This window comes from Eikenella sp. HMSC061C02, assembly GCF_001809035.1.
GTDB lineage: Bacteria > Pseudomonadota > Gammaproteobacteria > Burkholderiales > Neisseriaceae > Eikenella > Eikenella corrodens.
On sequence record NZ_KV795540.1, the window covers coordinates 1 to 54,680 of the forward strand.

Below are 54,680 nucleotides of genomic sequence, written 5' to 3' on the forward strand. Positions count from 1 at the left end.
TCCTTTAAAATAAATTTTGCTTCCTAAGCCCCTAGTTTAAATATATATGCAGAAGATATTGAGATATTTTCAAACATTCTTTGTCCAAAAACGATAGAATATAAGGATAGGGTAATTTTATCTTGGTGGGCAGAAACAGATGAAGATATTGAAGAAATTAAAAAAATATTTGATGAAGGAATAAGAAATTTTCTTTCTATTTCAAAAGCTGAAAAAGCTATTAATTATATTATATTATATGATATCTTTTTTAATACTTCTCAAACTGCCAGTGATGAAACTTATAAAAATGTTGCCGATCTAATTAAAAAAAACTGGGAATACCATTTAATAACAAACTACCCCAATAAAAAATTTATTGTTGAAATTATTGGAGAATATGAACAGTTTGGTGTTACCTTTTATCAAGCTCCATAAGTAAGCAGGTTTGGTTAGCCTCAGGAATAACCCAACAAATTAAAGTGAAATGTTGGGTTTACCAACCCAACCTACGCCCTGCCCGATCAACAGGCTACCTGAAAAAATAGTTTCAGGTAGCCTGCTCATGTGTGGGATGTAGGGAGTGTGCGGAACGCACGCACGTGGCTTGGGAATACGGCAACTTGGCATAATGGGCAACGGCGTGCGTGCCTGAGGCACGCACCCTACACCGCACAAACTTTCCTGCAAGAAAGGCTACCTGAAACATTTTTCAGGTAGCCTTTTCGCGGTTTGGCTGGCATAAACCCCGCCCTATACGCTTTCAGGTAGCCTTTCGATGGGCTATACCTAGTGCCTTGGCTGGCGGTAGTTGTCGAGATCAACGATGCGTTCGAGCAGCATGTCGCACAAATCGTCCATGCTGTCTTCGTCGAATGCGCCGTTTTCGGCCACGAGGTCTTCGAGCCAATCGAGGCTGCGGCAGAGGCGCTGGTAGTTGATTTCGGTGTAGGCGGCGGGGCTGGTGGGGAGTTCGCTTTGCAGGAGGGCGAGGCCGTCGTCGCAGAGGTTGTCCCATGCGCCGAGGCGGCAGGATTCGCAGATGTCTTCGGCGGTGCGCACCATTTCGCCGGTGTCGCCGCTGCTTTCAAACAGGAGCTGGGCTTCTTTGCCGTAGGTGGTGTCTTCAAAATATTCGTGCCAAGGCTCGAAGCTGAGGCCTTCGAAGTTTTGCGGCACGAATTCTGCGGGCAGGTTGCTCAGCAGTTCGAGCATCTCTTCGGCGCTGTAGAAGCGGCCGTGCGCGCCCACTTTTACGGGGTCGGGGATTTCGCCCCAGTAAAAGCCGCTGAATTCTTCGAGCAGGATTTGGAAGGTGTTGTCGTGCCGGTCGATGATGCCGAGGAAGTCGTGGTGCTGCTGCAGGCGGCTGAAATATTGGGGCAGCTCGGCAGCGGACACGGTAATGGGGCTGCCGCCGTCGATGTGGGCGTCGTCGGTGTAGAAGGAATAGAAAATTTGGTAGGTGCGGTTCATGGCGGGACTTGGCGAAGGGAAAAGGCTACCTGAAAAATCGGGGGTGGCTGAAACGTTTATTTCTTCCTGCCGCATAGGCTTGCCTGGCGCGGAGAAATGATAGTTTCAGCCAAGCGCGGATGCGGTTCGGCTGGTTGGCCGGAATGGGGCGGAGCGGCGGGATTAGGGCCGGCCGGTGCGGGGGCTGATGGTGAGGATTTCGTAGCCGGTGTCGGTAACGAGCACTTCGTGTTCCCATTGGGCGGAGAGTTTGCGGTCTTTGGTCACCACGGTCCAGCCGTCTTCGAGGATGCGCAGGTGGCGTTTGCCTTGGTTGATCATGGGCTCGATGGTGAAAATCATGCCTGGCTGCAACACGGGGCCGGTGCCTCTTTTGCCGTAGTGGACGACTTGCGGGTCTTCGTGGAAGCTGCGGCCGATGCCGTGGCCGCAAAATTCCTGCACCACGGAGTAGCCGGCGTTTTCGGCAATTTGTTGGCAGGCGTAGCCGATGTCGCCAAGGGTGGCTCCGGGCTTCACGGCTTCGATGCCGGCCATCATGCTTTGGTGGGTGATGTCGATCAGGCGCTGCGCCTGCGGGCTGATGGTGCCCACGGTATACATGCGGCTGGAATCGCCGTGGAAGCCGTCTTTTTTGATGGTGATGTCGATATTGAGGATATCGCCGTTTTTCAGTGGTTTATCGTCGGGTATGCCGTGGCAGATAACGTGGTTTACGGAGGTGCAGCAGGATTTTGGAAAGGGGGGATTGCCGTAGTGCAGAGGCGCGGGGTAGCCGCCTTGCACGTTTACATGATAATCGTGCACCAGCTGGTTGAGTTCGTTGGTGGTAACGCCGGGTTTGACGAAATCGCCGATGTAGTCGAGGGCTTCGGCGGCCAGGCGGCCGAGTTCGCGCATTTTTTCGATTTCTTCGGGGGTTTTGATGATGATAGCCATATTGTTTTTCCTAATAATTTCGGTAAGGGCTACCTGAAAACGAGGCTTTGGCCGGGCTTTTGCCAGGCCAAAACTTTTTCAGGTAGCCTTGGATGTTATTCCTGTTCGCCGTTGCGGCGTTTGCGGCGCAGCAGGATGCCGTGGGCGCCGTATTTTTGCGGCACGATGCCGCTGCGGGCGAGCAGCATGAGTGCGCCGAGCAGCATCATGCCGAGCGCCGCCAGCGGGGCAGTGTTGATAAACATTTGGTTGCGCAGGTAAACCGCGGCGCCGATATACATCAGCATGGGGCCGTGCACAATGCTTTGGGTGTTGATGCCGTCGAGCAGCAGCAGGGCAAGGCCGCCCAACACCAGCGCGAGAGCCAGCAGCGTGGCGGTGGTGGGCAGGATGTCGGTGCTGCTGAGAAACCAAACGGCGCCGAAAATAATCAGCACGATGGGGAGGAAAAGGGAGGATTGTTTCATAAGGGGCTCCTGCTGAAGGTGGGGCTACCTGAAATCTGGCGGCATGGCGCTTTCAGGTAGCCTTTAATCGGACACGCAAACAACTCAGCGGTTTTTCAACAGCCGCTGTTTTTCGCGCTTCCAATCGGCTTCTTTCATGCTTTGGCGTTTGTCGTGCTGTTTTTTGCCTTTGGCCAGGCCGATGTCCATTTTGATGTAGCCGCGCCGGTAGTGCAGGTTGAGCGGCACGAGGGTGTAGCCGCTGCGTTCCACCTTGCCGATCAGCTTATTGATTTCGCTCTGCTTGAGCAACAGCTTGCGCTGGCGCACCGGATCGGGCTTAACGTGGGTGGAGGCGGTGGGCAGCGCGGTGATGTGGCAGCCCACCAGGTAAAACGCGTCTTTTTTCCAGTGGATATAGCTTTCTTTCAGCTGCACGCGGCCGGCGCGCACGGCTTTCACTTCCCAGCCGTCGAGCACCAATCCGGCCTCGAGCTGGTCTTCGATAAAATAATCGTGAAAGGCTTTTTTATTGTTGGCGATACTCATGATGCTTTGCCGTTTCGTTACAGAAAGCGGATTTTAACAGCAAACCGCGCCGCTGAACATTCGCCCGGCGCTGCTAGGCCAACGGCTTGGGCTGGCAGACATAGCGAATAAAATTTAAGAATGCGACAGCATTGGCTCCTTTTTAATCCGCGATACTTTCAGGTAGCCCTCTGCCGCCGTGCTACAATCTGCCTGTTTGAAATCAAACCCCGCCAAGGAAACCGCCATGAAGCTCTATATCTACGACCACTGCCCCTTCTGCGTGCGCGCCCGCATGATTTTCGGCCTGCGCAATGTGCCGGTGGAAGAAATCGTTTTGCTGAACGACGACGAAGCCACGCCCATCGGACTAATCGGCGCCAAACAAGTGCCCATCCTGCAAAAGCCCGACGGCAGCCACATGGGCGAGAGCCTCGATATCGTGCGCTATGTAGACGAACTCGCCGGCCAAGCCCGGTTGGATGAAACCATCCGCCCCGCCGTGCAGGCTTGGTTTGACCAAGTAAACAAATTCTACAACCATCTGGTGATGCCGCGCGAAGTGCGACTCGAGCCTCCGCTGCCCGAATTCGCCACCGCCGAAGCCATTGCCTACTTCGTACAGAAAAAAGAGCAAAACATCGGCAGCTTCGAGCAAAACCTAGCCGAAACCAACACCTATCTCGAGCGCATCCATCTCGCCCTGCCCGAGCTGGCCGCGCTGTTGGGCAAACAACCTTATCTCAACGGCAGCGCCCCCGGCATGGAAGACATCATCATTTTCCCCGTGTTGCGCAACCTCACCCTGGTGAAAGGCATCGCCTTCCCCGCCAAGCTGCAGGCCTATATCGAACGCCTGTCGGCCGAGAGCAAAGTGCCGCTCTATTCCGAGCGCGCCCTATAGCCATGAACATCCTGTCCGGCCACGCCCAAGAAGCCGCCGCCCGCGCCAGGCTGCAACGCAGCCGCCGCCAGGCCGGCGGTCTGCTGCTGGCTGCCGTATTGCTGTTTATCGTTTCCGCGCTGTTCGTGCAGCGCCACCCCGCGCTGGGCTACCTGAAAGCCTTCGCCGAAGCCGCCACCGTCGGCGCGTTGGCCGACTGGTTTGCCGTAACCGCCCTCTTCCGCCATCCACTCGGCCTCAAAATCCCCCACACCGCCATCCTGCCGCGCAACCAAAACCGCATTGCCGACGAGCTCGGCCGCTTCATCGAAACCAACTTCCTGCCCGAGCGCCCCATCGCCATCCGCATCTACCGCCTGCGCATCGCCGAAAAACTGCGCCGCTGGCTGGCGCGCAGCAGCACCCGCCAAGAATGGCTGCCCGCCCTCGCCCGCCAAATCCCCGCCGCCCTGCAAACCATCCCACCGCAAGAAGCTGCCCGTCTCGGCGCCGCCTTTTTAGCCACACACGGCAGCGGCAAACAACTCGGCACCGCCCTCTCCCAAGCCCTGCTCCTGCTCGAACAGCAAGGGCTGCCTGAAAGCCTGCAAACCGCCCTGCTCGGTCAAATCCGCCATTGGATCAAACAGCCCGACACCCGCGTTTTACTCGAAGAAAACCTCCGCGCCTGGGCTGAAAAAATCGAAACCAGCCAACCCGACACCTGGGACAAACTTAAAGCCCAGCTGCGCGGCCGCCTCGTTGGCCAAATCGACAGCTGGGTGGCGCAAAAAGCCCTCGACTGGGCCGACAACTACCTCGAAGCCGCCCTCACCAGCCCGCAGCACGAACTGCGCACCGTCTTCCGCCGTCAATACCGCGCCCTCGCCCAAGAGCTCGCCACATCAGAAGCCTGGCAGCGCAAACTCGCCCTGGCCAAACGCCGCCTGGCCGACTCCCCCGGGCTGAAACAGCAAATTGCCCAACTGTGGCAAAGCCTTACCACCCGACTCGCCGCCGATGCCCAACACCCCGATTCTGCTACTGCCCGCCGGCTGAACAGCCTGCTTACCTACCTGCTGCAGCAACACGCCGCCACCCCGCAGCAGCTGCGCCGCCTCAACGTGCGCCTCGCCCTGCTCGCCCGCAGCCTGGTGCGCCGCCACCGCCACGCCGCCGCCGAATTTATCGCCGACAAAGTGAAAAGCTGGGACAGCCGCCAAATGAGCGACAAACTCGAGCTTTCCATCGGTCGTGATTTACAGTTTATCCGCATCAACGGCACCTTAGTCGGCGGCCTGGTCGGCCTGCTGATTTACACCCTCAGCCAATGGCTGCCCGCACTGTAGGCAGGTTTCAACTGCAAAAGGCTACCTGAAAGCGAAGTTTCGGCTCAGCTGAAGCTGGATTTTTGCGAAGCTTAAGCGCAGTTAAATGCGTGGCCAAATTTTCAGGTAGCCTTTCTGAAACAGGCTACCTGAAAGTGTAAAATACCCTCCGCCATCATCGATCCAAACCCTCGTTTTAATTTGGCTTGCAGGTAGCCTGCCCACCGCAAATGCCACCCCAACACCGCTATGAACCTAGCCCAAGCCCTCACTGCCGACCATATTCCCATCCTCCGCCCCGCTGCCTATAGCGCCGGAGAGCCGGCCGGCCTCAATACTGTTTTCAAAGACGGCATCGCCTATCTGGCCGACTATCCGCCAGCCCGTTTCCACTTCGTCCGCCTCCCCGATGAAACCATCGACATCCAAACCCCGCGCGGCGAAGCCCGCTGCTTCGGCAAATACGGCTATGGCGACAGCTATTTCGTGGTGGCCGCAGATGATGCGGTGTGGCTGTATTCGCCACGCGCCGAAAACGCTTGGGAGCAGGAATGGGTATTGGTTAACAGCAGCCTAGCCTTGTTTGTACAAACTTATTGCCGGCTGATGTCTGCCGTATTCCTGCTCAAAGCCGATTTCGCCCAAGGCTACAACTTTGACCAAGGCACAGCCCTGGCCACACAACTGCAAAACTGGCTCACCCAAGCCGACCCCGATGCCGCTACCGACCACGCCTTTTGGAGCCACCCACTCTACGAAATCGAAGACGGCTTCTTCCATCTGGCAAACAACCCTGTCAGCCGCCAAATCGGCATGCCCGAACACCGTTATCAGGAAAACAAACAGGCTACCTGAAAAACACACAGAGCCAATTTCTGCGCCGCCCAAACCAATCATCCCTTCAATAAACATGCAGCGCCATAGAAAGGAACCGTCATGATCCTCACCCGCCAGCAAGCCCTCGATATTTTCCGCCGCCGCGTTTCCACCCGCTACTACGACCCCGCACGCAAAATCAGCGCCGAAGATTTCGCCGCCATCCTCGATTTCGGCCGCCTCTCGCCCAGCTCCGTCGGCTCCGAACCGTGGAAGTTTCTGGTGATACAAAACCAAGAGCTGCGCGAAAAAATCAAGCCCGTGGCCTGGGGCATGCAGGCCACCATTGCCGAAGCCAGCCACCTAGTGATTCTGCTGGCGAAAAAACACGCCCGCTACGACAGCCCCTTTTTCAGCGAGCTGATGAACCGGCGCGGCTTCACCCCCGAACAGCGCGCCGCCGCCCTTGAGCGCTACCGCAGCTTCCAAATCCACGATATCGCCATTGCCGACGACGAACGCGCCCTATTTGACTGGGCAAGCAAGCAAAGCTACATCGCCCTGGCCAATATGCTCACCGGCGCCGCCATGCTCGGCATCGACTCCTGCCCCATAGAAGGCATGGACTACGCCGCTGTGGAGCACATCCTCGCCCAAGCCGGGCTGCTCGACCCCGCCGAATACGGCGTATCCGTGGCCGCCACCTTCGGCTACCGCGCCCGCGATATTCAGCCCAAACCACGCCGCGATGCCGCCGAAACCGTGGTTTGGGCGGAATAAAGCGGACGGCCGAGCCGATAGTTTCAGCTTCGCCGAAACCCGCACCGCCCGCTTTCAGGTAGCCCCCATATGCCAACAGGCTACCTGAAACCGCCTGCCCGAGAAAAACCATGTCCAAAACCCTCCAAAGCCAATTCAACGCCGTATCCGAACAATACGACGGCCAGCGCCGCGCTCTCATCCCTTGTTTCGACCTCTTCTACCAAACCGCTGCCGATCTCGCCGCAGCCGTGCCCAACGTGCGCCGCGTGCTCGACCTCGGCGCGGGCACCGGCCTGATGAGCGCCTTCGTGCACACACGCTGCCCCCAGGCCGAATTCATCCTGGCCGACATCTCCATGCAGATGCTCGCCAAAGCGCAAGAATGCTTCTGCGGCCTGCCAAATTTCCACTTTATCGAACAAGACCTCACCCGGCTCGCACCCGGTGGCGGGCTACCTGAAAACGGCTTCGACCTCATCGTCTCCTCCCTCGCCATCCACCACCTCGACAACCCGCAAAAGCAAACCCTGTTCCGCCAAATCGCCCGCCTGCTCGCCCCGAACGGCCGCTTCATCAACGCCGACCAAGTGCTGGGCGAAACCGCAGCCGCCGAAGCCGCCTATACCGAACACTGGCGGCGGCACGTAACCGCCCATCCCGATTTGTCCGCCGAAGCCAAAGCCGCCGCCTTCGAGCGCATCAAACTCGACCGCATGGCCACCCTGTCCGGCCAATTCCAATGGCTCACCGCCGCCGGCCTACCGCCCACACTCTATTTCCAGCACTACAATTTCGTAGTGTTCGCCGCCGACAAACCCTAAGATTAAAAATGCCGCCTCCTCTGTGCGGCAACCTCACTTTCAGGTAGCCTCTAATAAAAGTAGCTTAAAAAACCAAACACACAGGATATTTATGCACACACATTCTTTACGCCCGCACCTGCAGCTCCTCGGCATGGCCTTGCTGTGGGGCGCAAACTGGTCATGGGGCAGAGCCGTGGTTCAATCCATGCCCCCGCTCACGGCTGCCACGCTGCGTTTCATACTGGCCGCCATCCTGCTGGTGGGCTGGCTGTTGCTGAAAGAAGGCACGCGCCCGCTGCTCCGGCTCACCCTGCGCCAATGGGCGGGTTTGGCCGCGGCTGCGGCGTTCGGCGTATGCAGCTATGCCGTGTTTTTCATGCAGGCACTGCAATACGTTCCCGCCGGCAAGGCCGCCACCGTGGTGGCACTCAACCCCATTCCGACGCTGCTGCTGGCCGCCGTGCTGTTTAAAGAACGGCTCAATGGCGGCATAATAATCGGTATGGCCTTGGCCGTGTTCGGCGCACTCACCGCCATCGCGCGCGGCAACCCCCTATCCATATTGGCCGGCGGCCTCGGCACGGGCGAATACCTGCTGCTCACCACCGTGCTGTGTTGGACAGGCTACGCCCTCATCGGCCGCGTTTTGCTGCAAGGCATCAGCCCCCTCCTAACCACCGCCGCCACCGTAGCCATCGGCGCACTGATGCTGCTGTTTCTAACCACGCTTTACGAAGGCAGCGCATTCACCCACAGCCTGCAGCACACGCCCGCTCGGGTGTGGCTGTTGCTCGCCGCCATGTCTTTCGGCGCCACCATGCTGGCCTATCTTTGGTATTTCGACGGCATCCGCCAGCTCGGTGTCGGCACGGCCTCGGCCTACATGGCACTCGTGCCCGTATTCGGCATCGCCATCGCCACCTTTTGGCTGCACGAGCCGCCGCACGTCTCATTATTGATTGGCGGCGCAGCCGTGGTGACCGGGATGAGCCTGATGAACTTCGCCAAACGCACGAAACGGTAATAAAACATTTCAGGTAGCCCCATCCAAGGCTACCTGAAAAAAGGAAACACCATGTCCGCCCCCATCCACCTCTACCGCCCGCTACACACCCTCAAACCCTTCGGCAGCAATATCTGGATTGCCGACGGCGGCATCGTGCGTATGGCCTTTCCGCTCGGCCTGAGCATCCCTTTCAGCACCCGCATGACGGTTATCCGCCTCGCCGATGGCGGCCTCTGGTGCCACTCCCCCATCGAGCCAAACCCGGAACTGTTATCCCGAATCAACGCATTGGGAGAAGTGCGCCACCTCGTCTCGCCCAACCGCATCCACTACGCCCACATCCCCGCTTGGCAAAAACACTATCCCCAAGCCACAGCCTGGGCCAGCCTCGGTGTGCGCGAACGCGCAGCCGCCCAGCGCATTGCCGTAGCCTTCGATGCCGATTTGGGCTCCAGCGCCCCAGCCCAATGGGCAGACGACATTGCCCAGCTCCCCTTCCTCGGCAGCCCGGTTATGACTGAAACCGTATTCTTCCACCGCGCCAGCCGCACCCTAATCCTCGCCGACCTCATCGAAAACTTCGAGCCCGCCAAATTCTCCAACCGCTTCTGGGCGCAGGTAATGAAATGGGTTGGCATCGCCGAGCCCGACGGCAAAACCCCGCCCGACTGGCGCGCCACCTTCCGCAACCGCGCTGCCGCCCGCGAGAGCCTGGCGCAAATACTCGCCTGGCAGCCCGACAAAATCATCCTCGCCCACGGCCGCTGCTACGAAACCAACGGCACCGCCGAACTGCGCCGCGCCTTCCGCTGGCTCCAGCCGAATCAATCCAAATAGTCGCTACCAGGAGTGAAGTAAGGCACCATATCCATCTGATTTACAACAAGGATAAAGACTACCTGAAACTTTCAGGTAGCCTTTTACATAAGCAGCAAAAACCGGCCAGCCGGCCGGTTTTTCTTTCCTATCAGCGGATAGTGTTGCCGATGCGCGAAGTATCGCCCACGTTCATCCACACGAAAAACGCTTTGCCCACAATCAGCTTGTCGTCCACAAAGCCCCAGTAGCGCGAATCGGCGCTGCTGTCGCGGTTGTCGCCCATGGCGAAATATTTGCCCTCCGGCACAGTACATTTAAAGCCGCTGCCGTCTGCTTCGTATTCGCAATTTTCGCGCAAGCCGCTTTGATAGCCGTTTGCAGCAAAATTATTGGCGGATTCGGCCAAGAAGGGGATGGAAACCGTGGGCGCGTTTTCATTTTTCAGCACCTCGAAATGGCGGCCTTCCCAATCGGCGGAAAAGCGGGTGGCTTCCAGAATCCGCTCCGGTTTGTAATCATCGGGATATTGGTAGCCGCCCACCAAATTATCCTGCTCGGTTTTGCTGTTTACCGTCAGCACCTTATCGCGGTATTCCACCACATCGCCCGGCAGACCGACAATGCGCTTGATGTAGTTGGTGTCCGGCTCCACCGGATAATTGAACACCACCACATCGCCGCGCTGCACCTGCCCCACCGGAATCAGCACATTGTTCAACACCGGCACGCGGATACCGTAGCTGAACTTGTTCACCAGCACAAAGTCGCCCTTCACCAGCCCAGGCCGCATCGAGCTGGAGGGAATCTGAAACGGCTCGGCCACAAAAGTGCGCAGCACAAACACCACCAAAATCAGCGGGAAGAAGCTGCCCATATAATCGCGGAAATGGTTGTCGTCTTGCTCCGCTGCTTCAGCGTGATCAGTCAATTGCCTGCGCTGCTTGCGTGCCGCACGCGCCCACAGCCACACCGCGCCGGTAAACAGCACTAGCAGCAGCAGCACCGCCGTGAGGCTCATCAGCTTGGCCAAGAGGCCGAACGAGCCCACCATCATCAGGAGGTAGCCCCATTGCAGGCCGCCGCTCCATTCGCCGTTTTCCTGCCGCGTTTTCCCGCTCACGGCAAACAGCACGATGCCGGCCACCAAAGCGGCGATGGCGGCATAAAGGATTGTATTGGATTGTTCCACTTTGATATTTTCCCGTTTGAAATAAGTTCGATAAGCTTCAGGCTACTTATCGCCCACCTGCAAAATCGCCAAAAACGCGCTCTGCGGAATTTCCACGTTGCCCACCTGCTTCATGCGTTTCTTACCGGCCTTTTGTTTTTCCAGCAGTTTTTTCTTACGCGTGATGTCGCCGCCGTAGCATTTCGCCAATACGTTTTTGCGCAGCGCTTTCACGTTTTCGCGCGCGATAATCTGGCTGCCGATGGCGGCCTGCACGGCGATGTCGAACATTTGGCGCGGAATCAGTTCGCGCATTTTCGCTGCCAGCTCGCGGCCCCGCTGCACGGCGTTTTGGCGGTGTACAATCAGGCTGAGCGCGTCCACTTTGTCGCCGTTCACCATAATATCTAGTTTCACCAAATTGGCGGCACGGAACTCTTTGAAATGGTAGTCCAGCGAGGCATAGCCGCGCGAGGTGGATTTGAGCTTGTCGAAAAAGTCCATCACCACTTCGTTCATCGGCAAATCATAGGTAAGCATCACCTGACGGCCGAGATACTGCATATTGATTTGCACGCCGCGCTTCTGGTTGCATAGCGTCATCACATTGCCCACGTATTCCTGCGGCACCAGGATGGTGGCAGTGATAATCGGCTCCAAAATGGATTCCACCGTGGCCAAATCCGGCAATTTAGAAGGATTTTCCACTTCAATATGCTCGCCAGTCTTCAAAATCACTTCATACACCACAGTGGGCGCGGTGGTAATCAAGTCCATATCGAACTCGCGCTCCAGGCGTTCCTGCACAATTTCCAAGTGCAAGAGGCCGAGGAAGCCGCAGCGAAAACCGAAACCGAGCGCTTGAGAGACTTCCGGCTCGAATTTCAGCGAAGCATCATTGAGTTGCAGTTTTTCCAGCGCGTCGCGCAGGGCTTCGTAGTCGTGGCTTTCCACGGGATACAGACCGGCAAACACCTGGCTTTGCACTTCTTTGAAGCCGGGCAGCGGCTCAGCAGCGGGATTTTGCACCAGCGTTACCGTATCGCCCACTTTGGCTTGGCCGAGCTCTTTCACGCCGGTAATCAAAAAGCCTACTTCGCCCGCTTTAAGCTCTTGTCTGTTCACCGATTTCGGTGTAAACACGCCGAGCTGCTCCACTTGGCTTTCGGCCTTGGTGGACATAAAGCGCACTTTGTCTTTCAGTTTCAGCCGGCCGTTTTTCACGCGAATCAGCATCACCACACCGACATAGTTGTCGAACCACGAATCGATAATCACGGCTTGCAGCGGCGCGTTCTCATCGCCTTCGGGCGCGGGGATTTTGGCCACGATTTCTTCCAGCACGTCTTCCACGCCCAGTCCGGATTTGGCCGAGCAGGTTACCGCGCCCACCGCGTCGATGCCGACGATGTCTTCGATTTCCTGCGCCACGCGGTCGGGGTCGGCGGCGGGCAAGTCGATTTTGTTCAGCACCGGCACCACCTCCACGCCCAAATCAATCGCGGTGTAGCAGTTGGCCACGGTTTGCGCTTCCACACCCTGCGACGCGTCCACCACCAACAGCGCGCCTTCGCAGGCGGAAAGCGAGCGGGAGACTTCGTAGGAAAAATCGACGTGTCCGGGCGTATCAATCAGATTCAAAAGATAAGTTTCGCCATTGCGGGCTTTATAGTTCAGCGCGGCGGTTTGCGCCTTAATCGTGATGCCGCGCTCTTTTTCGATGTCCATGCTGTCCAAAACCTGCGAACTCATTTCGCGGTTTTCCAAGCCGCCGCAGTGTTGGATGAAGCGGTCGGCGAGCGTGGATTTACCGTGGTCAATATGGGCGATGATGGAGAAATTGCGGATATTGTTCATATTTTGGCAAAAAAGTAAGCGGTCGTGATGGTAGGCAAAAGCATCAGTTTGGCCGATAAGGGCTACCTGAAAAGCGGAGCTTCAGCAAAGTTAAAACAGGGGTGGCAACGCAGCAAGCCGTGCCGAAACCAAACTGCGTATTCTAGCCGAAAACGCTTGAAGCTGCCCGACAATTTGTTCACTCTCCCTCTTGACCCAACACAAGCAAAAAGCGCAAGCCCCAGCCCAATGGCGCAGAATCGGGTATCATGCCCGTTTTTCGTATCAGGCTACCTGAAACTGCCAATTGAATTTTTCAGGTAGCCTCCAAGCCACTCCCGCCATGCACGTCCTATTCCGCCTCATTCGTCCGCGCACCCTGCCGCTGGCCCTTGCCGCTGTTTGCTGCGGCAACGCCATTGCTTGGCACAGCAGCCCCGCAAGCTGGCGCAGCAGCGTGTTCCTGCTCAGCCTGCTCACCGCGCTGGCCCTGCAAATCGTTTCCAATATTGCCAACGATTACGGCGACGGCATACGCGGTACCGACCGCCACCGCGCCCCCAATGCGCCCGAACGCCTCACCGCCGGCGGCCAAATCCCTCTCCAACACATCCGCCGTCTCCTCGCCGCCAGCATATTGGCCGCCCTGCTCCTCGGCAGCACGCTCATCGCCCTCAGCTTGCGCCACCCGCAGCAATGGCTCGCCTTCCTGCTCTTAGGCAGCCTCGCTCTCGCCGCTGCCCTCACCTACACCCTAGGCCGCCATGCCTACGGCTACCACGGGCTGGGCGAAATCAGCGTATTCCTATTTTTCGGCCTGCTCGGCGTGCAAGGCAGCGCCTACCTGCAACAAGGCAGCTGCCCGCCAGAAGGCTGGCTGCCCGCCGCTGGTTGCGGCCTGCTCGCCGCAGCCGTGCTGCACATCAACAATATGCGCGACATCGAAAGCGACCGCCAATCCGGCAAAACCACCCCTGCCACCCGGCTGGGCTTTGAACGCAGCAAAACCCTGCACCGACTCCTCCTCACCACCGCCCTCATCTGCTACGCTGCCCTCGCCCCGCAAATTCCTAGCGGCCTCTTCTGGTTAACCGCACTACCGTTAGCCGCCACTCACCTGCACCGCCTGCAAACCGCCACCAACCCCGCCGCCGTCGGGCGCGAACTGCCACACATCGTGCGCCTTGCTTTGGCTATCAACCTACTTTTCGGCAGCGGCCTGCTGATCGATTCCCTAATCGCCATATAGCCAAATCACTCAACCCTTCAGGTAGCCTTTACAGGCAAATCAAGTATCAGCACATCAGTAAAACATTGGCGTATTATCTATGACAGCTCCTGTACAAATAATACTTCGCCTTACACGCTACCTGAAACCCAAAAGGCTACCTGAAAAAACGGCTGTTGCCGGCGGTGGGTTTTCCATCCGCCGGCAACAGCCGTTATGGGCTTTGGCCTGCCTTAGTTCATCTGGTCGATTTTCAGCTGTATGAACTCGCGCCCTTGGTCGTCTTGGGGCAGTTTGTCCATCGCCTGTTTGTAGGCGGCGGCGGCTTCGCTGCGTTTGCCTTGGGCGGCGTAAACATCGCCTTTGGTTTCCAACAAGATACCAGCGTAGGCTTCATCGGTATTCATGCCGAGGGTGGCGATGGCGTCATCGTATTTCTGCTGTTGCAGCTGCACGGTGGCCAGGCGCTGGATGACCATGGCACGGATGAGCGGTTCTTGGTGATATTTGAGTACCCAATTCAGGTGGCCGATGGCTTCGTCGTATTTACCTTGGTCGAAGGCGGCACCGGCCTGCATCAGGGTGGCTTGGGCGGCGGAGATGCTGGTCGGATATTGGCTTTGCAGTTGGGTGAGCAGCTTGGCGGCTTCGGCAGGCTTGTTGGCCTGCTGGTTTTCCGCCCATTGGTCGAACACGGCCACGGCTTCGTTGTTCACGCTGCGCTGGTGGCTGCTGTACATCACCCAGCCGAAGTAGCCGATGGCAGCCACCACGAGCAGGGCAAACAGCCAACGCCCCCAGCTGCGCCAGAAATATTTGAAGTTTTCAATTTCTTCTTGGTCTTTTAAATCGTAAACAGCCATTTAACCTATCCATTCGTTTAATTGTTTAAGCAAATCGGCAGCAGGCACGCTCACTTGGCCGCGCCCTTGCTGCATGTCTTTGAGGCTGGCTTTGCCTTCGGCCAGCTCGCCTTCGCCCACGATCAGCGCCACTTTGGCGCCGGATGCATCGGCTTTTTTCATTTGGGCGGCCAGTTTCTGGCTGCCGGAATGTTGCAGCACGCTGAAGCCGGCGGCGCGGGCGGCGGCGGCATATTGCATGCTGGGCAGCAGGGTATCGCCGCCTTGGTGTATCACGTAAATATCGGGTGCGGCATCGGCTTGCAGATTGCCGTATTCGTGCACCAGCAGCAACAGCCGCTCCACGCCCATGGCAAAGCCGATGGAGGGGGCGGATTTGCCGCCGAGTTCTTCAATCAGGCCGTCGTAGCGGCCGCCGCCGCACACGGTGGCCTGGGCGCCGAGTTTGTCGGTGGTCCATTCGAACACGGTTTGGTTGTAGTAGTCCAACCCGCGCACGAGGCGGTGGTTTTCCACATAGGCGATGCCCAAGCCGTCGAGCAGGGCTTTGAAACCGGCGTAGTGGGCGCGGGAGGCTTCGCCGAGGTAATCGGCCAGGCGCGGGGCGCCGTTGCAAATTTCCTGCAAATCGGGGTTTTTGCTGTCCAGCACGCGCAACGGATTGGTGTGCATACGGCGGAGGCTGTCTTCATCCAGCGCGGCTTCGTGCTGTTTCAGGTAGCCTACCAAGGCGGCGCGGTGGGCGGCGCGTTCTTCGCGGTTGCCCAGGCTGTTGATTTCCAAAGTCAGATATTGGCTGATGCCGAGCTCGCGCCACAAATCGGCGCACATGGCGATGATTTCAGCGTCGATATCGGGGCCTTCAAAGCCCAGCGCTTCCACGCCCACTTGATGAAATTGGCGGTAGCGCCCTTTCTGCGGGCGTTCGCGGCGGAACATGGGGCCCATATACCACAGCTTCTGGCCGCCGTTGTACAGCAGATTGTGCTCCACCACGGCGCGCAGGCAGGAGGCGGTGCCTTCGGGGCGCAGGCTGAGGCTGAGGGTGTCGTTGGAGTCGGCAAAGGTATACATTTCTTTGCCCACCACATCGGTGTCTTCGCCGATGGAGCGCACGAAAAGGCCGGTTTGCTCCACGATCGGGGTACGGATTTGGCGGTAGCCGAAGCGGTGCGCCCATTGGCCGATGCGGTTTTCAAAGGCCTGCCAGAAGGCGGCGGTGAGCTTGAAATCTTTCTGCTCCACCGGCAAGAGGTCGTTCATGCCTTTTACGGCTTGGATTTTTTGTCCCATGATTCGGTTTGGGGAGAGGGGTAAACGGAAATGCGGATTATAGCGGATATGTGGGGGTTCGGGCTAAAGCTGTGTGCAAGGCTACCTGAAAAAATGCTGCACTCGGTTTTCAGGTAGCCTCTTCCAATACCGCCCACTCCGCCTCGGGGAAATGCCGCTGCAGGTAATCGCGCAAATAGCGTTCGGTTTCCGCGCCGATAACGGGGTCGGCAGCGGGATAGCGGTTGTACACCAGCCGGTGCACCGGCAGGCCGGCATGGCGGGCGGCGGCCAGGCTGAGCAGGGTGTGGTTGATGCTGCCCAGGCGGCCGGACGTAACCAACACCAGCGGGTAGCCGCGTTCGGCGGCAAAGTCGAGCAGGGTTTGCTCGCGGTTTAGCGGCACCATCAGCCCGCCCGCCCCTTCGAGCAGCACGGTGTCGTAGCTTTGCAGCAGGGTTTGGGTGGCGGCATCGATGGTTTTCAAATCAATGGGGCGCTGTTCCTGCTCGGCAGCCAAGTGCGGCGAACAGGGATAAGCAAACACATAGGGGCAGGTGCTGCCGTTGCGGTCGTGTTCGGTGAGCCCGATGCCTTGCAGGCGGCGGTGGGTTTGGATGTCTTCAGCGATGCCTTGGCAGCCGGTTTGCACGATTTTTTGGGTAATCACACGGCAGCCGGCGGCGGCCAGCTCTTTGGCATACAGGCCGGTGGCGATGCTTTTGCCGATGCCGGTGTCGATGCCGCTCACAAAATAAACTTGTTTCTGCATACTGCTCTCCTCTCTGCAAACAGGCTACCTGAAAATTTCAGGTAGCCTTCGGCGCGTGTAGCATTATTCGGACTGCGGCCATGCTTCGCCGTATTCCTCCGCCACTGCCGCCAAGGTCTGTTCGGCCAAGAAATCCAATTCCTGCTGGCTGATCACAAACGGCGGCATCAGATACACCAACCGCCCGAACGGCCGCACCCACACGCCCTTTTCCACCAGCCGCGGCTGCAAGGACGCCGTGTTGACCGGCTGCGCCATCTCCAGCACGCCAATCGCGCCAAGCGCCCGCACTTCGCGCACGCAACGCCATTGCGCTGCCACAGCCAGCTTACGCCGCAGTGTTTGCTCGATATTGGCCACCCGCTGCCGCCACGGGCTTTCCCGCAGCATCGCCACGCTTTCGGCCGCCACCGCGCAGGCCAGCGGATTGGCCATAAAGGTGGGGCCGTGCATAAATGCACCCGATTGGCCCCGGCTAATGGCCGTAGAAATTTCCTTGGTGCACACCGCTGCCGACAAGGTGAGATAACCACCGGTGAGCCCCTTGCCCAGCAAGATAATGTCTGGCACCACGCCGGCGTGCTCCAAGGCAAACATCTCACCGCTGCGGCCAAATCCGGTGGCGATTTCGTCAAAAATCAGCAGCACGCCGTATCGGCTGCACAATGCCCGTGCCTGCCGCAGGTATTCGGGGTGGTAGAAATACATCCCGCCCGCCCCCTGCACCACCGGCTCTAAAATCAGCGCCGCCAATTCATCGTGTTTTTCTGCCAACAAGTTTTCCAACGGGCGGATGCTTTCAGGCTGCCATTCGCCGTGGAACGGGCTGGCCGGTTGCGGCAGGAAATACTGCACCGGCAGGCTGCTTAAAAACAGGCCGTGCATGCCTTCTTCCGGGTCGCATACCGACATGGCATGCCAAGTGTCGCCGTGATAACCGGCGCGGATGGTGGCGAAACGGCAGCGTTTACCCCGCCCCACGGCCTGCTGGTATTGCAGCGCCATCTTCATCGCCACTTCCACCGCCACCGAGCCGCTGTCGGCATAAAACACTTGGTTGAGGGCCGTCGGCAGCAATTCCAGCAGCAACTGCGTGAGCCGCACCGCCGGCTCATGGGTGAGCCCGCCGAACATCACATGGCTCATCTTCGCCAGCTGTGCGGCAGCCGCGGCGTTGAGACGCGAGTGGTTGTAGCCGTGCAGCGCCGCCCACCAAGAAGAAGTGCCGTCCACCAGCCGTTTGCCGTCGGCCAGCTCGATGCTGCAACCTTCCGCCCGTGCCACGACGTACACCGGCTGGGTGTTGGGCATGGCGGCGTAGGGGTGCCAAATGTGGCGGCGGTCGATTTGCGTGAGGGTTTCCCAATTCATGATGAGGCTACCTGAAAAATATCGGGCTGGCTTGCCCGCTTATGAAATCGAATCAAATCCTTCAAACACGGCCTGACGCGGCGCGGCGCGCAGGGCGGCGGTGGCATCGGATTCACGGGTGAGCTTGAGCCAAACTTCATCCAGCGAGCGGCCGATTAAGAAGGGCTCTTCCCTGAAATCGAAAGCATAAATATCGAATTCGTCTTGGCTCGGCCTGCTTTCAATATCCCAAAACAGATAAGTGCCGGATTCGCTTTTGGCAAAACATTCCATCCTGGCCATCAGGCAAACGTGCTGTGCGGAGAAAAAGCCTTCGTATTCGTCTAAATCATCGATATAGGTAGATTTCACCGCTGCCCTGGCCTGCTGCCAGGAATCGCAATAGTGCGGACTGGCGGGGATGTAAACGAGGTAGTTGCCCAGCGAGCGGCCCCAGCCGTATTGCGTGGCAAAGCGCTGGTAGGATGTGGGGAAGCCCCGGCCGTTGGCAAAGCGGAAGTTGGCCAACTCATCGGGGTCGCCGAATATTTTGGCCGGTTTTAACACCAGCAGCTTGGCTTCCATGCCCTATCTCCGTTTTCGTCATGATTGAGGCTACCTGAAAGTATTCAGCTTCTACATCCTCACGGCATTGAAGCGGATATTTTCAGGTAGCCCTGTGTTGCCCGACGGCCTAGCCCAGCACCTTCCGTGCCGTAGCAAACATCCGATACCAGCCGGCCAGTTCGCTGTCGCGCCACTCTTCCGGCAGCCAGCTCATTTGCGCGCTGCGGTACACGCGCTCGGGGTGCGGCATCATGATGGTTACGCGGCCGTCGGCAGTGGTGACGGCGGCGATGGCATCGGGCGAGCCGTTGGGGTTGAGCGGGTAGGTTTGGGTGGGCTTGCCCTGACCGTCGATATATTGCATGGCGGTTTTCAGGCTACCTGAAACTTGGTTTTCAGCTCGCCCCAAGTGGGTGAAATCGGCGCGGCCTTCGCCATGGCTAACCACCACGGGCAGGCTGCTGCCCACCATATCGGCCAAAATCAGCGAGGGCGATTGCGGCACGCGTACCATACTCAGGCGGGCTTCAAACTGTTCGGATTCGTTGCGGCGGAACTTCGGCCAGCCGTCTGCACCGGGGATGATTTCAGCCAGGTTGGCCATCATCTGGCAGCCGTTGCACACGCCGAGTGCGAGGGTGTCTGGCTTAGCGAAGAATTCGGCGAACTGGTCGCGCAGTTTACTGTGGAACAGGATAGATTTCGCCCAGCCTTCGCCCGCGCCCAGCACGTCGCCGTAGCTGAACCCGCCGCAGGCGGCCAGCATTTGGAAGGTATCCAGCTTCACGCGGCCGCCCATCAGGTCGGACATATGCACATCGTAGGCATCGAAACCGGCGCGGGTGAAGGCGGCGGCCATTTCCACTTGGCCGTTCACGCCCTGCTCGCGCAGGATGGCGATTTTGGGTTTTGCCCCGCTGTTGATAAACGGTGCGGCAATATCCTGTTTCACATCAAAGCTTAAATCGGCAAACAGGCGGCTGCGTTCTTTATCGGCCAGCAAGGCAAACTCGCTGTCGGCACAGGCGGGGTTGTCGCGCAGGCGTTGGATTTGATGGCTGGTGGACTGCCAGGCGCGTTGCAAATCTACCAAGGGTTGGTCAAACAAGGTTTCCCCGTCATTCACAAGCGTGAAATTGCTGCCGCAATGCGCCTGTCCGATGCAGTAAGCCGCGTTGCCCAAACCTTGTTTATCGAATGCCGCCATCACATCGGCAAAATCCTGCTTCCGCACCTGCAATACCGCGCCCAGCTCTTCGTTGAATAAGGCCGTCAGATTAGCAAGCGGCAACACTTCTTCCACAATCGCGTTCGGCAGTTTGCGTTCCCATTCTTTAAACAGAACCTGCGCGTATTCATCGATATTCGCTTCCAAGCCGCTCCGCCCGGCAAACGCCATTTCCGCCAGCGTGGCAAACAGGCCGCCGTCGCTGCGGTCGTGGTAGGCAAGCAGTTTGTCTTCCTGCACCAACTGCTGAATCACATCGTAAAACTTTTTCAGGTAGCCTGCTTCGATGTCGGGCGCTTCTCCGCCCAATTCGCCGTATACCTGCGTTAAGGCCGAGCCGCCCATGCGGGCTTTGCCCTGCCCCAAATCCACCAGCAGCAGCATACTGTCGGCCACCGGCTTGATGTCGGGCGTAACCGTTTTGCACACATCCTGCACAGGGGCGAAGGCGGTGGCAATCAGGCTCAACGGCGACACCACGGATTTTTTCTCCGCGCCGTCCTGCCACACGGTTTTCATGGAAAGGCTGTCTTTGCCCACGGGGATGCTCACGCCAATTTCCCGGCACATCTGCGACACGGCTTCCACCGTGCGGTAGAGTTTCTCGTCTTCGCCCGCATTGCCGCAGGCGGCCATCCAGTTGGCGGAGAATTTGATGTTGCCGATATTGCCGATATTAACTGCCGCGATATTGGTAATGGCTTCGCCGATACACATCCTGCCCGAAGCGGGTGCGTCAAACAGCGCAACGGCGGGCTTTTCGCCCATGGCCATCGCTTCGCCGCGATGCGTATCGAAGCCCATGATGGTCACGGCACAGTCGGCCACGGGGGTTTGCCAGCGGCCGACCATCTGGTCGCGGTGGGTCAAGCCGCCCACGCTGCGGTCGCCGATGTTGATGAGGAAGTTTTTCGCGGCTACGGCGGGCAGTTGCAACACGCGGTAGGCGGCTTCCTTCAAATCGATATGGCTACCTGAAAACGGTTTTTCAGGCTGCTGTTGTGTTTTATCGGTGCGTGTGGTTTTGGGCGGCTTGCCGAGCAATACGTTCAGCGGCAAATCTACAGGCTTATTGGCAAACAAATCGTCGCGCACCTGCAAATGCCCATCGTCGGTAGCCGTGCCAACCACGGCAAACGGACAGCGCTCGCGTTCGCAAATGGCGCGGAAAGTGTCCAGATCTTTTTCCAGAATCGACAATACATAACGCTCCTGCGCTTCATTACACCAGATTTGCAGCGGCGTCAGGCCGTGCTCTTCCAGCGGCACATCGCGCAGCTTAAACACCGCACCGCGCCCGGCATCGTTGACCAATTCGGGGAAGGCGTTGGACAAGCCGCCCGCGCCCACGTCGTGAATGGCGATAATCGGGTTGGCCGCGCCGAGCTGCCAGCAGCGATCGATCACTTCTTGCGCGCGCCGTTCGATTTCGGGGTTGCCACGCTGCACGGAGTTGAAATCAAGCGAAGCATCGTTTGCGCCCGTGTCCATAGATGAAGCCGCGCCGCCGCCCAAGCCGATGAGCATGCCCGGCCCGCCGAGCTGCACCAACAGCGCACCTTCGGGAATTTCGTGTTTATGCGTTTGCTCGGCCTGAATATTGCCCAAACCGCCGGCAATCATAATCGGCTTGTGATAGCCGCGCATTTGGCCGTCGAACTCGGCTTCAAAGGTGCGGAAATAGCCCAACAGATTCGGGCGACCGAATTCATTATTGAACGCCGCGCCGCCGATGGGGGCTTCAATCATGATGTCGAGCGGGGAGACGATGTGGGCGGGCTTGCCGTAGCCACCTTCCCAAGGCTGTTTCAAATCGGGGATATTGAGGTTGGAAACCGTATAGCCGGTGAGGCCGGCTTTGGGGCGCGCGCCGCGTCCCGTTGCGCCTTCGTCGCGGATTTCGCCGCCCGCGCCGGTGGCCGCACCGGCAAACGGCGCAATCGCCGTGGGGTGGTTGTGCGTTTCCACCTTCATCAGGATATGCGTGTCTTCTTCATGGAAACGGTAGCCCTGATTGGCCGCCGCATCGGGATAAAACCGGGCAATTTTCGCGCCTTCGATTACCGAGGCGTTGTCTTTATACGCCACTACCGTGCCGGCCGGCGCGGCTTCGTGCGTGTCGCGAATCATGCGGAACAGTGATTTGGGCTGCTTTTCGCCGTTCAAGATGAAGTCGGCATTGAAGATTTTGTGGCGGCAGTGTTCGCTGTTGGCCTGCGCGAACATCATCAGTTCCACATCAGACGGATTGCGTTTTAAAGCCTGATAATTATCCAGCAGATAATCGATTTCGTCGGGCGAGAGTGCCAAGCCCAAGTCGGTATTGGCTTTTTCCAGCGCGGCACGGCCGCCGGAGAGCACATCTACCGTATCGAAGGTTTGCGCTTCGGGGTGGGCGAACAATTTGGCGGCTACCTGAAAATCGGGCAACACCGATTCGGTCATGCGGTCGTGCAGCAAAGCTGCCCATTGCTGTTTCTGCGCTTCGGAAAGGCTACCTGAAAGCCACACTGCCATGCCGCGTTCGATGCGCCGGATTTGTGTGAAGCCGCAGTTTTTCGCAATTTCCGTGGCTTTGGAAGCCCAAGGCGAAATCGTGCCGATGCGCGGCGTGATGAGAAACAGATGCAGGCTACCTGAAGACTGCGGCAACTCCGATGCCACTTGCCCCGCCAGCAAGGCTTCCAACTTTTCCGCATCTGCCGCATTCAAGTGTTCGGCGCAATCGGCAAAATACCAATATTCGCTGCGGATTTCGGCTTCAGGTAGCCTCAAAGCAGCAGCTTTTTGCAGCAGTTTTTCAACACGGAAACCAGACAGGGCGCGCTCGCCGCGCAGGAAGAGGATAGGCATGGACAGACTCGCATGAAAGAGGATTGGGGAGGCGTGATTATACGCCAAGTCTGCCCTAATCTGTCGGCGGAGTGAGCCGATTGAAAGCACTGCTGCCTTGTGGTAGCTTAACTGCCTAAAACCTTATATACCAACCTACCCGAGGAACCCATGAAGAAAATCGAAGCCATCATCAAACCGTTCAAACTCGACGACGTGCGCGACGCGCTCACCGATATCGGCGTAAACGGCATGACCGTAACCGAAGTGAAAGGCTTCGGCCGCCAAAAAGGCCACACTGAAATCTATCGCGGCGCGGAATACGCAGTGGATTTCCTGCCCAAAATCCGGCTGGAAATCGTGCTGGAAGACAGCATGGTCGAGCAGGCAGTGGAAGCCATCGTGCAGGCGGCCAACTCCGGCAAAATCGGCGACGGCAAAATCTTCATCCTGCCGGTAGAAGGCGTGGTGCGCATCCGCACCGGCGAGCGGGACGAAGCCGCGCTGTAAGCTGTTTCCTTCTGGCCAGCTGCCGCGTAAACTGCAATTAATCAGTATGCTGGCCGTGCCAGCCAAGGCTACTTGAAAATATCGGCTGGCACGAAACTGCTATTTTTCAGGTAGCCTCAACCGGCCAACAAATAGTTTTTCTCCCATCATGTTCCGCCTGCGCAAACATTATTTCGACGGCATCGATTCTGCCGGCAACGCATTGATTGCCTATGCGGCCGAGCTGCATTACCACGGCATCAAGCTGCCCTATTCCGCCCTGATTTTCAGCCCGGCCCACGGCTGCACCATCGAACGCAGCTGCCTGAGCGCATCGCAACTATCCCCCAACAGCATCCGACAACCCAAGCTTGGCCTCGAAGGCCGCTGGCAGGCTTTGTCCGACGGTGTCCGGCTTACCTTGCCGGCCGGCGGCAAACATCGGCTCGTTTGGCATGCCCACACGCCCAATGCCCGTTTTCAGGTAGCCTTAAACGGGCAGGAATACGGCGGCTTGGGTTATGCCGAAACGCTGGAAATGGATTTTTGGCCGCAACAGCTGCCGTTATGCGAGCTGTATTGGGGGCGTTTCGTATCGGAGCAGCACTATGTGGTGTGGATCGAATGGCGCGGCGAAGTGCCGCTAAAACGTTTGTACTACAACGGCGTGCTAACTGAAGATTTCGTGCTGGAAGCCGGTGGACTGAAAGCGCCGGCATTCGGCCTGCATCTGGCGTTTGCTGCACCGGAAACGATAAAAGACGAGCCGCTGCTGGCTATTGCAGCACGCAACCCATTGTTGCGGCTACTATTCAGCCGCAGATTTTTATCCAGCCGCGAACAAAAATGGAAAAGCCACGCCACCTTGAGGCTACCTGAAAATATTGCCGTGGAAGGCTGGGCCTTATACGAGAGGGTGTTATGGCAAAAATAAGCGTTACCCTGCAAAAAATTGTTTATGCCTTGGTGTTCTGCCTGCTGTTGCCGCTGCTGCTGCAATATTGGGCACGGCACACTTCGGAGGTGGTGCGGCTGCCGGTACCGCCCTACCCGCTGGCCGGCGCACTGCTGGCGGCGGCCGGACTCTCATTAATCCTGTGGGCGATGCACAACCTGTGGTACCGCGGCGGCGGCCTGCCGATGAATGCGTTTCCGCCACAGCATTTTGTGGCTTCCGGCGCCTACCGCCTGTGCCGCCACCCGATTTATACCGGCGCCGTCATGCTTTGCACGGGCACGGCACTGTATGCGCAGTCGCCCGGCGGGCTGTGGCTGGTATCGCCGCTGTTTGCATTGCTCATTGTGGCTTATGTGGCTGGCTTCGAGCGCGAGGTGATGGCCAAGCAGTTTGGCGCCCGGCCGATGCTTCACTACAGCCTGTTCAGCCTGCCGCCGGATAACGGGCATGAGGTGGCTTTCTCCAGGCGGCTATTGCTCGGGCTGAAGGTTTGGTTGGTATGGCTGCTGCTGTATGAAGCGTTTGTGTGGCTGGGGGTGCCGTCCGATGCGTGGTATAGCAACGGCGCTTGGGATGCGGCTGTGCCGCTGTGGGGCTTCAGCGTGGTGTTTTATGTGCTACTTTATCCGTGGGCCGGGTTGCTGCCGCTGTGGTTGCGGCAAAACCGCCAGCTGCGCGGCTTTGCCCTAGACGCATTCTGGGGCATGGCACTGATTTTCTATTGTTATCTGATTATTCCGGCTGCCGTGCGCTATAGCAGGCTACCTGAAAATACGTTATGGCTACAGTGGATTGCCCTGGGGCGTGAGTATGATAGCGCCGCAGCGGCGCTGCCTTCGTTTCATGTATTTTGGGCACTGTTGGCCGCACGATATTCTTGCCTATGCCGCCCGCAGTGGCGTATGGTATGGGCTTTGTTGGCGGTGCTGGTAATTGTCAGCTGCCTGACCACGCACAACCATACCTTGGCTGATGTGTTAGCCGGGATGGCCGCCTATTGGGCAATCCGACACCGGCAGCCGATCTACCACGCTCTGTTGCGCGCCGCCGAATATATTGCCAACTCGTGGCACGAATGGCACTTTGGCCGCCTGCGGCTGATTAACCACGGCTTCTATGCCGCATTGGGCGGTGTGAGCGGTTTTCTGGTGTTGGCTTATCTGCTGCCGCAGTATTTATGGGCAGTGTGGCTGCTGGGGGTGGCCGGGTTTATCGGCGCGGGCCTATGGGCGCAATGGGTGGAAGGCTCATCGGCGCTGCTGCGCCCGTTTGGCTACTACGGCAGCGTGTTCGGCATCGTGCTGGCCGGCTGCCTGATTGCCGCCGGTTCGGATTTGGGCGGTTGGACGCTGCTGGGCGCGGCTGCACTGGCTGCCTGCCCCATCCAGCTTTTCGGCCGCTGCCGCTGCCTGATTCAGGGCTGCTGCCACGGTATCCCCACCGATATGCCTGGCATCCGCTTTTTCCATGATAAATCGCGTGTGTGCAAACTGGCCGGCTGGCAGGGGAAAAATCTGCACCCCACCCAATTTTATTCCATCGCCGCCAATTTTCTGAGCTTTTTCCTGCTGTGGCGCTTATACCGGCTGCAAATGCCTGCTTCGTTTATCGCCGGTATGTATTTGATTCTCAGCGGTGCGTTCCGCTTTGTGGAAGAATCGCTGCGCGGCGAACCGCAAACGCCGTATTTTCTCGGCATGCGCGTATACCAATGGCTGGCTCTGGCATCGGTGCTGGCGGGCATCTTGTTTACCTGTCTGCCTTCGGCTCCGCTGTTTTCAGGTAGCCTTCCTGCCGGCTGGCTACTGCATGCCATTGCCTATTTCGTATTGATCTGGTGCGTGTACGGTTTGGATTACCCAAACAGTACATTGCGTTTTTCCCGGCTAACCCAAGAATAACCCTCTGCAAAGGAATATCCCATGATGCCCGAACCTTCCGGCCAACATCCCTACAAAGACGCGCCGCTCTTCGACGACGTTGCCTTCCTCACCGGCGCGCTGCAAACCGTGCTGGCCGCGCAAACCGACTGCCCCGTGCAGGAAGCCGTGGCCGCGCTGCTGGGCGGCGAAGCGCCGCAAGACGTGGTAACACGCAGCCTGCCGCAGCTCAACGACCAACAGCTGGAAGACCTCATCCGCGCCTGCAGCCTGTTTGCACAAATCCTCAATATTGCCGAAGACGCACACCACCAACGCCGCCGTCTGGCGCACAGCCAAACCCGCGACAACGCCAAATCCACCTTCGGCCACACCCTTGATTTGCTGCAACAGCAAGGCGTAAGCGCCGAAGCCTTACAGCAGCAGCTAAACCACACCGAAGTGGCCGCTGTGCTCACCGCGCATCCCACCGAAGTGCAGCGCCAAACCACCCTCACCCTGCACCGCCAAATCCGCAACCTGCTCGACCAACGCGCCAACCAGGCCGGGCAAAACGAAGAACGCTTGCAGCAGCAGGTGCAAACCATGCTGTGGACGCTGTGGCAAACCAATGAAAACCGTCATTTCAAAATTACGGTAGCCGATGAAATCAGCAACGGCATCATGTATTTTCCGCTCAGCTTCTTCAGCGCCGTGCCCGGCGTATACCGCAAGCTGGAAGCCGCCCTTCAGGTAGCCTTTCCGCACACCCGCCTGCCCAATGTGCTGCACATCGGCGGCTGGATCGGCGGCGACCGCGACGGCAACCCTTTCGTTTCCGCCGACACCCTGCGCACAGCTTTCGCCCAGCAGGCCAGCGCCGTGTTCCGCTTCTACCGCAGCCAGCTCTACAAACTGTATGAAGAGCTGCCGATGTCAATCCGGCGCGTGAACGTGAGCCCCGAAGTGTTGGCTTTATCAGCTAAATCTCCCGACACCGAACGCGCCCACGAAGAAGAGCCCTACCGCCGCGCCCTGGCCTATATTCTCGCCCGCACCGTGGCCACCGCCCACCGTTTCGGCAGCGGCTTGGGCAGCCAGTTTGGCCTACTCGAACCGTATGACACGGTGGAAGAATTTTTAGCCGACCTGCACATCGTGCACACTTCCTTGTGCGCCAACGGCAGCCGCCTGCTGGCCGACGGCCGCTTGGCCGACCTGATCCGTGCCGCTTCCGTGTTCCGCTTTTATCTGATGCCGCTAGATTTGCGCCAACACGCCCAAAAACATATCGACGTGGTAGCCGAGCTCTTTGCAGCTGCCGGCTTGGAAGACTTCGCCGCGCTGAACGAAGCCGAGCGCGAACGTGTGCTGCTGCGCGAACTGTCTTCCCCGCGCCCGCTCCACAGCCCGTTCGCCCGATACAGCGAAGATACCGAACACGAGCTGGCCATCTTCCGTGCCGCTGCCGAAATTAAAGCCGGCTTCGGCGAGGAAGCCATCCGCCAAAGCATCATCTCCAATGCCGAAAACGTAAGCGAAATGCTTGCCTTGGCCTTGATTATGAAAGAAACCGGCCTGTTGCGCCTAAACACCGAAGGGCTACCTGAAAGCCGGCTCAATATAGTGCCGCTGTTTGAAACTATCGAAGCGCTGCAAGACTGCATCGGCGTGATGGATCATCTTTTCTCCCTGCCGTGGTACCGCCACCTGCTCGCCGGCCGCAGCAATATTCAGGAAATCATGCTCGGCTATTCCGACAGCAATAAAGACGGCGGTTATGTAACCAGCCAATGGGTGCTGTATCAGGCCGAGCAAGCTTTGGTGAAACTGTTTGCCAAACACCAAGTGCGCCTGCGCCTGTTCCACGGGCGCGGTGGCAGCGTGGGGCGTGGCGGCGGTCCATCCTACGAAGCCGTGCTGGCACAACCCGCCGGCAGCGTGGCCGGGCAAATCCGCATCACCGAGCAGGGGGAAGTCATCACCGCCAAATACGCCGATGCCGACAATGCCGAGCGCAACCTCGAAACCTTGGTGGCCGCCGCGCTGGAAGCCAGCCTGCTGCCGCACCGCACCGAAGAGCCCGATGCCGCGCTGATGCAGTCGCTCTCCGATGCCGCCTTCACCTACTACCGCGAACTCATCACCCATCCCGATTTCGTGGGCTATTTCCTGCAAACCAGCCCGATTAACGAAATCGCCAGCCTCAACATCGGCAGCCGCCCCGCCAGCCGCAAAACCCTGGCGCGAATACAGGATTTGCGCGCTATTCCCTGGGTGTTCTCCTGGACGCAAAACCGCCTGATGCTGCCTGCTTGGTATGGCTTCGGCAGTGCTGTTGAACAGCTCTTGCGCGACAACCCGGCCAACCTAGAACGCCTGCGCCATATAGTGCGGCACAGCGCCTTCTTCCAAGCCATGCTCTCCAATATGGAGCAGGTAATGGCCAAAGCGGATTTGGACATCGCCCGTGCCTACGTCGGCCTGGCCGACCAGCTGCAAGCCGCCCAAGCCATGTTTGAACTCATTGCAGGCGAGTTCGAACGCAGCCGTCGCGCCCTGTTACAATTAATCGAGCAAGACCACCTGCTCACCGACAACCGCAGCCTCGCCCGCTCCCTGGCTCTGCGCATTCCCTACCTGAACGCGCTCAACTGGCTTCAGGTAGCCCTGCTCGCCCGCTTGCGCCAGCACCCGGGCAACCCGCAGCTCATCCACCTGATCCACCTCACCATCAACGGCGTGGCACAAGGCTTGCGCAATACGGGTTAACCCCCCTTTCCTGCAAACGGCAGGCAAGAAAAAGGCTACCCGAAAATTTCAGGTAGCCTTTTCATCATGGCCCCGCCGACAGGAATCGAACCTGTATTTTACGCTTAGGAGGCATACGTTCTATCCATTGAACTACGGCGAGAAATACTCAAACTTTCCAATCAAACTTTTCCGGCAATAAGCGACAAAATCCCCGCGGCAATCAGCGGCCCCACCGGAATGCCGCCCAAAAACGCCACGCCGATAATCGTGCCCAGCAGCAGGCCGGTTACCAGCACCGGCTGCTCGCTCATCAGCGGTACGCCGCGCCCGGCCAGCCAGGCCACCAACACGCCCACCAACACCGCCGCCAGCATTTTCCAGCTCATCAAACCGGCCAAACCGGGAAACTGGATTCTGCCCGACACCAGCGGGCTGAGCACGCCGATGGTGAGCAGAATGATGCCGGCTTGAATGCCGTATTGTTCGGCCAGCGGGATATAGCGCGCCAGCACGGTTTGCTGCATCAGGAGCAATACGGTGGCCGAGATGGTGATGGATTGGTTGTTGCTGAGCACGCCCAGCAAAATCAGCAATACCAAAAACAGCGGGATAACATTCAGATGCAATTATATATTCCCGAAAAAGGCCGCTATGATACACGCGCCAGCGATTCTTCGGCAAGCTGCCGCATCGCCTGCGATACTTCATTATCCGGCAGTGCGGCCAGGCAGGATAAAGCTTCGTCCACCGCCTTGCGCGCCTCGCTCACGCAATAGGCCAGCGCATTGGATTGCACCACATGGGCATGAATCTGCTCGAAATAGCTGCGGTCGGCGTGCTCCAAGGCGTGGCGCACGGCGTCAGCCACCGGTGGCTCGGCATTCTGCATCAGATAAATCAGCGGCAGGGTTGGTTTGCCTTCGGCCAAATCGTCGCCCACGTTTTTGCCGATTTCTTCGATATTGCCGGAATAATCCAGCACATCATCAATAATCTGGAAAGCGGTGCCGATGTAGCGGCCGTAGTCTTTCAGCGCGTTTTCCTGCTCGGGCGTGGCGCCGGCCAAAATCGCGCCCACCTGTGCGGCGGCTTCAAACAATTTGGCGGTTTTGTATTGGATCACCTGCACATATTCGGCTTCGGTGATGTTGGTGTTGCCGATATTCATCAGCTGCAACACTTCGCCCTCGGCGATGATGTTGGTGGCATCGGCCATCACGTCTAAAATCTTGAGGCTACCTGAAGACACCATCAGCTGGAAGGCGCGGGTGTAGAGAAAATCGCCCACCAACACGGCAGCAGCGTTGCCGAACATATTGTTTGCCGTTTTCCGGCCGCGCCGCAACTCGCTTTCGTCCACCACATCGTCGTGCAGCAGGGTGGAAGTGTGGATGAATTCCACCATCGCCGCCAGTGCGTAGAGCGGGTCTTCATCGTAACCCAGCACCTTGCCGGAAAGAATGGTGAGCACCGGCCGCAGCCGCTTGCCGCCGGCGCTGATGATGTAGCGCCCGATTTGCGAAATCAGCGCCACTTCCGATTGCACCGCGCGCTCAATCACCGCATTAACGCGGCTCAAATCGCGAGGCAGATGTTGCTGGAAATAAGGCAGGTGTTCAAGCATGGTGATGTGCGGCTTTGTATGGTTATCAGCATAAGGCCAAAGCGCTGACTCCTTCCTAGCTACGTGAAGAAATAACCGCTTTAGCTATACGGCCGGGCAAACGCACCGGCCAAACAGGGGCGGAATTATAGCAGCCTTATGGGCAAACTGCCTATTTCCGCCCTACCACGCAGGCTACCTGAAAACACAGCTTCAACGAAGTGGCCCGATATTTCGCCGCAGCCGAAGCCGCGTTTCTGCCCGACCGTCATCCCGTGCGGCTATTTTCAGCCCGCCTCAAACCGCCTAAAGGCTACCTGAAAACCCAAACCACAGCTTTCAGGTAGCCTTCTATATGTTAAAATCCGCCGATTTTAATCTAACGGCATTTAAGGAACACACATGAGCATGAAATGCGGCATCGTCGGCCTGCCCAACGTCGGCAAATCCACCCTCTTTAACGCGCTGACCCAATCGGGCATCGAAGCGGCGAACTATCCCTTCTGCACCATCGAACCCAACGTCGGCATCGTCGAAGTGCCCGACCCGCGTATGGCAGAGCTGGCGAAAATCATCAATCCGCAAAAAATGCAGCCCGCCATTGTGGAATTTGTGGACATCGCAGGCTTGGTCGCCGGTGCAAGCAAAGGCGAAGGCTTGGGCAACCAGTTCCTCGCCAACATCCGCGAAACCGACGCCATCGTGAACGTCGTACGCTGCTTCGACAACGACAACATCGTGCACGTTTCCGGCAAAGTCGATCCGATTGCCGATATCGAAACCATCGGCACCGAACTGGCATTGGCCGACCTCGCCAGCGTTGAGAAAGCCATCGTCCGCGAAGAAAAACGCGCCCGCTCCGGCGACAAAGACGCGCAAAAATTGGTGGAACTGTGCAAAAAAATCCTGCCGCACCTCAACGAAGGCAAACCCGTACGCTCCTTCGGCTTAGACGCAGACGAGCTCGCCATGCTCAAACCGCTGTTCCTGCTGACCGCCAAGCCCGCCATGTATGTCGGCAACGTGGCCGAAGACGGTTTTGACAACAACCCGCACCTCGACCGCCTGAAAGCATTGGCTGAAAAAGAAAACGCCCCCGTGGTTGCCGTTTGCGCCGCGATGGAGAGCGAAATCGCCGAGTTGGAAGACGACGAAAAAACCGAATTCCTCGCCGAAATGGGCTTGGAAGAACCCGGCCTGAACCGCCTGATCCGCGCGGGCTACGACTTGCTCGGCCTGCAAACCTACTTCACCGCCGGCGTGAAAGAAGTCCACGCGTGGACGATTCACAAAGGCGACACCGCCCCGCAGGCTGCCGGCGTGATTCACACCGACTTCGAACGCGGCTTCATCCGCGCCCAAGTGATTTCCTACAACGATTTTGTCTCGCTCGGTGGCGAAGCCAAAGCCAAAGAAGCTGGCAAAATGCGCGTGGAAGGCAAGGAATATGTAGTGCAGGACGGCGATGTGATGCACTTCCTGTTTAATGTGTAAAGCGCATAAAGGCTACCTGAAAAATATGTTTCAGGTAGCCTCATCACCTGCTTGAATTTAGCCTAGCTATATGATTATGCGAAAACTGTTTTTCCCCATTCTGCTTTTAGCGGCCGTCGGCAGCTTCGCACAAACATTGCCGCAAGTAAAAACATTCTCCTCATACCGCAGGTTTATCAAAACTGCACCCCAACCGCAAACGCCACAACAAATTGTGCAGCGCTACTATCGGCAATATTCGCAGCAACACCATTGCTACCGTGTCGATATCGATGCGTTAAACGTAACCGAAACCAGCTTCGGCGGCGAATACTGTATGCGCCAAATCAAAAGCGAAATCCGCCAAACCGCGCAAGGCAAGCTGATGTATCTGCTCTACACCGGCGACAACTTTGATTTTAATCGGGGCGAAAGCATCGGAGGCCGGGTTCAATCGGGTTTGGCGGGCATATTCGTGTTGAAACAGGTATCCGGAGGCTGGCAACCGCTGGCAGTGCGCGCCTACAATCAAATTGGCACATACGGCTATGCCCCTGAGGCTAAATATTGGTCGTTCCTCCGCTTCGGCAAAGACCGTTGGGGCTTCATGACGCCTATGTCGTATCTAAGTGACGGTTACAGCAGCTCGGAATATATACTTTTCACCCACAACGGCGCAGGGAAGATTGGTCGAAGCACTATCACAAGCAATACAACCAACGGATATGGTTTAAATAATTGCCAAACCAATCCTGATTCGGGTAAGCCGCTTACCGCCGCCGAACGCCGCGAATGCCGCGCGAAGTGGTATCGATTAACCACTTCTTCTTTCCGCATCCTAACCCACGCCCGCCCCAATGCAGGCTTCTACCCCCTGCGGCTGAGCGTGTCGGGCTTTAACGGCTTCAAACACTACCGCAACCAAGCTTTTATCATCCACTATGATGCCGCTGCAGGAGAATACACCATGCCAACCGATTATCCGCTGGCCAATAAATAAAACTTTTCAACCCAGAGGCTACCTGAAAACTTTCAGCTAGCATTCCCACCATCCATTTTTAGAGAGCAAATATGAAAATCAGCAGCTTCGGCGAAGTATTGTGGGACGACTTCCCCGGCGGCAAAGCCCTCGGCGGCGCGCCGCTCAATGTTTTGGTACGCCTGGCCTCGTTCGGCGCGGACTGCAGCATCATCAGCCGGCGCGGCCGCGATGCCGACGGCGAAGAGCTGCTGCGCCAGATTGCCGCGCGCAACGTGGCCGCCGATTTGGTGCAAACCGATGAAGAACACGCCACCAGCCTGGTGAAAGTGCTGCTCAAGCTCGACGGCAGCGCCAGCTACGACATCGTCTATCCCTGCGCCTGGGATAAAATCAGCGCAACCGAAGCAGCGCTTGCGCGCGTGGCCGAATCCGACGTGCTCGTGTATGGCAGCCTCTCCGGGCGCGATCCCGTATCCCGTGCTGCATTGGAGCAAATCCTGCCCGCCGCCCGCTTCCGCGTGCTCGATGTCAATCTGCGCAAGCCGCATTACGAGCCCGAACGCGTGCTCAGCCTCATGCGCCATGCCGACCTCATCAAGCTCAACGACGAGGAACTCTACGAGCTCTCCGCCGCCTTCGGCTCGCCCTACCACAGCCTCGAACAAAACCTGCGCTACCTCGCCGGCCACACCGACACCGCCCACATCTGCATCACCCTCGGTCAGCATGGCGCGGTGTATTTCCGCCACGGCAAAATCCTCGCCCACCACGGCTTCCGCGTGAGCATGGCCGATTCCGTGGGCGCGGGCGACAGCTTCCTTGCCGGTTTCCTGTTCCAAATGCTCTCCGGCGCCAGCCCCGAAGACACACTGGCCTTCGCCTGCGCCATCGGTGCGCTCAACGTTACCCGCCACGGCGCCGTGCCCGATATTTCCCTGGCTGAAATCCAGGCACTGATGCACCCGGAATAAAGCAGCACAGGCAACAGCCTGGGTTTGTGCCTTACCTGCACCAGCTTTGACAAATCAGGCTGAAGCCCTCCTTCCATACCCGGCAGCAATATAGCCGTATGAAATGCAGCGCTTCAGCCCGGTCTTTTTTTCAGGTAGCCTCACATGAATACGCCCCGCCCCAAAACCATATTCGTCGATGTTGACGACACCCTCGTCCGCAGCGTTGGCCAAACTCGTATCCCCATGGCCGCCGTAATCGCCCACATCCGCCGCCTGCACGACGCCGGCCATCTGCTCTACTTGTGGAGCAGCGGCGGTGCCGACTACGCCCGCGCCAGCGCCGAAGAGCTGGGAATCGCCCACTGTTTCCAAGCCTTCCTGCCCAAACCGCAAGCCTATATCGACGACCAAGCCGTTGCTGATTGGCGTTTCTGCCGCCATATCCTGCCAGCCAACAGCAGCGAAATCGAATAATCTGTTGCCTTCCCCGCCATTCAGCCACAATTAACAAAATTTATCCGCAACTTACAAGACGTCGGCGGCTAAAACCTTTATCATGCCGCCATTTTTAACCATTCCAAGGAAACACACATGGCATTACGCGACGAATTCAAAGCTTTCATCATGCGCGGCAACGTAATCGACCTCGCCGTCGGTATGGTAGTCGGCACCGCCTTCTCCGGCATCGTCAAATCATTGGTAGACGACGTGATCATGCCGCCTATCGGCCTGATTCTGGGCGGCGTGGACTTCTCCAACCTGTTCATCACCCTGAAAGCAGGTGCCGATGCGCCTGCCAACGGTTACGCCACCCTGGCCGCCGCCCAAGCTGCCGGCGCGGTTACCCTGAATATCGGCCTGTTTATCAACACCGTGATCAGCTTCCTGATTATCGCCACCGCTATTTTTGCCGTGATCAAAGGCATCAGCAAACTGCAAAAAGCCGCTCCGGAAGAGGCTCCTGCCGAGCCCTCCGAAGAAATCCTGCTGTTGCGCGAAATTCGTGATTCGCTGAAGAAATAATCTCCGCACAACGCAAAAGGCTACCTGAAAATAGTTTCAGGTAGCCTTTTCTCTTACTGTAATCGCCAATCTGTTCAAATCCTTCCTAGCAAACAAAAAGCCGGCTAAACATCTTGGCTTCGCAGCAACTTGCTGCGTTGCGTTCTCAGCCGGCCTTTATGCCACCCAACCCCATCACAGCAGCACAATATCAAACTGCTCCTGCGTATAACTGCTTTCCACCATCAGGGAAACGGGCTTGCCGATAAAATCAATCAACAGCGCGAGCGATTGCGATTCTTCGTCTAAAAACAAATCGATAACAGCCGGCGCGGCGAGGATGCGGAATTCGCGGGCATCGAAGCGGCGGGATTCGCGCACGATTTCGCGTTGGATTTCGTAGCACACGGTTTGCGCGGTTTTCAGGTAGCCCCTGCCCTGGCAGGTGGGGCAGGATTCGCACAGGATGTGGTTGAGGTTTTCGCGCGAACGTTTGCGGGTGAGCTCCACCAGCCCCAGGCTGGTAAAGCCGTTGAGGGTAACGCGGGTGCGGTCGAAGCGCAGGGCTTTGGCCATTTCGCCCAATACGGCCTGGCGGTGCTCTTCGCTGACCATATCGATGAAATCCACAATAATCATGCCGCCGAGGTTGCGCAGGCGCAGCTCGCGGGCAATGGCGTGGCAGGCATCGAGGTTGGTTTTGAAGATGGTTTCGTCGAAATTGCGCGCGCCCACGAAGCCGCCGGTGTTTACGTCGATGGTGGTCATGGCTTCGGTGCTCTCGATAATCAGGTAGCCGCCGAAGTTTAAATCCACACGAGGCTTGAGCGACTGGTTGATTTCCTGCTCCACATGATAGAGCTCAAACAAGGGTTTTTCACCCTGATAGTGTTGGATGCGTTCCACCGCCCCCTGCACGTATTGCTGGGCAAATTCCCGCATCAGTCGGTAATTATTGGCGGAATCGACGAAGATTTTCTGGGTGTTGCTGTTGAACATATCGCGCAGAACGCGCAGGCTCAGGGGCAAATCCTGATACAGCATGGTTTCGGCCGGGCTGGTTTTGGAGCGGGCGAGAATGTCTTGCCACAGCTTGGACAGGTAGTCGATGTCGGCCTGCAATTCTTCATCGCGGGCGTTTTCGGCGCTGGTGCGGATGATGTAGCCGCCGGCATTTTCGGGCAGCAGGGCTTTGAGGCGGGTGCGCAATTCGTTGCGCTCTTCTTCGTCTTCAATACGCTGGGAAATACCGATGTGGTTGTCTTGCGGCAGATACACGAGAAAGCGGCCGGCCAGGGAGATTTGGGTGGAAAGGCGCGCGCCTTTGCTGTTAATCGGGTCTTTAATCACCTGCACCAAGATGGTTTGCCCTTCAAACAGCATATGCTCGATGCGCTGGGTTTCCTCCGGCTTCTGCCGCTGTTCGAGCACGTCCACGATGTGCAAAAAGGCGGCGCGCTCCAAGCCGATGTCGATAAAGGCGCTCTGCATGCCGGGCAGCACGCGTTTGACCACGCCCAAATAAATATTGCCCACCAGCCCGTGGCCGCTGTTGCGGTCAATGTGCAGTTCGCACACTTTGTTTTCTTCCAACAGCGCCACGCGTGTTTCCTGCGGCGTTACGTTCACCAAAATGGTTTCCGGCGGGCGGCCTGAATTATCGGCCAGCCGGATTGGGTTGATTGCCTGTAGCATGTTCAGCTTTCTGATTTCAATTAGATTTTGCAGAACAGGCTGATGGCCTGCCTGTTCTGCAAAATCTACTGTCTGCCGGCTGGCCGGAGGCAGAATCATACGATGAAAACAACCTTGCCGACAACCTGAACAGCAGCCGGAAAATCGGTTTCAGGTAGCCTTTATCCTAGGAAAATAAGCTGTGTTTTCAAAGCGCAAACCTAAAAATAAGGCTACCTGAAAATCCGGCCTGGGCGGCTGGGTTTTCAGGTAGCCTTTGGTTTTCATTCAACTCATTGCCACACCAAAAGCGCGTGGTTGCGTTTGCCGCGGCGGAGGATGGTGTATTTGCCGAAGCGTTTGTGCGCGTCGGCCAGCAGATAGGCATCGTCGGGGCGTTCGGCAGCGTGGTTCGGATTGTTCAATTCGGCGGCTTGGCCGTTGAGCAATACCGCTTTGCTGTTCACAAAACCGCGCGCTTCTTTGTTGGACGAAGCCAAACCGGTTTTCACCAAGGCTTCCACCACATTGAGGCTACCTGAAACTTCAAACGCGGGCAGGCCGTCGAGGGCGAGCTGTTCGAAGTCGCTTTCTGTCAGGCTGCTTTGGTCTTCGGCAAACAGGCTTTCAGTAATGCGCTGCGCGGCTTGCAGGGCAGTTTCGCCGTGAATCAGGCGGGTCATTTCTTCGGCGAGGATACGTTGCGCTTCGGGCTTGGTACCGCTGGCTTTGTCTTTAGCTTCGATGGCGGCGATTTCTTCGATGGACAGGAAGGTGAAGTATTTCAGGAATTTATATACATCAGCGTCGGCCACCTTCAGCCAGAACTGGTAGAACTGATACGGCGAGGTTTTCTTCGCGTTCAGCCATACCGCGCCGCCTTCGGTTTTGCCGAATTTGGTGCCGTCGGATTTGGTGACCAGCGGCAGGGTCAGGCCGAATACTTGTTTTTGGTTCAAACGGCGGGTCAGGTCGATGCCGTTGGTGATGTTGCCCCATTGGTCGGAACCGCCGATCTGCAGCGTTGCACCGTGGCGTTTGTTCAGCTCGGCAAAGTCATAGCTTTGCAGCAGCGTGTAGGCGAACTCGGTGAAGGAAATGCCCACGTCATCGCGGTCGATACGCTGTTTGACGGATTCCTTGTTCAGCATGGCGTTGACGGAGAAATGCTTGCCGATGTCGCGCAGGAAATCGAGGCAGTTCATGCTGCCGAACCAGTCGGCGTTGTTCGCCATAATGGCGGCGTTTTCGCCTTCAAAGCTCAAAAACGGTTTCAGTTGGTTGCGGATGCTTTCTACCCAGCCGGCAACGGTTTCGGCGGAATTCAAGCTGCGCTCCACCGCTTTGAAGCTGGGGTCGCCGATCATGCCGGTCGCACCGCCCACCAAAGCAATCGGCGTATGCCCGGCCTGTTGGAAACGGCGCAAGGCCAATACGGGCAGCAAGTGACCGATATGCAGGCTGTCGGCAGTCGGGTCGAAACCGCAGTAGAGGGCGATTTTCTGTTCGTTCAACAACGTGCTCAAAGCTTCGATGTCGGTGGTTTGCGCGATCAGGCCGCGCGCTTGCAGATCTTGGATAAGAGAGGCGTTCATAACGAATTTCTTTGCAATAACTGGATGGAACGGGAAATATTCAGCCTGGCCGAAACCTAAGTTTCAGGTAGCCTTTAAGATTGAGAGCGGCACAGCGTTTGCGCCGCACCAAAACAAAAAGACTTGGCAGCACCAAGTCTTTTTGAAAAGCTGGTCGGAATGAGAGGATTCGAACCTCCGACCCCTTCGTCCCGAACGAAGTGCGCTACCAGACTGCGCTACATTCCGAAAGAAGGTGCATTATAAGCCCGGGAACGGCGTTTAGCAAGCATCATCTCAACACTTTTCACCCAAGCCCGACCGCTTACCGGCACGCGCCGCCTGCACCTGCGCGGCAAAATACAGCGCTGCCGCCGCACCGGCCATATCTGCTGCCGCATCACGCCAATCGGCCTGCCGCGATACCGTGAGCGCCCCTTGCGCCCACTCGCTGCCCGCAGCCAATACCAGCGCCGCCAGCAGCAAAGCTTTCCACGGCACAGGCCGCCGCCGCAGCAAAAACACTTTAGCCAGCAGCCAAAACTGGCCGAAAAACAAAGCCGCGTGCACCACTTTATCGAAATGGGCAAACGGCAGCGGCGCGTTGCCGCCCTGATGCAGCAGCAAGGCATACATCATGCCCGCAAACCACAAAATGCTCAGCCACAGCCAGCGGTTCACGCCTGGTGCTCCTCAAGCCAATCGGCACACATCATCGCCAGTCGCACAAACCGCCCGCCGCGCTCGTCCAGCACCGCCTGCCACTGCGCCACTTCCTCAGCCGAAGGTGCTTCGTCCAAACTGCATTCGTTGAGCCAAAAATCCAGCGTTTCTGCCGCCGCACCCACGGTTTCGGTGCGGAAAAATTCCAAGAGTTCAGACATTTCACTCTCCAGCTGTTTGATGGTTGATGCGGCGGATTGTACTTGCCTTTCATTCTGTATGCCATCGGGTTTCAGGTAGCCTTTATCGCGCAACAGGCTACCTGAAAGTTTATATAGTGAATTAACAAAAACCAGTACAGCGTTGGCTCGCCTTGCCGTACTATCTGTACTGTCTGCGGCTCGCCTCCTTGTCCTGGTTTTTGTTAATTCACTATAGCCGTCTCCATGAAGAATATGGCGTTGTCTTATTTTGATTTTGGAACACCTATGCCTTCTCTGCCCTGTTCCATATTTTTCAGGTAGCCTCCACTCCCGCCCAAGCCCTCCCATAATCTTCTATAATACCCGCTTCTTTCCAGCCGCCACCGCCATGCTCACCGATTTAGAAAAAGGCGCCATCCGCCGCCACTACCAAGCCATCAGCGAAAACCTGCCCCATTTCCGCCCGCGCAAAGCGCAGCGCGAAATGCTGGCCGCCGTGGCCAATACCCTGTCGCGCACGCTGGAAAAAGCCGACGGCGAAGAGCCGCCCAAGCGTGAGGGCGAGAGCATTGCCGTGATCGAAGGGCCCACTGGCGTGGGCAAAAGCCTAGCCTATCTTTTAGCCGGCGGCATCATGGCGCAAACGCGCGGCAAGCGGCTGGTGGTATCCAGCGCCACCGTGGCGCTGCAAGAGCAGCTGGTGGGGCGCGATTTACCGTTTTTGGTGGAAAAAAGCGGGCTCGATCTCACCTTTGCCCTGGCCAAAGGGCGCGGCCGCTACCTCTGCCCCTACAAGCTCTACCAGCTCACCCAAAGCCAGGCGCAGCAAAGCCTGGCCGGCTTCGACACTCCGCAAATCCTGTGGGACAGCAAACCCAAGCCCGAAGAAATCCAAACCCTGCGCGAGCTGGCCGACGCCTTCGCCGAACGCCGCTTCAACGGCGACCGCGACACCTGGCCGGAGAAAATCGACGACACCCTCTGGCTCAAGGTAAACAACGACAACTACGGCTGCCTCAAAGCCGCCTGCCCCAACCGCCCCGAATGCCCCTTCTACCTTGCCCGCGACACGCTCGAAACCGTGGATGTGGTGGTGAGCAACCACGATTTGCTCATGGTGGACATCGGCATGGGCGGCGGCGTAATCCTGCCCGCACCCGAACACAGCTTCTACTGCATCGACGAAGCACACCACCTGCCCAAAAAAGCCCTCAACCAGTTTGCCGCCGAGCATTCGCTGAACCAAGCCGTATGGGCGCTGGAAAAACTGCCGCAAATCACCGACAAAATCGCCGCCGTGGCCGACAAAGCCGATTTGGCCAACCTGGCCGACGAAGCCGCCGCCGCCCTGCTCGACAGCCTCTACGAATGGCAGTTCCACCTCGGCGACACCCCCGAGCTCGCCTACAACGACAGCGGCCGTGATCCGCAATGGCTGTGGCAAGACGGCCAAATCCCCGAAGAACTCGCCCTGCTCGTATCCAACACCGCCGCCGCCGCGCAAAGCCTCTACAAACACGCCAACGGTCTCAACGACGCCCTCGCCGCCGCCCGCCGCGAAAAAGACAGCGACAGCGCCCAAATCGACCGCCTCAGCAGCGAATTCGGCATCTTCCGCGCCCGCATCGAGCAAATCAGCGCCGTGTGGGACTTACTCGCCACCGAGCCCGCGGGCGACGCCCCGCCGCTGGCCAAATGGATCGAATGCAGCCACAACAGCGACAAAACCGACTACTCCTTCCACGCCTCCCCCGTGAGCGCCGCCGCCATGCTCGCCGCCGGCCTGTGGCGCCGCGCCGCCGGTGCCATCCTCACCTCCGCCACCCTGCAATCGCTCGGCAGCTTCGACCATTTATTGAAACAAACCGGCCTGCAATGGCTGCCTGAAACCACCACCCTCGCGCTGGAAAGCCCCTTCAACTTCCCCGCCCAAGGCGAGCTCTACATCCCGCCCGTGGCCGCCAGTCCCAAGCAGGCCGACGCCCATACAGCCGAAATCGCCGAATGGCTGCCCAAGCTCATCAGCCCTGAAGAAGCCGTCGGCACCCTCGTTTTGTTCTCCTCGCGCAAACAGATGCAAGACGTGGCCTTAAGGCTACCTGAAAGCCACCTGCCCCTATTGCTCATCCAAGGCGACCTGCCCAAAGCCATCCTGCTCGAACGCCACCGCCAAGCCATCGCCGAAGGCCGCGCCAGCATCCTGTTCGGGCTCGACAGCTTCGCCGAAGGCCTCGACCTGCCCGGCAGCGACTGCGCCCACGTCATCATCGCCAAACTGCCCTTCACCATGCCCGACCACCCCATCGAAAAAACCCGCAGCCGCTGGATAGAACAGCGCGGCGGCAACCCCTTCATGGAAATCACCGTGCCCGAAGCCGGCATCAAACTCACCCAAGCCGTAGGCCGCCTCATCCGCACCGAACACGACTACGGCCGCGTCACCATCCTCGACAACCGCATCCTCACCGCCCGCTACGGCAAACAACTCCTCGCCTGCCTGCCCCCGTTCAAACGTATTGGCTGAACACGGAGCAAAGGACTAGCTGAAATGTTTAGTCTTGCAGCAACCTACAAGCTCATTTCAACTTTATTGAAGCCGTACTTTCAGGTAGCCTTACCGAACAACCGGCTGGCTGAAACCCGGCTCGCAAGTAAAAAGCAGTAAAACCCGCCGTCTGTTCGCGCCTGCCGCTTCATTGCCCCGCCGCTTTCAGGTAGCCTTAGGCCATTCCGAATTATCCAAACCGACATCAAGCATGAAAAAAATAGTATATCAACACAGTCTCTCCCTCCTCGCTGCCGGCCTGCTCGCCGCCTGCTCCAGCCAAACCGAAACCCCGGTCGAGCCCATCAATGCCGATAGCAGTGCCGCCGTCCAGCTGCCCGGCGGCCGCCGCAGCGATTCCGAAGATAAAGTGCTGGCCGATTACCAGATCTTCCAGTCCGCCCAAGCCGCGCTCAAACAGGGCGATGCCAGCCAGGCCGCCCAATTCCTCGCCCAAGCCCAGCCCAGCGCCATGGCCAACAGCCTGCGCAACCAGTGGCTCAAACAGCTCGGCCGCAACGGCCAATGGCAAGAGTTTGTTCGGCAATACGGCTACCTGAAACCCGCCGACCGCGATAAAGAAACCCGCTGCTATGCCGCGCTGGCCGGGCAGGAAAATCAAAATGCCACCCAAGAAGTGCTGGCCGAACTCGGCCGCCAACCCGAAGGCTGCAACCGCCTGCTCGACCAGCTCGCCGCCCAAGGCAGACTGCCCGCCGATGCCGCTTGGCGGCGCGTGCGCGGCCTGCTGGCCAACAACCAAATCAGCGACGCCCGCCGCCTGGCCGCTGCCTTAGGCTCTCCCCTGCCCGAGCCCCTCACCAGCGCCACGCCCGACAGCCAAGGCGGCCGTGAAGCCCTACTACACAGCGTAATCGGCCAAAATGCCCGCAAACAGGCCGATGCCGCCCAACGCCTGCAAAGTCTCTCCGCCAACCTCAGCCCGGCCCAAACCGGCTTCGCCTGGGCCGTGCTCGGCCACCACTACGCGCTGAACCAGCGCTTCCCTGCCGCGCTCGACGCCTTCAACCGTGCCGACCGCAGCCAGCTGGGCAAAGAACACTGGGAATGGTATGCCCGCAGCGCTCTGCGCCTCAGCCGCTGGAGCGAGCTGCAAAACATCATCGAAGCTATGCCCGACACCCTGCGTGCTGACCCCACCTGGCAATATTGGCTTGCCCGCAGCCTGGCCGCCAGCGGCGATTCCGCCCGAGCCCAGCAGTACTATCGCCAAGCCGCTGCCTCCGGCCGCAATTTCTATGCCCTGCTTGCCACCGAAGCCCTCGGCGGTAAAGTGGACACCCGCAACACCGCCGCCGAGCCCGGCAGCAGCCAAACCGGACAAGTGGCCGCCGACGGTGCGGTTTCCCGCGCGCTCAACTTATTCCGCGCCTCCCAGCGCAGCGGCGATTGGGATATGCGCAAACAAGCCCAGGCCGAGTGGCGCTATGCCGTGGACGGCTTTAACGAACCCGCCCTACTCGCCGCCTCCAAGCTTGCCCATGATGCCGGCTTCTACGAGATGGGCATTTATGCCGCCGATAAAACCAACAGCCAAATCAACTACAACCTGCGCTATATCTCTCCCTTCCGCGACAGCGTGAGCCGCTACGCCGCCCAAGCCAATATCGACCCCGCCTGGGCCTACGGCATCATCCGCCAAGAAAGCCGCTTCATGATCGGCGTGCGATCCCGCGTGGGCGCCACCGGCCTGATGCAGGTGATGCCCGCCACCGCCCGCGAAATCGCCGGCAAAATCGGCATGGATCCTGCCGAATTGCACACCATCGAAGGTAATATCCGCATGGGCATTTGGTATCTGGGTGATGCCCGCAATCGGTTGGGTAATGAAGTGCTCGCCACCGCCGGCTACAACGCCGGCCCCGGCCGCGCCCGCAACTGGCAGGCCTCCACAGCTCTCGAAGGCGCGGTGTATGCCGAAACCATCCCGTTTGATGAAACCCGCGACTATGTTAAACGCGTGATGACCAACGCCACCTATTACGCCAGCCTGTTCAACGAGCCGCACACTTCCCTCACCCGCCGCATGGGCACCATTCCGGCACGGTGATGAAGGCTAGCTCCACTTTGTTGCAACCTATTTGGTAGGTAAAAGGCTACCTGAAAAGTTTCAGGTAGCCTTTTTGCCGATATAAATTCAGCGCTTGCTCTTTTTTGCGCAAACTTTCCACCTAAGCACATCCGGTTTTCCTGCCCGTACTGTTCGTGCAATACCCATGCCGCCACATTATTTCTTCTTAGTGCAAGCACTAGGCTGGCTTAATCAACTATTTTTTAGGTAGCCTTGGCTGCGTGAAAAGTTGTCCGTCATCCACTACCTGCCCATTCAAGAAAGGCTACCTGAAAGTGCCGCTCGTTTCCCTTCACGACTACCTCCGCCCCTGGAAGCTGTTTTCGCTTGCCTGCGGCATTGCCATCCTCATTGTCGGCTCCTACCTCCAGCCCGCACCCGACTGGGATATTCCCATCAGTTTCCTGATGGCCTTCAGCACCTACTTGTTCGCCCCCATCACTTCACGCACGTTGGCGCGTCGGCAGTGGAAATACTTGCCGCTGGCCTTGTTTGGCATGTGGTTTTCTGTTGACGGCATCTACTGGCTGTATTGGTCGTGGCGCGATCCGGTAGCACTCGAAATGATGCGCAGCGGCAATGCCCCCGCATCCGCCTGCCTGTATGCCCTATGTGCCATGATTTGGCTGTACGACGGCACCCTGCGCGAAATATTACGCTTGAAGAAGTAAAGCATATAGGCTACCTGAAACCAGCCAGCAAAAAGCCCCGCGAAAAGCGGGGCTTGGATTGGTGCCGGTAAAGGGAGTCGAACCCCCGACCTTCGCATTACGAATGCGCTGCTCTACCAACTGAGCTATACCGGCCAGATTCGGCAATTAGGCGCGTTTGCGGAATTCGCCGGTGCGGGAGTCGATTTCCACTTTGTCGCCGTTTTCAATGTAGGCCATCACTTGGATTTCGGTACCGCCCACGAGGCGTGCGGGTTTCATCACTTTGCCGGAAGTATCGCCTTTAACGGCGGGCTCAGTGTATTCCACTTCGCGCACGATGATGGTGGGCAATTCCACGGAAATCGGGTTGCCTTCGTAGAAGGTTACTTCGCACACATCTTCCATGCCGTCTACGATGAATTTCAGGTTGTCGCCGATGTTTTCGCCTTCAACTTCGTATTGGTTGAACTCTTCGTCCATGAATACATACATCGGGTCGGCAAAATAGCTGTAGGTGCATTGTTTGCGGTCGAGCTGGATAACGTCAAACTTATCATCGGCTTTCACGATGGTTTCGCTGTTTGCGCCGGTGAGCAGGTTTTTCAGCTTCATGCTTACTTTGGCAGAGGAGCGGCCGCCTTTGATGTATTCGGTTTTCTGTACCACCATCGGCTCGCTGCCCACCATGAATACGTTGCCGGCGCGCAATTCTTGTGCGGTTTTCATAATTTATATCTCTTTCAGTCTAATCAGGGAAAAACGGAAAACGCGGCATTTTAGCGCAAACGGTTTTGGCTGTCCAAAGTAAAGGCTACCTGAAATTTTCAGGTAGCCTTTCGCACTACTTATTCGTAATAACGCCCTAAGTCCAACAAATCGCCCAACAGCGACCAATCATCTGCCACAACCACTTCTTCCCCCAAACTATCTTCCAACCCCTGCGCACCGCATTCCAAAAGGGTGAGCGGGTCGAAGTTGTACCAGCTATAGCCGGTTTCGGAGGTGATGCCGTAGTGGCACAATTCATTTTGCAGCTCTTGGCCACGCATGCGGTGCAACTCGGCTACCTGAAAAATAATCACGGCGCAGGCGTATTGCCACGGATCGCTTGTTTTCAGCTGCCCATCGGGCATCTGGCGGATGAGCAGCCATTGTTCGTTAAACGGGGCAGGCGGAGCAGTAAAGGCTTCTTGCAGTAGGCTGAGGCAGAGGGTGGGAGTGCAAACGGCATCCTGTTGGCTTTGCAACAGGGCATAGAGCGCCAGGAGATAGTCTTCGAGATTACGGTTGGCGAATGATTGGCGGAGGTTTTCGATGTGGATGGAAAATTCACTATAGTTCATAGTATGAGCTTGAGTTGTAGCGCTAAAACAAAGCGGCAACAGACATCCGCCCATCGCCGCCCTACCCGATGGAAAACCAACAACTCAACCGCGCTGCTGTTCCGGCGGCAGTTGTTCGCTGGTGCGGCCGAAACGGCGTTCGCGCACCCGGAAGGAAGAAATGGCACGGTCGAACTCGGCAGCGTCGAAATCCGGCCACAGCGCGTCGGTGAAATAAAACTCGGCATAGGCCATTTGCCAAAGCATGAAGTTGCTGATGCGGGTTTCGCCGCCGGTGCGGATAAACAGGTCGGGCTCGGGGGCTTCGGCCAAGGAAAGGCGCTGGGAGAGGTCGTCTTCGGTGATTTCGCTTTTGCCTTCGGCAATCAGCCGGTTGGCAGCTTGCAGGATATCCCAGCGGCCGCCGTAGTCGGCAGCCACGGTGAGCGTGAGGCCGGTGTTGTCGGCGGTGAGCCGTTCGGCGGCTTCGATGCCTTCCACAATCGCGGCGGGGAAGCGGCTGCGGTTGCCGATTACTTTGAGCCGCAGGTTGTTTTGGTGCATTTTGGCCACCTTCCCGTCTAGCGCCTGCAAAAACAGTTTCATTAAAAAGGAAACTTCGTCTTCGGGGCGGCGCCAGTTTTCGGTGGAAAAGGCGAATACGGTGAGGTATTCCACGCCGAGCTCGGCGCAGCGGGCGGCTAGGTTTTCCAGGGCGGTGAGGCCGCGTTTGTGCCCCATCACGCGCGGCAGTAGGCGTTTTTTCGCCCAACGACCGTTGCCGTCCATAATCACGCAAACATGGCGCGGGATGTTGGTGCGTTCGGGGATGCTTTGGGTGCTGCTGCTCATATGCTTTCCTCGGGCTAGGCAGGTTTCAGGTAGCCTGAGGCGGCACGGGCAAATATATCAGCCCGTGCCGCCGTATCGCTCGGATGGTTTACACCACCATCAAATCTTCTTCTTTATGCTCCAGCAGTTTATCCACTTCGGCGATGTATTTGTCGGTGAGCTTCTGGATCTGCTCTTCGCCGCGGCGGGCATCGTCTTCCGACACTTCTTTGTCTTTCAGCAATTTTTTGATGTGATCGTTGGCATCGCGGCGCACGTTGCGGATAGACACGCGGCCGTCTTCGGCTTCGCCGCGCACTACTTTAATCAGGTCTTTGCGGCGCTCTTCAGTGAGCATCGGCATCGGCACGCGGATAAGGTCGCCCATAGAAGCGGGGTTCAGGCCGAGGTTGGAATCGCGGATGGCTTTTTCCACGGCGGCGGCCATATTGCCCTCATAGGGCTTCACGCTAATGGTGCGCGCGTCGAGCAGGGTTACGTTGGCCACCTGGCTCACCGGCACCATGCTGCCGTAGTATTCCACTTCCACCTGGTCGAGCAGACCGGTGTGGGCGCGGCCGGTGCGCACTTTGGCTAAGTTTTCGCGCAGCACTTCCACCGAACGCTGCATCTTGGTTTCGGCTGAGGTTTGGATTTCTTTGATCATAGGGTTTCCTTAATTGAGATGTTTTCAGGTAGCCTTCCGGCTGCCACGGCAATAGTGCATAACGAGCGGGATACTACCTTGCTTTGCCCGCTGCGGCAAGGTTTTCCGGCCGCCGGGCACGCCGCCACCATAAACCGCGCATCCGCCGTCTCTCCAGACTGATAAACCACATCATGATGATGCCGATTTCCCATATCCTATCTTCAGCCCGCTAAATTTTCAGGTAGCCTTGAATCTGCGCAAACTACTTTCCTATCAAGCCAGCATTTGCTAAATTCCACAGCAGTAAATTATGCCATATTCCCAGCCTCACTATATAAAAGGCTACCTGAAACCACGAGGATAACCCCATGCACCGCCTCATCCTGCTCTCCGCCCTCCTCCTCACCGCCTGCCCTCTGCCCTATTGCCCCGTGCGCCCCATCCCGCCCAATGCACCCAAACTCCACACCAAAGCCCCGAGCAGCACTGCTTTTGCCCGCGAAAAACAATCCGAATCCAAGCTCCCCGATGGCGACACCATGCGTATCGGCAGCGAATGCATCACCGTCCACAACCGTACCCTCACCCTTCACCCCTGCCGTAACATGCCCAACCAATATTTCGAACGTATAGTCCGCAACGGCACCATCCGCCAAAATGGCCAATGCCTTACCCAAACCGGCAGCAACATCACCCTCGAATCCTGCACCGGCAAGCGCAATCAAGAATGGTATAGCGACGGCAAGCGCCTGTGCAGCCGCAGCGCCAATGCCCAATGCTGGAGCGTCAGCCAGCACAGCGTGCGCCTGCAAACCCGCAACGACTCGCCCGAACAGGAAGTGCTGCGCTAGAGTAGCAGCGAATGCCCACGCTCTCCTTTTATAGCCAATCTTTCAAACATATAAAACATAATAAAGGCTACCTGAAACCTTTCAGGTAGCCTTCTTCTGGGTATTAAAATAAAAAATCAATCGAAAAGCAATTTTTAATTGGAAAAATAAAATAACCAACACTACAATGGCTGCCAATCAAACAGTAATTCTTTTTCCCAACTCTGTTTAATAAGGAGCCATCATGAGCATCAACATCGGTATCAACGAAACCCAACGCCAAACCATCGCCCAAGGCTTATCTAAAGTGCTGGCCGACACCTACACCCTCTATCTGAAAACCCACAACTACCACTGGAACGTGGAAGGCCCAATGTTCCACAGCCTGCACACCATGTTTGAAGAGCAATACAACGAGCTGGCGCTGGCCGTGGACGAAATTGCCGAACGCATCCGCGCGCTGGGCTTCAAAGCACCGGGTTCCTACAACGAATTCGCCAAACTCACTTCTATCCCCGACGGCCAAAGCAGCAACGATGCTCCTACTATGATTCGCGAGCTAGTGGAAGGCCAGGAAACCGTGATCCGCACCTGCCGCGAGCTGTTCCCCGCTGTGGACGAAGCCAACGACGAACCCACCGCCGACCTGCTCACCACCCGTATGCAAACCCATGAAAAAACTGCCTGGATGCTGCGCGTGTTGCTGCAAAAATAAGCAGGTTTGTTCAATACACCAACGCCCGTTATGGCAACGGGCGTTTTTTTTTGCGGCGCGAAAAGCTGGCCGGAGCAAGATTGCCAGAGGAGGTTGAACTTCTGCGGAAACCAACTTCGGGTTGGGCAGATTTTGTGTTGGTGTTTTTCAGGTAGCCTCTCCCCCTGCAACAGGCTACCTGAAAGCCAAAACATCAGGCCGCCTCCCATTGAGAAGCGGCCTGCAATCTTGCCAATTCAATCAAATATGCACCAAAGTGCCTTCGTCTTCGCCCAGCACCACCCGTTTGAGCGCGCCTTCTTTGGCAATGCCGAATACCACGATGTTCAGTTTGCGCTCGCGGCACAGCGCCAAGGCGGTGGCATCCATCACTTTCAGGTTTTTCACGATGGCTTCGTCAAACGTGATGTCTTGATAGCGCGTGGCCGAAGCGTCTTTTTTCGGGTCGGCGGTGTACACGCCGTCCACATTGGTGGCCTTGAGCATGATGTCGCAGTTCATTTCCGCACCGCGCAGCGCGGCGGCGGTGTCGGTGGTGAAGAATGGGTTGCCCGTGCCGGCGGCAAAAATCACCACTTTGCCTTCTTCCAAATATTGAATGGCTTTGGGGCGGGCATAGGTCTCGGCAATCTGCTGCATGGAAAGTGCGGATTGCACGCGCGCGGGCTGGCCGAGGCTTTCAAACGCATCTTTCAAGGCCAGGGCGTTCATCACCGTGGCGAGCATGCCCATGTAGTCGGCAGTGGCGCGGTCCATATCACTGGCCTGCGCGGCCACACCGCGAAACAGGTTGCCGCCGCCAACCACCACGCCCACTTCCACGCCCATTTTGGCGATTTCCACAATCTGCCCGACAATGCCCATAATCGTGGTGCGGTTGATGCCGAAGGCATCGTTACCCATCAATGCCTCACCTGAAAGTTTCAATAAAACACGCTTATAGCGGATAGTCATGGCAGCCTCTCTTCATGGTTGGAAAATTCAAACGGCAGGCATTATACGCTCTTTCGGCTGCGTCGGTTGGCTGATTTTGGCAGTTTATTAATATCAAGGCTACCTGAAAATCTTCCTACCTTTTCAGGTAGCCTGTGCTGCCACGCCGTCGAAATAGCGCAACACGGTATCCGGCAGCCAATTCAAATCAGCCGTGCCGGGAAAGCCGGCGTGGCCGCCGTATTCGGGCTGCAACAGAGTAACACTTGGCGATACGTCGCTCGCCTGCGGCAGCGATTCGGCGGGAATGAAGGGGTCGTTGAGTGCGTTCAAAATCAGGGTAGGCACGGCGATTCGGTGCAGCAGGGGTTTGGCGCTGGAGCGGCGGTAGTAGTCGGCGGCATCGGCAAAGCCGTGCACGGGGGCGGTGAAGCTGTTGTCGAAATCGGTGAGGTTGGCGGCAGCTTGCACGGCAGCGGCGTCAATCTGCGGAAAACGGGCGGCGCAAGCAGCGGCTTTAGGCAACAGCGAACGCAGGAAATAAGGTGCATACAGCATTTTGCTCAAGCCCTGCTCCAGCCGATGAGAGGCGGCGGTTAAATCCAACGGCGCGCTCACCACGGCAGCAGCCTGCGGAATGGCACGGCTGCCTTGTTCGGCCAGATATTTGGCCAATGCGTTACCGCCCAAGGAAATACCGACGGCGCAGATACGCGGGTAGCGCGAGTGCATTAATTGCAGCATATGTGCAACTTCGGCGCTGTCACCGGAGTGGTAAAACACGGGTGCGCGGTTTTCCACTTCGCCGCAGCTACGGAAATGCGCCACCACGCCGTGCCAGCCGTGCCGTTGCGCGGCAAACATCAGGGCGCGGGCATAATGACTGGCACTGCTGCCTTCCAGCCCGTGAAACAGCATCAATAGCGGGGCATCGGGGCGTTTACCATCTACAAAATCGTAGGCCACCTCAGTGGCGCCCAGGCTGTCGGGCAAAAGCTCGCGCCGGTAGGCCGGGCTACCAATGCGCACCAGCTTCGGCCAAATGCTCTGCAAATGCCCGCCGCGCAGCCAAAACGGCGGCCGGTAGGCAGGCAATTGGGGGAAATTGTTTCGGTTCATGTGTGGCAATCCATTGAAAATATTTAATTGGCAGTACGCGCTTGGCTATCGTCTGCTTCACATTAGACAGCAAATTAGACAACTAATAGGCTAATTTATAAAGAAATTTATTTAAAGCCATCAGATTACTCGCCCACAAAATGCGACACTTACCGACACTGCCGTAGGTAAAAAGCGGCATAATCGTTGTCAAACCTTACTCCGATATAGTAGAGTGTTTCCACAGCTACCGGCAACGGTAGCCATTTTTCACAGGAGAACCTAACTATGCAACGCAAACTAACTATTCTGATGCTGGCTTTGCTGCCGATTGCGTCCGCATGGGCCGACGGTGTAAAAATCGGCAACGACTCTTCCGGCCTGCCGCCTGAATTGGTGCAAAACTTGGCGCAAACGTCCAAATCCATGGGCGTGAAAGAGCCGATGAATATCAGCACCCGCAACGAAGGCGGTGCACGCTATGCCGTGGTATCCGGCACTTCCGGCACCACTTGCCGCATCAAACTGTCCAACGGCAACCCGCCCACCATCTTGGGCTTGTCCTGCCGTTAATCAGAACCAACAAATATTGGAAAACAGCCCGAATATCGGGCTGTTTTTGCTTCCTGATGCTTGAGGGGCTACCTGAAAACCCTACGGTTGGTTTTTCAGGTAGAACTGCCTACTGTTTCAAACGTTCGATTTTCGCGCCCACTTTACCCAGCTTCTCTTCGATATGCTCGTAGCCGCGATCCAAGTGGTAGATGCGCTCCACAATGGTATCGCCGTCGGCTACCAGGCCGGCAATCACCAGGCTGGCCGAAGCGCGCAAGTCAGTGGCCATCACGGTGGCGCCGGAAAGTTGCTCCACACCTTTTACCAGCGCGGTATTGCCCTCGGCGCTGATATGCGCGCCCATACGGTTGAGCTCGGGCACATGCATGAAGCGGTTTTCAAAAATGGTTTCCACCATCCGGCTGCTGCCCTCGGCCACCGCGTTCATCGCCATAAACTGCGCCTGCATATCGGTGGGAAAACCCGGATGCGGCACGGTGCGCACGTCTACAGCTTTCGGACGCTGCGTCATTTTAATGTCAATCCAATTTTCGCCGGTTTGGATTTCCGCGCCGGCTTCCACCAGCTTGTCCAACACCGCTTCCATGGTTTTGGGCGCAGCATTTTGCAGGCGCACCTGCCCGCCGGTCATGGCCACGGCGCAGAGGAAAGTGCCGGCTTCGATGCGGTCGGGCACCACGCTGTGGGTACAGCCGTGCAGCTTCTCCACACCTTCAATCGTCATAGAGGGCGTGCCGATACCGCTGATTTTCGCGCCCATTTTCACCAGGCATTCGGCCAAGTCCACCACTTCCGGCTCCACTGCGCAGTTTTCCAGTACAGTGGTGCCTTCGGCCAGTGTGGCTGCCATCAGCAGGTTTTCCGTGCCGCCCACGGTAACCATATCCATCACCACGCGCGCGCCTTTGAGCTTGCCGCGCGCCTTCACATAACCGTGCTCGATCACGATTTCCGCGCCCATGGTTTCCAGCCCTTTCAAGTGCTGGTCCACCGGTCGCGAGCCGATGGCGCAGCCGCCGGGCAGGCTTACTTCCGACTCGCCGAAACGCGCCAGCGTGGGGCCGAGCACCAAAATGGAAGCACGCATGGTTTTCACCAATTCATACGGTGCGCAAGTGTTGTTTACCGTGCCGCCATTGATTTTGAACTCGCTTACGCCATCGCTTTCCACTTCCGCGCCCATGCCTTGCAGGAGTTTGTGCGTGGTTTTCACGTCGGCCAGCATCGGCACGTTGGTCAGATGCAGGATATCTTCGGTTAAAAGCCCGGCGCACATCAGCGGCAGGGCGGCATTTTTCGCGCCGGAAATCACGATTTCGCCGTGCAACGGGCCGTTGCCGGTAATTTTCAATTTGTCCATGTTTCTGTTGAATTTCTTTAATCTTTAGGTTGAAGCGGCAGCCCTTGGCAACAAAGGTTACCTGAAAACGCGAGATTATAAACGTTTTGCATCAGCCTTAGGCAGCCTTTGCCCAACTTTTCCCGCAATGCTTTTCAGGTAGCCTCCCGCCCGATCTAAGGCTACCTGAAAATATTCAGCCCACACCAACGCCCCGTTTTTCTGTGCTATAACAAGCTCACTTCACTTCCGCTGCGGCCTTAGCCCAACTGGTATCAACAAGGATGCCAATCTGCTATACAATCAACCCATCCCCATCCCGCATAAAGACCGCGCCATGCCCGACCAATCCCTCGCCCCCCACCGTCAGGCCATCGACACCATCGATGCCGAAATCCTCAATCTGCTCAACCAACGCGCCGCCCACGCCCGCGCCATCGGCGAGCTCAAAGGCACCGGCATTGTCTACCGCCCCGAGCGCGAAGCCCAAGTGTTGCAGCGTATTCAAAGCCTGAACCAAACCGCCGCCGGCCTCCTGCCCGACGAAGCCGTCGCCCGCCTGTTCCGCGAAATCATGAGCGAATGTCTCGCCGTAGAACGCCCGCTCACCATCGCCTACCTCGGCCCAGAAGCCACCTTCACCCAACAAGCCGCCGTGAAGCACTTCGGCCACGCCGCCCGCACCCAGCCCTGCCCCTCCATCGACGAATGCTTCCGCCTGGTGGAAGCCCGCCAGGCCGACTACGTCGTCGCCCCGGTGGAAAACTCCACCGAAGGCCCGGTCGGCCGCACCCTAGACCTTATGGTTTCCACCCCCCTGCGTGCCTGCGGCGAAGTACTCCTGCGCATCCAGCATCATTTATTGCAGCAGCCCGGCGCTAACGGGCAGCCGGAAAAGGTGTATGCCCACGCCCAAGCGCTGGCCCAATGCCACGAATGGCTCAATCGCCACCTGCCCCACGCCACCCGCATTTCCGTGGCCAGCAACGCCGAAGCCGCCAGCCTCGCCGCTGCCGAGCCGCAAGCCGCCGCCATTGCCGGTCAGGCCGCCGCCGAGCATTACCATCTGGCCAAATTCGCTGCCAACATCGAAGACGAGCCCAACAACACCACCCGTTTTCTCATCTTCGGCCACAACCGCACCCAGCCTTCCGGCCGCGACAAAACCTCCCTCATCGTCTCCGCCCCCAACCGCCCCGGCACCGTACACCGCCTGCTCCAGCCCTTCTCCGAGCACGGCATCTCCATGACCAAGCTCGAAAGCCGACCCAGCCGCGCCGGCCTGTGGGACTACATCTTCTTCATCGACATCGAAGGCCACGTCGACAGCCCCCAGATCCAGCCCGCCCTCGAAGCCCTCGCCGAACGCGCCGCCTTCGTCAAAATCATCGGCGCCTATCCGCAGGCCGTGCTGTAAATTTTCAGGTAGCCTCTATGCAGCAAGAGGCTACCTGAAACAAACTTTTGCAAAGCAAACACAAGTTTCTACCGAGCTAAAAAACATCCAACTTTGCGCTAAAATCTTTCTTTCCTAACCACTCTAATGGAGTCACACCATGCGTATCCTACCCCTTGTCGCCACAGCCATCCTGTTCGCTGCCGGCACCGCACATGCCGATATCAAAATGTTCCGCAGCCCCAGCGGCAACATCAACTGCATGTACGACCATTCCCCCGGCGTAGTGGAATGCCAGATTCCCCAGCCCGATCGTCCAGTCCGCCCCAAACCGCGCGATTGCGAGCTCGATTGGGGCAGCAACTTCTCCATCGCCCGCACCGGCCACACCCAAATGGGCTGCGTGGGAGACAGTCTCGCCAGCCCCGACAGCCGCGTGCTGCCCTACGGTCAGACCCTGCGTGGCAATGGCTGGCAATGTACCAGCCGCACCAGCGGCATGACTTGCACCAACAGCCAAAACCACGGCTTTGAAATCAGCAGCCGTCGCCAACGCCTTTTCTAAATTCTCTAATGTACACAAAAGGCTACCTGAAACTTTCAGGTAGCCTTT

At 57.8% G+C, this 54,680-nt stretch carries 51 protein-coding genes and 3 tRNA genes; 25 read left to right on the forward strand and 29 right to left on the reverse strand.

Going from position 1 to position 54,680, the window contains the following annotated elements; translation table 11 throughout:
• Positions 1 to 768: 768 nt before the first annotated feature.
• The 4 genes from HMPREF2541_RS03460 to smpB all read right to left on the reverse strand — a co-directional run bounded on the left by HMPREF2541_RS03460 (position 769) and on the right by smpB (position 3,392).
• Positions 769 to 1,530: a hypothetical protein gene (locus tag HMPREF2541_RS03460; protein ID WP_141744192.1), complete on the reverse strand. Its 762-nt coding sequence runs from the start codon at positions 1,528 to 1,530 to the stop codon at positions 769 to 771.
• A gap of 87 nt (positions 1,531 to 1,617) precedes the next feature.
• Positions 1,618 to 2,394, reverse strand: coding sequence for a type I methionyl aminopeptidase (gene map, locus HMPREF2541_RS03465; protein WP_003823082.1), 777 nt, complete (start codon positions 2,392 to 2,394; stop codon positions 1,618 to 1,620).
• A gap of 95 nt (positions 2,395 to 2,489) precedes the next feature.
• The gene (locus HMPREF2541_RS03470) at positions 2,490 to 2,861 is read right to left on the reverse strand and encodes a hypothetical protein (protein ID WP_003823083.1); all 372 of its coding nucleotides are present in this window, start codon (positions 2,859 to 2,861) and stop codon (positions 2,490 to 2,492) included.
• Between the two features lie 84 nt (positions 2,862 to 2,945).
• Positions 2,946 to 3,392, reverse strand: a complete 447-nt coding sequence (gene smpB, locus HMPREF2541_RS03475; protein ID WP_255361181.1) for an SsrA-binding protein SmpB — start codon at positions 3,390 to 3,392, stop codon at positions 2,946 to 2,948.
• A gap of 223 nt (positions 3,393 to 3,615) precedes the next feature.
• Between smpB and HMPREF2541_RS03480 the strand changes: the two genes are divergently transcribed.
• The 7 genes from HMPREF2541_RS03480 (at position 3,616) to HMPREF2541_RS03510 (ending at position 9,803) form a co-directional block, all read left to right on the forward strand.
• Positions 3,616 to 4,272: a GrxB family glutaredoxin gene (locus tag HMPREF2541_RS03480; RefSeq protein WP_070541740.1), complete on the forward strand. Its 657-nt coding sequence runs from the start codon at positions 3,616 to 3,618 to the stop codon at positions 4,270 to 4,272.
• A gap of 2 nt (positions 4,273 to 4,274) precedes the next feature.
• On the forward strand, positions 4,275 to 5,600 hold the full coding sequence (locus HMPREF2541_RS03485; protein WP_003823086.1) for a DUF445 domain-containing protein: 1,326 nt from the start codon (positions 4,275 to 4,277) through the stop codon (positions 5,598 to 5,600).
• A 228-nt stretch (positions 5,601 to 5,828) separates the two neighbouring features.
• Entirely contained in the window at positions 5,829 to 6,434 is a 606-nt protein-coding gene (locus tag HMPREF2541_RS03490; RefSeq protein WP_070541743.1) for an SUKH-4 family immunity protein, read from the forward strand.
• Positions 6,435 to 6,515: 81 nt separating this feature from the next.
• Positions 6,516 to 7,175, forward strand: coding sequence for an NAD(P)H-dependent oxidoreductase (locus HMPREF2541_RS03495; RefSeq protein WP_049258825.1), 660 nt, complete (start codon positions 6,516 to 6,518; stop codon positions 7,173 to 7,175).
• Between the two features lie 110 nt (positions 7,176 to 7,285).
• A complete protein-coding gene (locus HMPREF2541_RS03500) occupies positions 7,286 to 7,978 on the forward strand; it encodes a class I SAM-dependent methyltransferase (protein ID WP_070541746.1) in 693 nt (230 codons plus the stop codon).
• Positions 7,979 to 8,069: 91 nt separating this feature from the next.
• Positions 8,070 to 8,984, forward strand: coding sequence for a DMT family transporter (locus HMPREF2541_RS03505; protein ID WP_070541749.1), 915 nt, complete (start codon positions 8,070 to 8,072; stop codon positions 8,982 to 8,984).
• Between the two features lie 51 nt (positions 8,985 to 9,035).
• A complete protein-coding gene (locus HMPREF2541_RS03510) occupies positions 9,036 to 9,803 on the forward strand; it encodes a DUF4336 domain-containing protein (RefSeq protein WP_064086980.1) in 768 nt (255 codons plus the stop codon).
• Positions 9,804 to 9,933: 130 nt separating this feature from the next.
• On the opposite strand, the gene lepB is transcribed toward HMPREF2541_RS03510, so the two are convergent.
• Together lepB and lepA are read right to left on the reverse strand one after the other, a co-directional pair.
• On the reverse strand, positions 9,934 to 10,974 hold the full coding sequence (gene lepB, locus HMPREF2541_RS03515; RefSeq protein WP_064086981.1) for a signal peptidase I: 1,041 nt from the start codon (positions 10,972 to 10,974) through the stop codon (positions 9,934 to 9,936).
• 42 nt (positions 10,975 to 11,016) lie between these two features.
• A complete protein-coding gene (gene lepA / locus HMPREF2541_RS03520) occupies positions 11,017 to 12,810 on the reverse strand; it encodes a translation elongation factor 4 (RefSeq protein ID WP_003823096.1) in 1,794 nt (597 codons plus the stop codon).
• Between the two features lie 322 nt (positions 12,811 to 13,132).
• Between lepA and menA the strand changes: the two genes are divergently transcribed.
• Positions 13,133 to 14,038, forward strand: coding sequence for a 1,4-dihydroxy-2-naphthoate octaprenyltransferase (gene menA / locus HMPREF2541_RS03525; protein WP_064086982.1), 906 nt, complete (start codon positions 13,133 to 13,135; stop codon positions 14,036 to 14,038).
• 212 nt (positions 14,039 to 14,250) lie between these two features.
• On the opposite strand, the gene HMPREF2541_RS03530 is transcribed toward menA, so the two are convergent.
• The 6 genes from HMPREF2541_RS03530 to purL all read right to left on the reverse strand — a co-directional run bounded on the left by HMPREF2541_RS03530 (position 14,251) and on the right by purL (position 22,922).
• Positions 14,251 to 14,880: a YfgM family protein gene (locus tag HMPREF2541_RS03530; protein WP_064086983.1), complete on the reverse strand. Its 630-nt coding sequence runs from the start codon at positions 14,878 to 14,880 to the stop codon at positions 14,251 to 14,253.
• Positions 14,881 to 16,173: a histidine--tRNA ligase gene (hisS, locus tag HMPREF2541_RS03535; RefSeq protein WP_070541752.1), complete on the reverse strand. Its 1,293-nt coding sequence runs from the start codon at positions 16,171 to 16,173 to the stop codon at positions 14,881 to 14,883.
• Positions 16,174 to 16,282: 109 nt separating this feature from the next.
• Positions 16,283 to 16,924, reverse strand: a complete 642-nt coding sequence (gene bioD / locus HMPREF2541_RS03540; RefSeq protein WP_003823103.1) for a dethiobiotin synthase — start codon at positions 16,922 to 16,924, stop codon at positions 16,283 to 16,285.
• Between the two features lie 63 nt (positions 16,925 to 16,987).
• The gene (bioA, locus tag HMPREF2541_RS03545) at positions 16,988 to 18,295 is read right to left on the reverse strand and encodes an adenosylmethionine--8-amino-7-oxononanoate transaminase (RefSeq protein WP_064087919.1); all 1,308 of its coding nucleotides are present in this window, start codon (positions 18,293 to 18,295) and stop codon (positions 16,988 to 16,990) included.
• A 39-nt stretch (positions 18,296 to 18,334) separates the two neighbouring features.
• Entirely contained in the window at positions 18,335 to 18,859 is a 525-nt protein-coding gene (locus HMPREF2541_RS03550; RefSeq protein WP_003823105.1) for a hypothetical protein, read from the reverse strand.
• 109 nt (positions 18,860 to 18,968) lie between these two features.
• Positions 18,969 to 22,922: a phosphoribosylformylglycinamidine synthase gene (purL, locus tag HMPREF2541_RS03555; RefSeq protein ID WP_064086985.1), complete on the reverse strand. Its 3,954-nt coding sequence runs from the start codon at positions 22,920 to 22,922 to the stop codon at positions 18,969 to 18,971.
• Between the two features lie 150 nt (positions 22,923 to 23,072).
• Between purL and HMPREF2541_RS03560 the strand changes: the two genes are divergently transcribed.
• From HMPREF2541_RS03560 to ppc, 4 genes are all read left to right on the forward strand, one after another.
• A complete protein-coding gene (locus HMPREF2541_RS03560) occupies positions 23,073 to 23,411 on the forward strand; it encodes a P-II family nitrogen regulator (RefSeq protein ID WP_003823108.1) in 339 nt (112 codons plus the stop codon).
• Positions 23,412 to 23,559: 148 nt separating this feature from the next.
• On the forward strand, positions 23,560 to 24,324 hold the full coding sequence (locus HMPREF2541_RS03565; RefSeq protein ID WP_064104835.1) for a hypothetical protein: 765 nt from the start codon (positions 23,560 to 23,562) through the stop codon (positions 24,322 to 24,324).
• The gene (locus HMPREF2541_RS03570) at positions 24,312 to 26,249 is read left to right on the forward strand and encodes a prolipoprotein diacylglyceryl transferase family protein (protein WP_070541755.1); all 1,938 of its coding nucleotides are present in this window, start codon (positions 24,312 to 24,314) and stop codon (positions 26,247 to 26,249) included. The genes HMPREF2541_RS03565 and HMPREF2541_RS03570 overlap by 13 nt, the downstream gene beginning before the upstream one ends.
• 21 nt (positions 26,250 to 26,270) lie before the next feature.
• The gene (gene ppc, locus HMPREF2541_RS03575; protein ID WP_083296761.1) at positions 26,271 to 28,979 is read left to right on the forward strand and encodes a phosphoenolpyruvate carboxylase; all 2,709 of its coding nucleotides are present in this window, start codon (positions 26,271 to 26,273) and stop codon (positions 28,977 to 28,979) included.
• Positions 28,980 to 29,046: 67 nt separating this feature from the next.
• On the opposite strand, the gene HMPREF2541_RS03580 is transcribed toward ppc, so the two are convergent.
• From HMPREF2541_RS03580 to HMPREF2541_RS03590, 3 genes are all read right to left on the reverse strand, one after another.
• Positions 29,047 to 29,121 (reverse strand) — tRNA-Arg (locus HMPREF2541_RS03580).
• Between the two features lie 19 nt (positions 29,122 to 29,140).
• The gene (locus HMPREF2541_RS03585; RefSeq protein WP_003823112.1) at positions 29,141 to 29,587 is read right to left on the reverse strand and encodes a DUF441 domain-containing protein; all 447 of its coding nucleotides are present in this window, start codon (positions 29,585 to 29,587) and stop codon (positions 29,141 to 29,143) included.
• A 23-nt stretch (positions 29,588 to 29,610) separates the two neighbouring features.
• Positions 29,611 to 30,585 (reverse strand): polyprenyl synthetase family protein, encoded by a 975-nt coding sequence (locus HMPREF2541_RS03590; RefSeq protein WP_070541757.1) that lies wholly within the window; start codon positions 30,583 to 30,585, stop codon positions 29,611 to 29,613.
• 381 nt (positions 30,586 to 30,966) lie between these two features.
• Here HMPREF2541_RS03590 and ychF point away from each other — a divergent pair, with 381 nt between their 5' ends.
• From ychF to mscL, 5 genes are all read left to right on the forward strand, one after another.
• Positions 30,967 to 32,058, forward strand: a complete 1,092-nt coding sequence (gene ychF / locus HMPREF2541_RS03595) for a redox-regulated ATPase YchF (protein WP_070541760.1) — start codon at positions 30,967 to 30,969, stop codon at positions 32,056 to 32,058.
• 76 nt (positions 32,059 to 32,134) lie between these two features.
• Positions 32,135 to 33,037 (forward strand): hypothetical protein, encoded by a 903-nt coding sequence (locus HMPREF2541_RS03600; RefSeq protein ID WP_246824969.1) that lies wholly within the window; start codon positions 32,135 to 32,137, stop codon positions 33,035 to 33,037.
• Between the two features lie 71 nt (positions 33,038 to 33,108).
• Complete coding sequence (locus tag HMPREF2541_RS03605; RefSeq protein WP_070541763.1) at positions 33,109 to 33,990, forward strand: carbohydrate kinase family protein; 882 nt, start codon at positions 33,109 to 33,111, stop codon at positions 33,988 to 33,990.
• A gap of 144 nt (positions 33,991 to 34,134) precedes the next feature.
• The gene (locus HMPREF2541_RS03610; protein WP_035580136.1) at positions 34,135 to 34,446 is read left to right on the forward strand and encodes an HAD family hydrolase; all 312 of its coding nucleotides are present in this window, start codon (positions 34,135 to 34,137) and stop codon (positions 34,444 to 34,446) included.
• Between the two features lie 117 nt (positions 34,447 to 34,563).
• Positions 34,564 to 34,995, forward strand: a complete 432-nt coding sequence (gene mscL / locus HMPREF2541_RS03615) for a large conductance mechanosensitive channel protein MscL (RefSeq protein WP_003823120.1) — start codon at positions 34,564 to 34,566, stop codon at positions 34,993 to 34,995.
• 174 nt (positions 34,996 to 35,169) lie between these two features.
• Here the strand turns inward: mscL and rng are convergent, their stop codons facing one another.
• The 5 genes from rng to HMPREF2541_RS03640 all read right to left on the reverse strand — a co-directional run bounded on the left by rng (position 35,170) and on the right by HMPREF2541_RS03640 (position 39,106).
• Entirely contained in the window at positions 35,170 to 36,669 is a 1,500-nt protein-coding gene (gene rng, locus HMPREF2541_RS03620; protein WP_064088029.1) for a ribonuclease G, read from the reverse strand.
• Between the two features lie 272 nt (positions 36,670 to 36,941).
• Positions 36,942 to 38,243: a tyrosine--tRNA ligase gene (tyrS, locus tag HMPREF2541_RS03625; RefSeq protein WP_064087924.1), complete on the reverse strand. Its 1,302-nt coding sequence runs from the start codon at positions 38,241 to 38,243 to the stop codon at positions 36,942 to 36,944.
• A 151-nt stretch (positions 38,244 to 38,394) separates the two neighbouring features.
• Positions 38,395 to 38,471, reverse strand: a tRNA-Pro gene (locus tag HMPREF2541_RS03630).
• A gap of 48 nt (positions 38,472 to 38,519) precedes the next feature.
• Complete coding sequence (locus tag HMPREF2541_RS03635) at positions 38,520 to 38,903, reverse strand: hypothetical protein (RefSeq protein ID WP_081253474.1); 384 nt, start codon at positions 38,901 to 38,903, stop codon at positions 38,520 to 38,522.
• Positions 38,900 to 39,106 (reverse strand): hypothetical protein, encoded by a 207-nt coding sequence (locus HMPREF2541_RS03640; RefSeq protein WP_064085045.1) that lies wholly within the window; start codon positions 39,104 to 39,106, stop codon positions 38,900 to 38,902. The genes HMPREF2541_RS03635 and HMPREF2541_RS03640 overlap by 4 nt, the downstream gene beginning before the upstream one ends.
• 370 nt (positions 39,107 to 39,476) lie before the next feature.
• Between HMPREF2541_RS03640 and dinG the strand changes: the two genes are divergently transcribed.
• The 3 genes from dinG (at position 39,477) to HMPREF2541_RS03655 (ending at position 44,396) form a co-directional block, all read left to right on the forward strand.
• Positions 39,477 to 41,612, forward strand: a complete 2,136-nt coding sequence (gene dinG, locus HMPREF2541_RS03645; protein WP_064087925.1) for an ATP-dependent DNA helicase DinG — start codon at positions 39,477 to 39,479, stop codon at positions 41,610 to 41,612.
• Between the two features lie 232 nt (positions 41,613 to 41,844).
• Positions 41,845 to 43,704, forward strand: coding sequence for a lytic transglycosylase domain-containing protein (locus tag HMPREF2541_RS03650; protein WP_064087926.1), 1,860 nt, complete (start codon positions 41,845 to 41,847; stop codon positions 43,702 to 43,704).
• A 296-nt stretch (positions 43,705 to 44,000) separates the two neighbouring features.
• Positions 44,001 to 44,396 carry a hypothetical protein gene (locus HMPREF2541_RS03655; protein ID WP_064083834.1) on the forward strand — a complete coding sequence of 132 codons (396 nt, stop codon included), beginning with the start codon at positions 44,001 to 44,003 and terminating at the stop codon, positions 44,394 to 44,396.
• 59 nt (positions 44,397 to 44,455) lie between these two features.
• Here the strand turns inward: HMPREF2541_RS03655 and HMPREF2541_RS03660 are convergent.
• From HMPREF2541_RS03660 to HMPREF2541_RS11875, 6 genes are all read right to left on the reverse strand, one after another.
• A tRNA-Thr gene (locus HMPREF2541_RS03660) sits at positions 44,456 to 44,531 on the reverse strand.
• Positions 44,532 to 44,543: 12 nt separating this feature from the next.
• Positions 44,544 to 45,104, reverse strand: coding sequence for an elongation factor P (efp, locus tag HMPREF2541_RS03665; protein ID WP_003823135.1), 561 nt, complete (start codon positions 45,102 to 45,104; stop codon positions 44,544 to 44,546).
• 119 nt (positions 45,105 to 45,223) lie between these two features.
• The gene (locus HMPREF2541_RS03670) at positions 45,224 to 45,721 is read right to left on the reverse strand and encodes a hypothetical protein (RefSeq protein WP_070541766.1); all 498 of its coding nucleotides are present in this window, start codon (positions 45,719 to 45,721) and stop codon (positions 45,224 to 45,226) included.
• Between the two features lie 84 nt (positions 45,722 to 45,805).
• On the reverse strand, positions 45,806 to 46,552 hold the full coding sequence (locus HMPREF2541_RS03675) for an isoprenyl transferase (RefSeq protein WP_049258895.1): 747 nt from the start codon (positions 46,550 to 46,552) through the stop codon (positions 45,806 to 45,808).
• Positions 46,553 to 46,640: 88 nt separating this feature from the next.
• Positions 46,641 to 47,198, reverse strand: coding sequence for a ribosome recycling factor (gene frr / locus HMPREF2541_RS03680; RefSeq protein ID WP_003823140.1), 558 nt, complete (start codon positions 47,196 to 47,198; stop codon positions 46,641 to 46,643).
• A complete protein-coding gene (locus tag HMPREF2541_RS11875) occupies positions 47,195 to 47,392 on the reverse strand; it encodes a hypothetical protein (RefSeq protein ID WP_141744193.1) in 198 nt (65 codons plus the stop codon). The genes frr and HMPREF2541_RS11875 overlap by 4 nt, the downstream gene beginning before the upstream one ends.
• Positions 47,393 to 47,548: 156 nt before the next feature.
• Between HMPREF2541_RS11875 and HMPREF2541_RS03685 the strand changes: the two genes are divergently transcribed.
• Both HMPREF2541_RS03685 and HMPREF2541_RS03690 read left to right on the forward strand, forming a co-directional pair.
• Complete coding sequence (locus tag HMPREF2541_RS03685) at positions 47,549 to 48,031, forward strand: RICIN domain-containing protein (RefSeq protein WP_003823144.1); 483 nt, start codon at positions 47,549 to 47,551, stop codon at positions 48,029 to 48,031.
• Between the two features lie 223 nt (positions 48,032 to 48,254).
• The gene (locus HMPREF2541_RS03690; protein ID WP_070541768.1) at positions 48,255 to 48,725 is read left to right on the forward strand and encodes a Dps family protein; all 471 of its coding nucleotides are present in this window, start codon (positions 48,255 to 48,257) and stop codon (positions 48,723 to 48,725) included.
• Between the two features lie 240 nt (positions 48,726 to 48,965).
• On the opposite strand, the gene pyrH is transcribed toward HMPREF2541_RS03690, so the two are convergent.
• Both pyrH and HMPREF2541_RS03700 read right to left on the reverse strand, forming a co-directional pair.
• Positions 48,966 to 49,679, reverse strand: a complete 714-nt coding sequence (gene pyrH / locus HMPREF2541_RS03695; protein WP_003823146.1) for a UMP kinase — start codon at positions 49,677 to 49,679, stop codon at positions 48,966 to 48,968.
• Positions 49,680 to 49,802: 123 nt separating this feature from the next.
• The gene (locus HMPREF2541_RS03700; protein WP_070541770.1) at positions 49,803 to 50,777 is read right to left on the reverse strand and encodes a YheT family hydrolase; all 975 of its coding nucleotides are present in this window, start codon (positions 50,775 to 50,777) and stop codon (positions 49,803 to 49,805) included.
• Positions 50,778 to 51,044: 267 nt separating this feature from the next.
• Here HMPREF2541_RS03700 and HMPREF2541_RS03705 point away from each other — a divergent pair, with 267 nt between their 5' ends.
• The gene (locus HMPREF2541_RS03705) at positions 51,045 to 51,329 is read left to right on the forward strand and encodes a hypothetical protein (RefSeq protein WP_003823148.1); all 285 of its coding nucleotides are present in this window, start codon (positions 51,045 to 51,047) and stop codon (positions 51,327 to 51,329) included.
• 109 nt (positions 51,330 to 51,438) lie between these two features.
• On the opposite strand, the gene murA is transcribed toward HMPREF2541_RS03705, so the two are convergent.
• Complete coding sequence (murA, locus tag HMPREF2541_RS03710) at positions 51,439 to 52,692, reverse strand: UDP-N-acetylglucosamine 1-carboxyvinyltransferase (RefSeq protein ID WP_064087929.1); 1,254 nt, start codon at positions 52,690 to 52,692, stop codon at positions 51,439 to 51,441.
• A gap of 316 nt (positions 52,693 to 53,008) precedes the next feature.
• Here murA and pheA point away from each other — a divergent pair, with 316 nt between their 5' ends.
• Together pheA and HMPREF2541_RS03720 are read left to right on the forward strand one after the other, a co-directional pair.
• Positions 53,009 to 54,088 carry a prephenate dehydratase gene (pheA, locus tag HMPREF2541_RS03715; RefSeq protein ID WP_070541771.1) on the forward strand — a complete coding sequence of 360 codons (1,080 nt, stop codon included), beginning with the start codon at positions 53,009 to 53,011 and terminating at the stop codon, positions 54,086 to 54,088.
• A gap of 139 nt (positions 54,089 to 54,227) precedes the next feature.
• A complete protein-coding gene (locus HMPREF2541_RS03720) occupies positions 54,228 to 54,632 on the forward strand; it encodes a DUF6636 domain-containing protein (protein ID WP_035580144.1) in 405 nt (134 codons plus the stop codon).
• Positions 54,633 to 54,680 lie beyond the last annotated feature (48 nt).

What these genes read in the sequence shown, in the direction of transcription:
- HMPREF2541_RS03460 (WP_141744192.1), bottom strand. Translation starts at nt 1,530, where the DNA reads ATGCGGCAGGAAGAAATAAACGTTTCAGCCACCCCCGATTTTTCAGGT.
- map (WP_003823082.1), bottom strand. Translation starts at nt 2,394, where the DNA reads ATGGCTATCATCATCAAAACCCCCGAAGAAATCGAAAAAATGCGCGAA.
- HMPREF2541_RS03470 (WP_003823083.1), bottom strand. Translation starts at nt 2,861, where the DNA reads ATGAAACAATCCTCCCTTTTCCTCCCCATCGTGCTGATTATTTTCGGC.
- HMPREF2541_RS03480 (WP_070541740.1), top strand. Translation starts at nt 3,616, where the DNA reads ATGAAGCTCTATATCTACGACCACTGCCCCTTCTGCGTGCGCGCCCGC.
- HMPREF2541_RS03485 (WP_003823086.1), top strand. Translation starts at nt 4,275, where the DNA reads ATGAACATCCTGTCCGGCCACGCCCAAGAAGCCGCCGCCCGCGCCAGG.
- HMPREF2541_RS03490 (WP_070541743.1), top strand. Translation starts at nt 5,829, where the DNA reads ATGAACCTAGCCCAAGCCCTCACTGCCGACCATATTCCCATCCTCCGC.
- HMPREF2541_RS03495 (WP_049258825.1), top strand. Translation starts at nt 6,516, where the DNA reads ATGATCCTCACCCGCCAGCAAGCCCTCGATATTTTCCGCCGCCGCGTT.
- HMPREF2541_RS03500 (WP_070541746.1), top strand. Translation starts at nt 7,286, where the DNA reads ATGTCCAAAACCCTCCAAAGCCAATTCAACGCCGTATCCGAACAATAC.
- HMPREF2541_RS03505 (WP_070541749.1), top strand. Translation starts at nt 8,070, where the DNA reads ATGCACACACATTCTTTACGCCCGCACCTGCAGCTCCTCGGCATGGCC.
- HMPREF2541_RS03510 (WP_064086980.1), top strand. Translation starts at nt 9,036, where the DNA reads ATGTCCGCCCCCATCCACCTCTACCGCCCGCTACACACCCTCAAACCC.
- lepA (WP_003823096.1), bottom strand. Translation starts at nt 12,810, where the DNA reads ATGAACAATATCCGCAATTTCTCCATCATCGCCCATATTGACCACGGT.
- menA (WP_064086982.1), top strand. Translation starts at nt 13,133, where the DNA reads ATGCACGTCCTATTCCGCCTCATTCGTCCGCGCACCCTGCCGCTGGCC.
- HMPREF2541_RS03530 (WP_064086983.1), bottom strand. Translation starts at nt 14,880, where the DNA reads ATGGCTGTTTACGATTTAAAAGACCAAGAAGAAATTGAAAACTTCAAA.
- hisS (WP_070541752.1), bottom strand. Translation starts at nt 16,173, where the DNA reads ATGGGACAAAAAATCCAAGCCGTAAAAGGCATGAACGACCTCTTGCCG.
- bioD (WP_003823103.1), bottom strand. Translation starts at nt 16,924, where the DNA reads ATGCAGAAACAAGTTTATTTTGTGAGCGGCATCGACACCGGCATCGGC.
- bioA (WP_064087919.1), bottom strand. Translation starts at nt 18,295, where the DNA reads ATGAATTGGGAAACCCTCACGCAAATCGACCGCCGCCACATTTGGCAC.
- HMPREF2541_RS03550 (WP_003823105.1), bottom strand. Translation starts at nt 18,859, where the DNA reads ATGGAAGCCAAGCTGCTGGTGTTAAAACCGGCCAAAATATTCGGCGAC.
- purL (WP_064086985.1), bottom strand. Translation starts at nt 22,922, where the DNA reads ATGCCTATCCTCTTCCTGCGCGGCGAGCGCGCCCTGTCTGGTTTCCGT.
- HMPREF2541_RS03560 (WP_003823108.1), top strand. Translation starts at nt 23,073, where the DNA reads ATGAAGAAAATCGAAGCCATCATCAAACCGTTCAAACTCGACGACGTG.
- HMPREF2541_RS03565 (WP_064104835.1), top strand. Translation starts at nt 23,560, where the DNA reads ATGTTCCGCCTGCGCAAACATTATTTCGACGGCATCGATTCTGCCGGC.
- HMPREF2541_RS03570 (WP_070541755.1), top strand. Translation starts at nt 24,312, where the DNA reads ATGGCAAAAATAAGCGTTACCCTGCAAAAAATTGTTTATGCCTTGGTG.
- ppc (WP_083296761.1), top strand. Translation starts at nt 26,271, where the DNA reads ATGATGCCCGAACCTTCCGGCCAACATCCCTACAAAGACGCGCCGCTC.
- HMPREF2541_RS03590 (WP_070541757.1), bottom strand. Translation starts at nt 30,585, where the DNA reads ATGCTTGAACACCTGCCTTATTTCCAGCAACATCTGCCTCGCGATTTG.
- ychF (WP_070541760.1), top strand. Translation starts at nt 30,967, where the DNA reads ATGAGCATGAAATGCGGCATCGTCGGCCTGCCCAACGTCGGCAAATCC.
- HMPREF2541_RS03600 (WP_246824969.1), top strand. Translation starts at nt 32,135, where the DNA reads ATGCGAAAACTGTTTTTCCCCATTCTGCTTTTAGCGGCCGTCGGCAGC.
- HMPREF2541_RS03605 (WP_070541763.1), top strand. Translation starts at nt 33,109, where the DNA reads ATGAAAATCAGCAGCTTCGGCGAAGTATTGTGGGACGACTTCCCCGGC.
- HMPREF2541_RS03610 (WP_035580136.1), top strand. Translation starts at nt 34,135, where the DNA reads ATGAATACGCCCCGCCCCAAAACCATATTCGTCGATGTTGACGACACC.
- mscL (WP_003823120.1), top strand. Translation starts at nt 34,564, where the DNA reads ATGGCATTACGCGACGAATTCAAAGCTTTCATCATGCGCGGCAACGTA.
- rng (WP_064088029.1), bottom strand. Translation starts at nt 36,669, where the DNA reads ATGCTACAGGCAATCAACCCAATCCGGCTGGCCGATAATTCAGGCCGC.
- tyrS (WP_064087924.1), bottom strand. Translation starts at nt 38,243, where the DNA reads ATGAACGCCTCTCTTATCCAAGATCTGCAAGCGCGCGGCCTGATCGCG.
- HMPREF2541_RS03640 (WP_064085045.1), bottom strand. Translation starts at nt 39,106, where the DNA reads ATGTCTGAACTCTTGGAATTTTTCCGCACCGAAACCGTGGGTGCGGCG.
- dinG (WP_064087925.1), top strand. Translation starts at nt 39,477, where the DNA reads ATGCTCACCGATTTAGAAAAAGGCGCCATCCGCCGCCACTACCAAGCC.
- HMPREF2541_RS03650 (WP_064087926.1), top strand. Translation starts at nt 41,845, where the DNA reads ATGAAAAAAATAGTATATCAACACAGTCTCTCCCTCCTCGCTGCCGGC.
- efp (WP_003823135.1), bottom strand. Translation starts at nt 45,104, where the DNA reads ATGAAAACCGCACAAGAATTGCGCGCCGGCAACGTATTCATGGTGGGC.
- HMPREF2541_RS03670 (WP_070541766.1), bottom strand. Translation starts at nt 45,721, where the DNA reads ATGAACTATAGTGAATTTTCCATCCACATCGAAAACCTCCGCCAATCA.
- HMPREF2541_RS03675 (WP_049258895.1), bottom strand. Translation starts at nt 46,552, where the DNA reads ATGAGCAGCAGCACCCAAAGCATCCCCGAACGCACCAACATCCCGCGC.
- frr (WP_003823140.1), bottom strand. Translation starts at nt 47,198, where the DNA reads ATGATCAAAGAAATCCAAACCTCAGCCGAAACCAAGATGCAGCGTTCG.
- HMPREF2541_RS11875 (WP_141744193.1), bottom strand. Translation starts at nt 47,392, where the DNA reads ATGGGAAATCGGCATCATCATGATGTGGTTTATCAGTCTGGAGAGACG.
- HMPREF2541_RS03685 (WP_003823144.1), top strand. Translation starts at nt 47,549, where the DNA reads ATGCACCGCCTCATCCTGCTCTCCGCCCTCCTCCTCACCGCCTGCCCT.
- HMPREF2541_RS03690 (WP_070541768.1), top strand. Translation starts at nt 48,255, where the DNA reads ATGAGCATCAACATCGGTATCAACGAAACCCAACGCCAAACCATCGCC.
- pyrH (WP_003823146.1), bottom strand. Translation starts at nt 49,679, where the DNA reads ATGACTATCCGCTATAAGCGTGTTTTATTGAAACTTTCAGGTGAGGCA.
- HMPREF2541_RS03700 (WP_070541770.1), bottom strand. Translation starts at nt 50,777, where the DNA reads ATGAACCGAAACAATTTCCCCCAATTGCCTGCCTACCGGCCGCCGTTT.
- HMPREF2541_RS03705 (WP_003823148.1), top strand. Translation starts at nt 51,045, where the DNA reads ATGCAACGCAAACTAACTATTCTGATGCTGGCTTTGCTGCCGATTGCG.
- murA (WP_064087929.1), bottom strand. Translation starts at nt 52,692, where the DNA reads ATGGACAAATTGAAAATTACCGGCAACGGCCCGTTGCACGGCGAAATC.
- pheA (WP_070541771.1), top strand. Translation starts at nt 53,009, where the DNA reads ATGCCCGACCAATCCCTCGCCCCCCACCGTCAGGCCATCGACACCATC.
- HMPREF2541_RS03720 (WP_035580144.1), top strand. Translation starts at nt 54,228, where the DNA reads ATGCGTATCCTACCCCTTGTCGCCACAGCCATCCTGTTCGCTGCCGGC.